The organism is Synechococcus sp. MU1625, assembly GCF_020514205.1.
In the GTDB taxonomy this organism is placed as follows: Bacteria; Cyanobacteriota; Cyanobacteriia; order PCC-6307; family Cyanobiaceae; genus Parasynechococcus.
Genome location: NZ_VTLA01000005.1, coordinates 53,558 through 108,345, shown reverse-complemented (window position 1 = coordinate 108,345; position 54,788 = coordinate 53,558). Strand labels below are relative to the sequence as shown.

Below are 54,788 nucleotides of genomic sequence, written 5' to 3'. Positions count from 1 at the left end.
AGCAGGTTCAGCCCCATTGCCACCGCCAGGATCGCCACCAATGTGGGAATCAGTGCCGGCACCTGCCCGTAAATTCGGCCCAGCAGCCCGCTGACGCTGCCCAGCACCACTAGAGCACCGACGATGCCGCCGCAAAAGGCCAGGCTCCGCTGCCAGGCCGGTTGGCCATCTTCAAAGCCCGCCAGATAGGCCAGGGTCACCGGTAGCAACGACAGGGAACAGGGCCCCAGGCTGGTGAGTGCGCCGCCACCAAACACCAGTGCCAGGGTCAGCGGACCGGGATCCGCCAGGGCACGCTGGAGCAGCTGTTCGCTGCTCTGGGCCAGATCGGAGAGCAGCAGCAGGTCCACAGAAGCCCACGAGTTTCCAAAGCCTATCCAGGCAAGCCGGTTGGCTCGTCAAGCTCAGCGTTGGCGCACTGGCCGTGGTCGCGTGCTCGATCGTCCGCCGATTAAGCCGGTGGATTCCAGCGAACAGCGGATCAGCAGCCCCAGGATCACCAGGCTCGACATCAGCGAGTTGCCTCCATAGCTGATCAAGGGCAGCGGCAGACCGGTTGTTGGCATGGCTCCAGAGGCCACTGCAATGTTCAGAATCGATTGGCCCACAAGGATCGTGGTGCAACCAATCGCCACAAGCCGCGCCTGGTTGCTGCGGCAGCGCAGGGCCACTCGCAGCCCCACCCAGGCCACCAGCATGAGGAACAACAGCAGCAGCACCGAGCCGACAAATCCAAATTCTTCGGCGAACACCGCATAAATGAAGTCGGTGCTCTGGATCGGCAGATACTGCAGCTTTTGGGTGGAGAGGCCGTACCCCTGGCCCATCCAGCCTCCCGATCCGATCGCCAACAGGCTCTGCACCAGTTGGTAGCCATCCCCCATCGGATCGTTCCAGGGATCCAGAAACGACACCACCCGCAGGCGTTGGTACTCGTTAATCAGGATGCTTGCGGTGCCCAGAAGCGATCCGGCTAGGGCCGTGCCCACCAGGCTGCGCCAGCGCAGGCCAGCCGCCATGGCCACCATCCACAGGGTGAGTCCCATCAGGGCGGCGGTGGAAAGGTTGGGCTGTTTGAGGATCAGCAACAGCAGTCCGCCAAAGCTGCCGAGCCAGAGAAGCTTCTGGTCGAGACTCATCCGGCTCCAGGGAGCGAACAGGTTGGCGGCCTGCAGAACCACGAAGGGTTTGACAAGTTCTGATGGCTGCACCTGCAGGGGCCCCAGCACCAGCCAGCGGCTGGCGCCGTTCACGGTGGTGCCCATTACCAGGGTGGCGGCGATCAGCAGGCAGCCCATCCACAGCCCCGGGCCTGACCAGCGCAGCCAGCGCCGAAGGCTGGTGGAGATCGTGATGCCGAGCAGGCTCCAGCTCGCCATCAGCCAGATCGCCTGCCGTTTCAGGTAGAAGGCGCCATCACCCATTTCCCGCAGGGCTACCCACCAGCTGGCCGAGGCCAGGATCACCAGTCCTGCAACACTCCAAAACCCGGCCAATCCCATCAGTAGGCGGGCCTCTGCCGGCCAGAGCTGCCAGGGCAAGGGCAGCAGCCTTTGAAACACTCCGTTGTTACGTCCCCCGGTCTTTTCACGCCTGGCAGAAATGGACTTAGGCGCTGTCGCGTTCACCGGTACTGGGCAGAGGGACTCTCGATGCTCCATTGAGCCGTGAAAGCTGGGCTTTGCCAAGGCAAAGATGCTGTTGTTCAGGCGGCACTGAGGCGCTCGTGCTCCACTTCCCATTGCACGTGGGACCCCCAGGATTGCTGGCGCACCCAGCAGCGGCCCCCACGGCAGTGCAGCACCTGGAAGGGAGGCAGGTCGGAAGGCTGGTTGTCGAGCCGCACAAAGCTGCCGGGCCTCAACAGAGGCACCACGTTGGCGGATTGGGGGCGGTGGGTGGACACGTCCCTCGACGCAGATTGGAAGAAATCCTCACGGCAGAACCGGCTTCAGCCTCTGGATCGCCGGTTTTCTTCGGGATCGGTCTGCTTTTATGTCGCAATGGCGTCCAAACAGCGTCTGGATCTGGAACTCCTGACCCGTGGCCTGGTCAGTTCACGGCAACAGGCGCAGCAGCTGATTCGTGCTGGCAAGGTTCGGGATGGAGCCGGCATGCTGCTCGACAAACCCGGCACGGAAGTCACGGCCGAGCGTGAATTGCGGGTGGAACAGCCCCCTCGCTTCGTCTCCCGTGGCGGCGAAAAACTGTTGGCTGGATTGCAGGCCTTTTCTTTACGGGTGGAGGATCGCGTCTGCCTGGATGGCGGCATCTCCACTGGTGGCTTCACCGATTGCCTGCTGCAGCACGGAGCCAGCCGTGTCTATGGCGTGGATGTGGGCTATGGCCAGACGGCTTGGAGCCTGCGCACCGATCCCAGGGTGGTTCTGCGTGAACGTACCAATCTGCGCCACCTCCAACCCGAGGTTCTCTATACGGCGGATGACCCCTGGCCCAGTCTTGCGGTCACCGATGTGTCGTTCATTTCGCTGCGTCTGATCCTTCCTGCCTTGCGCCGGCTGTTGCAGGGTCCAGGTACCGAGGCGTTGGTGCTGGTGAAGCCGCAGTTTGAGGTCGGTAAGAACAGGGTCGGCAAGGGGGGTGTGGTTCGTGATCCGGCGGCCCACCGTGATGCCATCGAATCCGTGATCACAGCAGCTGGGGAGTCGGGTTGGCAGCCGCAGGGCCTCGTGGCCTCGCCGCTCACAGGCCCCGCCGGCAACCATGAGTACGTGCTCTGGTTGGGTGAGGCCGACGCGGCTGATTTGCCGGATCTAGAGCTTCTGGTGGCGAAGACGCTGAATGGTTGATGGGCCATAAAAAAGCCCGGTGTTGAACCGGGCTTGGCCTTGAATTGGAACGGAGTTCAGTTGCCGACGTTGACCTGCTGACCCCCGGTGCAGAGTTCCACCTTGATAATGCGTCCACCCTGTTTCTGGATGCGCTGTTGCTCAGCGAACCAGCTGTCATAGGGAACCCATTTGGTGAAGAAGGTGTTCTGCAATTCGCGCTGCGTCCGAACCTTTTCAGGGCTGGGGATGCAGGCTGTGACTTTGAACAACCGCATGGGGCTCAGTTGCCGAGGCCGGAGCAGATGTAGTCGAAGTAGACGCCCATTTCCTTGCCGGCGTCAGGGCCGACCAATCCAGCGGTGACTTCTTTCATGGCTTGGATTGCCTGAACAGTGGCGCCGATGGGAACTCCCAAGGAGTTGTAGGTCTCCTTGAGGCCGTTAAGCACCCGCTCATCGAGGATGGAAGTGTCGCCGGCGAGCATGGCGTAGGTGGAATACCGCAGGTAGTAGTCCAGATCGCGGATGCAGGCGGCGTAGCGGCGGGTGGTGTACATGTTGCCGCCGGGACGGGTGATGTCCGAATACAGCAGGGCCTTGGCAACGGCATCACGGATGATGGCTGAAGCGTTGGCGCTGATGGTGGCGGCAGCGCGCACGCGCAGTTCACCACTGGCGAAATACGACTCGAGGCTGCTCATCGAGGACGTATCCAGGTACAGGCCCTGGACGTCCGACTTGTTGATGACGTTGGTGATGGCGTCTTGCATGGATCCGTGAGGAGACGAGGGAGAAAATCAGCGAGCGGTTCAGGCGAGGGCGCCAACCACGTAGTCGAAGTAGGTGCCGGCTTCCTCTGCGTCGGCTCCTGTGAGGAGGCCCATGGCGACGATCTTCATCTCGCGCACGGATTCAGCCAATGCTTCCAGAGGGGTTCCCAGGGAGCGATAGAGCTCTTTTGCGCCGATCACACCGATCTCTTCAATCGGAGTTACGTCACCGGCAACGATGCCGTAGGTGACAAGGCGGAGGTAGTAATCCATGTCGCGCAGACATGTGGCGGTCATCTCCTCGCCGTAGGCGTTACCGCCAGGGGAGATGACGTCGGGACGCTTCTGGAACAGCTGACCTCCAGCCTGCTTGACGATGCGCTCGCGGCTCTCGCACAAGACCTGAGCCACGCGCAGACGGCGTTGACCGCCGGTGACGAAGGCTTTGATCTGGTCGAGTTCGCCAGGGCTGAGGTAGCGGGCTTCGGCGTCCGCGTTGATGATCGAGTTGGAGACGATGCTCATGCAGTTCTGCCTCGAAACAAGCGGCCGCCCGTAGGAGACCGGTATCCGGTGAATAAGGGGTGATCCCGAAGGATCGAGTCTCAGACTAAAGGCTGGGACAGGGGGTCGAAGCGTCGGGAGTGAGACTTGTTCACATCGGTCAACACTGACCGCTGTGAGCTCGCTCCGTTGGATTCGGCTGAGGCATTCTGCGCTGACCATGGCCGGGGAGTTTTGCTCGGGTAACAGTTCTTCATGGCTGATTTGTTGCGCAGAAAAGTACTGGCATAACTGCGATCTGCGACTTCGCTACGGATGCGTCTAAGACGCACAAAATGATCCCGAGGAAGCTGTACTTCACCGGGATCGAATGAGAACAACCGTCGCGAATGTGGCGGTTGTTTGTCACTGAAATGGGCCGTAAGGCTTAGATCGCCTCGCTCGAGGGGGGATTCATGCCGGCGTTTCCGCTGTACAGCGATGCTGTCCGCTGAATTGTGGCCTGTGGAACCCCTGAGCTGGTGTTCATGCCATCAACGCGAGGCACCGCTGTGCCGATGCGATCTGCCAGTAATTCGGTCACCGCAGCACCATGGCCTGCTTGGGCTCGTGTGATCAGGAAGCGGCTGGTCTCAGCAGGTGTGGTCGCTCGTCCCAGCAGGGCTAAGCCAGCAGCGGAAGCGGCCCGAAGCGGTGCCATCGAGGAGATCCGGTTCTGGAACGCCTCGCTCATCGCCACTTCAGCGATGAAATCAGCCAGGTCGATGTCCTGATTGCGCAGACGTGACTCCGCGCTGATCAGACGCTCACTTCCGGTAGGGACACGGTTGAGCAGCTGCTTGTAAGTCGCATCGAGAACCGTCTGCAGCTCATCTTCGCTGCAAGGCTGTTTCAGCTCGAGCATCGCGGGAAGTCCACCCCGCAAGCGGAACCCTGAAGCTCCTTCCGTGACAAGGGCCATTCCCATGCGTGGGAGTGCCTGTCCACTCCGCGCGTTGGAAGAAATGAGCTCAACGCTCCAAGTGCGACCACCGATGCTGGTCGGCGTTGAGTTGCTGGCTCGACGCATTGGGAAGCCAGTCTTGTTGGATGCAAGACCTTGTCGACGCACCACCGACAGCCAACTGGGCCCCGCGGCGTTTGTGTTGGTTGTTGTCGTGAAGTCTTGGCTGGTTGCTTTTTGCGTGTCAGGCAGGTTGCGTGGTGTTACATCGCCACTGCTGTGGAATGCTTCGGATCGCTGGGTTTCAGGACGGCTCCCAAGGGTCAGATCAGCGGCAGCTTCAAGCTTGAGAGGACGTGACCAGCCGGGAGCCCGGCGAGCAGTCACATCACCGGGTGTGATGAAACGTTCGTAGGGGACTGTGTCGGCTCCAAACGCTTGGCTGTATTCCTTGCTGTCGATCAGTGCGTCCACCACTCCATAGAAACCGTGTCGTGCGGCTGTATCGAAAAGGGCATCGATTTCCCAGCGTCCGAAGGTGGGTCGGCCAAGCAAACGGCGATGCATCACTTCGATCGCCTTCACGATGTAAAGGCCGCTCCAGTAGCGGCGTCGGAAAGCATCGGATTTGGCGACGGCCCGAACAAAATCCTTGAGCGGAATATCCCCGTTTTCGAGGCGGGCTTCATCAGAGCTCATTCGCTCTCCCGCATAGCCGCCGTTGCCTAGCACTTGCACGTAAACAGCCTTGATCACGGCTTGGGTGCTGGCCTCAGTCGTGCGCACGCTGGGCTGACCACCACGGCCTGGATTCACAGTGCCACCCGTGGCGATCTGCTGAAGTCGCATGACGCGCGGACCACTCTTGCGTGGGCGGCTCTTGCGGAAACTGTCGCTGTCCAGCTGGCCGGGGCTGTTGAGCCCATTGCTCACGAGCAGGCGGCGGCTGTCGTAGCCGTAGGGGGCCGGTCGGGTAGCCACTGAAGCTGTGCCGCTCGGGAAGATGGCTCCGAATTTGTTGGCCACCGGATCATTGCCACCGCCGTAGACGTGCTGGTCGGCAAACGGTTGGCGGTAGGAGGCGTAGAGGGTGACGTATTGCGGTGCGCCATCGAAGGGGGCGCTGAAGTTGAAGAGCTTTCGGTTGGATCCCCAGCCGGCGCTTTCCTGGGCTTCCGTGCCGAGATCCCGCAGGTAGGGAACTGTTTCTTCACCAAAGGCCTGGGCGTATTCCGAGGAATTCACCAGTACATCCACGAGGCCATTGAGGCCCTGGTCACTGAGGATGGCGAACGACTTTCGGAATTCCTCGAGGGAGCTGATGCCCCGTCCGAGGAAGTGGCGATAGGCCAGTTCCACAACCCGGCTGTTGACGAAACCGTCGTGGAACTGCTGGCGATATTCCTTGCTGCGGCCGAGGGCGCGAACGAATTCGCGCATCGAGATCTGGCCTTGGGCGACCGCGCTGGCTTTGTCTGCGCAGGGGGTCTGGGAGTAACCCTTGGCGATGTCGCGCTCAAACACCTGGCGGTAAGCGGCGCGAATGATTTCTGCTTTTTCTGCTCCGGAGAGGCCCGGCCGCATCTCAAAAAGCTGGCGGCCTTCTGAGGCAAGGGCGTAGATCGCCGGGAGTTGCAAACCTTGTTGAACTGGACTCCCCTGCCGCTGCTTGGTGCTGGGGGTGGGTATGGCCAGCTCCTGCAACAGCACGTTGAAGCAGTCGATGGTCATCTGACGGGCTTCAGGACGGTCCCGTAGCAGTTCGGCGGAGGCTGCCCGCATCTCCTGAAGGGCCACGTTGGTGGCAGCCAGGGAGCAGTTTTCCAGAAGGATGTCCCGCAGGCCGCGGGTGTTCACCGCGAGGATGCTGGGGTCACCAGCCACGAGGGCGTAACCCACATAACGCAAGAACCAGCCCATATCGCGCACCGACTTGCGCATGAACGCCGGGCCGTACTTGGCCACACTGATGGCGTTGAAGCCTGTCGGAAGCACCACACGAATATCAGCATCCCCACCGGCTCCTTCCAAAAGACGGGTCAGAAAGTTGCCTCTCTTTGTGCTGCCGCTGTCGCCAGTGAAGGTGCGTACCGACTGTTCAAAGGCGGCTTGGTCTGCTGCCAGTGGTGTGCCCCCCTGACCACTACTGCGTCCGGTCTCGCCTGTTGTTAGCGGCGATTCAAGGAAGGAGAGGGGCGTGCCCCCCACAAAAATTCTGTTGGCGGCGCGGGCCACGATGGCCTCGGCATTCGCCGCAATGATCCTGGAAGCCTCGATCCGGTCTTGACCAGTCCGGAAGAAGGTCACAAGACTGTTCAGTTCCCCGTTGTCAGGGAAACGGTCCTGCTGCTCTGCCTGACGGACGCTGGAGAGCGGCAGCGTGTCGAACAGTTGGGGAGACACGCGCGGGCTGCCGCTGCTGGCGGTCACTGTCATCGACGAAAGCAAGCCGGATCGCGCCACGTTACGGCTGTCGGGATGGTGCTCCGCGGCCCCATGAACAAATGTTTGCAGGCCCTGCGGTGTCGGAGTGTCTCGCTGGGTGTGACGTGAAAAGCTCGCAGGCGCCGAATCTGCACTCCATGGCCCACCCAAAGCCCAGTGATGCTGCGACCCCCGTGGTGAGTGCGTTCTATGACCGCTTCCCTTTCCCGGGCGACCCGCTTCAGGACGGACCGCCCCCGGGATACAACTGGCGGTGGTGTCACCGCAGCGTTCTGGCCGCAGTCCACGGACGGATCCCATCTGGGATGGAGCGGCCGCGGATTCTTGATGCCGGCTGTGGCACCGGCGTCAGCACTGACTATCTCTGCCATCTCAATCCGGGTGCGGATGTGCTGGGGGTGGATATCAGTGATGGGGCCCTGGCGGTGGCGCAGGAACGGTGTCAGCGCTCCGGGGCGGCCCAGCAGGTGACCTCCCTGCGTCAGGAGCAACGCAGTCTTCTGGATCTCGCTGACGAAGGACCCTTCGATTACATCAATTCGGTGGGGGTGTTGCACCACCTGGATCAGCCGGAAGCGGGCCTGCGCGCTTTAAGCGGTTTGTTGGCCCCCCATGGTTTGCTCCATCTCTTTCTTTATGCCGATGCAGGGCGCTGGGAGATTCACCGGACCCAGAAAGCTCTCACTCTTCTGCAGGCCGGTACCGGGGCTGAGGGGCTGCGCCTTGGTAGGGATCTCTTCGACACCCTGCCCGAAACCAATCGTCTCGCCCGTCATCACCGTGAACGCTGGGCCGTGGACTGTGCTGCGGATGCCAACTTCGCGGACATGTATCTGCATCCGCAGGAGACCAGCTACAACCTCGAGCGGCTGTTCCAATACATCGCCACGGCAGGCCTTCATTTCGCCGGCTTCTCGAATCCGGAGGTCTGGGATCCGGCACGCTTGTTGAACGGGGAGTTGTTGGAGCGTGCCCAAGCGTTGCCCCTTCCTCAGCAATGGGAGCTTGTGGAGCAGCTGGATCCCGACATCAGCCACTTCGAGTTTTTCCTTTCTGCCCAGCCGATCGAACCGGCAGTGCTGAGCGATGAGGCGTTGCTGCAGTCCTATGGGTTGCGCCAGCCCTGTCTGTGGGGCGAGCCGGATCCGATCCTTGGCACCGATATGGAACCGCTGCAGCTTTCGAATGAGGAGCGGGAGTTGCTGCAGAGGCTGCAGGAACAGCCCGATGCTCCGCTGGGAACCCTGGCTGAGCCGTCGGTGATTCGCCGTCTGGTGGATCGGCGGCTGGTGCTGCTGAAGGCTTAAGGAAATACGCGTGATAGATTCCGCGCGCCATTTCAGGCAGCGCTTGGAGGATTTCTACCGTCTTCAGCGTCGTCTGCTGTTGGCCACCGTTCTGGTGTCCGTCGTCACGATTCCGATCGTGGCTCTCACCATGAACCTTTCGGTGGCTGGCAGTGTTTTTGTAGGCTCCTGCGCCGGACTTTTGTACGTGCGCTTGCTTGCCCGCAGTGTGGCCCGGCTCAGTGACCAGTCCCGTGGACTGGGGCGTTTTCAGCTCATCGTTCCAACCTTGCTTGTGGTTGGTTCGGCCAAGCTGCCCCAGCTCGATCTGTTGCCGGCTTTCCTGGGATTCCTTCTCTACAAGCCCGCCCTGATTCTTCAGCACGTTTTCGACGACCGCTGAAGCTGAGCACTTTTCTCTGCACCCATGGCTTTGCTGCCCCTACCACTTCCGTTCGCTGAACTGGAAGTGGGCCACCACCTGTATTGGCAGATCGGCGATCTGTACCTCCATGGCCAGGTTTTCCTGAGCTCTTGGATCCTGATTGGCATCCTGCTTGCCCTGGTGCTGGCTGGCACCCGCAACATGCAGCGCGACCCTTTGGGGCTGCAGAACCTGATGGAGTTCCTCTGGAACTTCATCCGCGACATCGCCCGCGACAACATCGGCGAGAAGTACTACCGCGATTGGCTGCCATTCATCGGCACCTTGTTCCTGTTCATCTTTGTGAGCAACTGGGGCGGTGCCTTGATCCCTTGGAAGATCTTCGAACTACCAGAGGGTGAACTCGGCGCTCCCACGGCAGACATCAACACCACGGTGGCGATGGCTCTGCTGGTGTCGCTGGCGTACTTCTATGCCGGCTTGAGCCGCAAGGGTTTGCGTTTCTTCGAGCTGTACGTGGAGCCGACTCCAATCATGCTCCCGTTCAAGATCATCGAGGAATTCACGAAGCCTCTTTCGCTCTCGTTCCGTTTGTTCGGCAACATCCTCGCCGACGAATTGGCGGTGGGTGTGCTGGTCTACCTGGTTCCGCTTTTAGTGCCTCTCCCCGTGATGCTGCTTGGCCTGTTCACCAGTGCCATTCAGGCTTTGATCTTTGCGACCCTCACCGCTTTCTACATCGGTGAAGGTCTTCACGAAGCCCACTAAACGCCCCCTTTTCTTTCGCCTTTTATCGGCGATCTGCTAAACACATCCGCGCGCAGGTCCGGCAATGCACCCGGGCCCATTCCTTCGGGAATGTCCCTGCGCGGGGGGAACCGATCCCCAAGACCATTCCGTACAGCGCTTACCAGCGCTTCCCCTTACACCACTCAAAATGGATTCCATCACCTCCGCCGCTTCCGTTGTGGCCGCTGGCCTGGCAGTCGGCCTCGCCGCCATCGGCCCTGGTATCGGTCAGGGCACCGCGTCCGGCGGCGCTGTTGAGGGCATCGCCCGTCAGCCCGAAGCCGAAGGCAAGATCCGCGGCACCCTTCTGCTGTCCCTGGCGTTCATGGAATCGCTGACCATCTACGGCCTGGTGGTGGCTCTGGTGCTCTTGTTCGCCAACCCCTTCGCCGGCTGATCAGTGCCGGGGGATCTCTGATCCCCCCTTCTGAACTCCTTGTTTCGATTCCTTTCCAGCGCACCTTTCCATGACCTGGCTTCTGCTCGCTGAAGCAGGTGTTCCGGAGGGAGGTCTTTTCGACCTCGATGCCACCCTTCCGCTGATGGCGGTTCAGGTGGTTCTCCTCACCTTCCTGCTCAATGTTCTCTTCTTCCGTCCGGTCGGCAAGGTCGTGGAAGATCGTGAGGGCTACATCTCCACCAGTCGTGCTGACGCCAAGCAGAAGCTTGCCCAGGTTGAACGCCTGGAAGCTGATCTGGCTGAACAGCTGAAAGGTGCCCGTCAGGCCGCTCAGGCCGTGATCGTTGAGGCGGAACAAGAAGTCGATCGGCTTTACCGCGAAGCACTGGCCCAGGCGGAAGCTGAAGCCAACCGCACGAAAGAGGAAAGCCGTCGCGCCATCGAGGCCGAGCGTGAATCCGCCCGTACCCAATTGAAGGGTCAGGTGGATCAGCTGAGCACCACGATCATCAACCGTTTGCTGACCGCGTGATGACTCTCAATTTCAATCCGCTTGAGACCAATCTGGTCAACCTGGTCATTGTGATCGGTGTCCTGGTTTGGTTCCTACGTGGGTTCCTGGGAGGAATCCTGGAACGCCGCCGCGCTGACATTCTTCAGGACCTGCAGGATGCTGAGTCCCGCCTGAAGACTGCCAGCGAAAACCTGAGCAAGGCCCAGTCCGAATTGGCTGCTGCTCAGCAGAAAGCCGAAAAGATTCGTGCCGATGGTCAGGCCCGCGCCGCAGGTATCCGTGCCGAAGGCGAGAAGCGGACCATCTCCGTGATGGCTGCCATCAAGGCCGGTGCCGATGCTGATGCTGAGGCTGATGCCGCTCGAATCAAAGACAGCCTTCGTCGTGAGGCCGCTCTTGCTTCGATCGACAAGGTTCTTGCCGAACTACCCGGCCGTCTCGATGCCAAAGCTCAGGCCAAGTTGATCGATTCCACCATCAAAAATCTGGAGAACGCCTGATGCCTCTCCTTAACTCCCTGGCCACCCCTTACGCCGAAGCATTGCTTCAGGTGACAGAGGCCCGTGGCGAGTCTGAAACCGTTGCGGATCAATGCAAGCAACTGCTTGAGATCTGGAACGATTCCGCGGACTTCCGTGACGCCATGGTGTCTCCGGTTCTTGAGCCCGACGCCAAAAAGAAAGCTCTCAAAGCTCTTGTTGGTGAGGATGTCACTCCTTCAGTTTTCAATTTGCTGAAGGTGCTGGCTGATCGCCAACGTCTCATTGCTTTTGATGCGGTCATGCTCCGCTACCTCGAGCTCTACCGCGAACAGCAAGGCATCACGCTGGCCCAGGTCCGTTCTGCTCAAAGCCTCACCGAGGATCAACAGGCGGCACTGTCCAAGAAGGTGCAGGCCATGGCCGGCACCAACAAGGTCGACATCGACCTCAGTGTGGATCCGTCCTTAATTGGCGGCTTCGTCGTGAGTCTCGGATCTCAGGTGATCGACGCCAGCTTGTCTGGCCAGGTTCGTCGCCTTGGTCTGGCACTCGCCAAGGCGAGCTGACCTCACTCTTTCCTCCAACGCTCCTTCCTCCCCAACTCCCACCTGGGATCACACGCCATGGTTTCCATCCGTCCTGACGAGATCAGCGCCATCCTCAAACAGCAAATTGAGGACTATGACAAGTCGGTTTCCGTCAGCAATGTCGGTACCGTTCTGACTGTGGGCGACGGCATCGCCCGCGTCTACGGCCTGCAGCAAGCCATGGCTGGCGAACTCATTGAATTTGAGGACGGCACCGAAGGCATCGCCCTGAACCTCGAAGACGACAACGTCGGCGCGGTGCTGATGGGTGAGGGATATGGTATTCAGGAAGGCAGCACGGTCAAGGCAACAGGCAAGATTGCCTCTGTTCCTGTCGGTGACGCCCTGCTGGGCCGCGTGGTGAACTCCCTGGGTCGCGCCATCGACGGCAAGGGTGAAATCGCCACCAGCGAAACGCGCCTGATCGAGTCCATGGCGCCCGGCATCATTCAGCGCAAGTCGGTGCACGAGCCGATGCAGACCGGCATCACCGCGATCGACGCAATGATCCCCGTTGGCCGTGGCCAGCGCGAGCTGATCATTGGTGACCGTCAGACCGGTAAAACCGCCATCGCGATCGACACGATCCTGAACCAGTCGGATCAGGACATGATCTGCGTCTACGTCGCGGTGGGACAAAAGGCTGCCTCCGTGGCCAACGTTGTTGAGGTGCTGCGTGAGCGCGGTGCCCTCGACTACACCGTGATCGTGGCTGCGAACGCTTCTGAGCCCGCTGCACTGCAGTACCTGGCTCCTTACACAGGTGCCACCATCGCCGAGTACTTCATGTACAAGGGCAAGGCCACCTTGGTGATCTACGACGATCTTTCCAAGCAGGCTGCCGCCTATCGCCAGATGTCGCTCTTGCTGCGTCGTCCGCCCGGTCGTGAGGCTTACCCCGGTGACGTCTTCTACTGCCACAGCCGTTTGCTGGAGCGCGCTGCCAAGTTGTCTGATGCGATGGGCAAGGGTTCGATGACCGCTCTGCCGATCATCGAGACTCAGGCCGGCGACGTTTCGGCTTACATCCCCACCAACGAGATTTCAATCACGGACGGACAGATCTTCCTCAGCTCTGACCTGTTCAACTCCGGTCTACGCCCAGCTATCAACGTTGGTATCTCCGTGAGCCGGGTGGGTGGTGCTGCCCAGACCAAGGCCATCAAAAAGATTGCCGGCACCCTGAAGCTGGAGCTTGCTCAGTTCGACGAGCTGGCTGCCTTCTCGCAGTTCGCCTCTGACCTGGATGCTTCCACCCAGCAGCAGCTCGAGCGTGGCAAGCGCTTGCGTGAACTGCTCAAGCAGCCTCAGTTCAGCCCCCTGATCCTGGCTGAGCAGGTCGCCATCGTTTATGCGGGTGTGAAGGGCTTGATCGATGCCGTCCCCGTCGACAAGGTGGTCGACTTCTCCCGAGAACTTCGTGAGTACCTCAAGTCCAACAAGGCTGAGTTCATCTCCGAAATCCAGGAGAAGAAGGTGATGAGCCCTGAGGCTGAGGCCATCCTCAAGGATGCCATCACCGAAGTCGTGTCCACCATGGTCGCTTCTGCGGCCTGACGGAGCTGCCGAAATGGCGAATCTCAAAGAAATCCGCGACCGAATTAAGTCGGTCAAAAACACCCGCAAGATCACCGAGGCCATGCGCCTCGTGGCTGCGGCCAAGGTGCGCCGCGCCCAGGAGCAAGTGCTCCGCAGCCGTCCCTTCGCGGATCGGCTGGCGCGAATTCTGGAAAATCTCCAGTCCCGCATGCGTTTCGAAGATGCGGCATCTCCCCTGATGCAGCAGCGCGATGTGGATACCATCACCCTGGTAGCGATCACTGGTGATCGCGGTCTGTGTGGTGGCTACAACGCCAACATCATTAAGCGCACGGAACAGCGTTTCGCTGAACTGAAGGGCAAAGGCTTTGATGTGAAGCTTCTGCTGGTTGGCACAAAAGCCATCGGCTATTTCACCCGTCGCAACTATCCGATCCAGGCCACCTTCTCCGGTCTCGAACAAGTGCCCACCGCCGATGAGGCCAACACGATCTCAACGGATCTTTTGGCTGAATTCCTGGCTGAGAGCACCGATCGAGTGGAGTTGATCTTCACCAAGTTCATCAACCTGGTGAGCTGCAAGCCTGTGGTTCAGACCCTCTTGCCTTTGGATCCTCAAGACATTGCTGATCCGGAGGACGAGATTTTCCGTCTCACCACCAAGGACGGTTTGTTGACAGTTGAGCCAGGTGCTGGTCCTGCCAATACCGAGCCGAAGATTCCTTCGGACATCGTGTTTGAGCAGACCCCTGAACAGTTGCTGAATGCACTTCTTCCTCTGTATCTGCAGAACCAGCTGTTGCGTTCACTGCAGGAATCGGCAGCGTCTGAGCTGGCCAGCAGGATGACGGCCATGAACAACGCCAGCGATAACGCCAAGGAGTTGGCCAAGACCCTCACCCTTGACTACAACAAGGCCCGCCAGGCTGCGATTACTCAGGAGATCCTGGAAGTTGCAGGCGGTGCTGCCGCTGTTGGCTAATCGACTCTGCGATACGTCCATAAGGCCCTTTTTGGGCCTTTTTTTATTATTCGTGTGTTGATGATGGCCTCATTCCGTCTTGTCGCGATTGCAAAAAATGAGGCATCTAATATTCCCTTTTGGGTTTTTCACCACTTAAGCATAGGTTTTGATTCGATTGATCTGTACATCAATAATACAGACGATAACTCGGTTGAGATTTTGGAGTGTATTTGTGGCTGTGGGTATCCTGTTCGCGTCTTTGATGGGGACTCGCTCTACTCTGAGTCTCGTTCCTCTGGTGAAGATTTTCAGTTTAGTGTTTATAAGTTGTCTCTATCACGATTTAGTTCTGGTGAATATATCTGCTTTCTAGATTTGGATGAGTTTCTTGTTGGGCCATCTCTAAACAGTAATTTGGGTGATATTACTTGTCTGGATTCTGCTGATTTCGCCTCCGTTTCTTTTCGTTGGATGTTGGACTTGCCTTCTGAAAATGCACCTTCTTTCGCTCCAGTATTATCCAGCAGGATGCCTTTAAGGAAAGGGAACCCGTTTAAGTCTATAGGTTTGATAGGCCGTGTTGAATTTGTAAATTCTCATATGTTCTCTGCCTCAATTGATCCTTGTACTGGCGATTTTTATACCCGGTATTATTCAACAGGTGCTCGCCTTTCCTCTTCCATTAAGAAAGGCTTTCAGGGCGCTCATGATGATTTAGAGCATTCTTCTTTGCTTGATCCCTGGTTCATTCTCCATCGTATTCACGGTAGTGAGTGTGAGTATCTCGCTTCTTTGATGCGGGGTAGAGGCCATAAGAGTGCGGCCGTGGATGGCAACAGCGATGTGTTGAAAAACAATAGAAGGGGGTATAAAACTGATACATCTTTCAAGGACAAAATGTTTAAGGCGTTTGATCCTGTTGAGCTTTCTGATTACTACGATCGCTACCAAGTTTTCTTGGGTGAATGCTCGCTGGAACAAAGATTAGATGTCGCGCGTCAAATGGTCCGTGATCGTGAGTTTGAGTTGCGGGAACTGTTGGTTTCTCGTCCTTCTCTGAGGGCTCAGTTCCGCAAGCAGTTGTCAGGTACGAGTTTGGCATAAAGCTTTATTGGTTTGAAGTAAGAGAGTTAGACGCTCGATTATTGATTGAACTTTTTACTTGGGGTAATCAAGAAAAGAGCCCTGTACGGGGTTTTCTGCTGTTTTTGGTCGCGTTTACTCTTAGATCTCTCCGAACCGTAATGGCTTCCATGGTCGCGATGAGATGGATGGTTTCGTCTTTGGCTTCGCTCTGGCTAGTGTTCCTGGAGAGCTAAGCGATGCATATGCTGGATCATCATTGCTTATTTCCTACTGTTGTCTCAACATCTGGCTTGCACATTGAGCCTTTGCAGCAGGCGAGTTTGATCAGGGCCCTCCTTGCTTTGCGCGATGAGTCTTTTGATCATTCCAACGATGGTTGTGCATGGACTGGAGATATAAACGGGGTTTGGCAACTTCACCAACATCCAGCATTTAAGTCCTTGGCACAGCAAGTTACGGATCGTGCTTGGCTTTACCTCGATTTAATTGGGTTCGCCCGAAGCCAAGTCGCCCTGCATCTGCAGCGGTCCTGGCCTGTCATCAGTGACTGGGATCAGGCGGTTGGACGGCACCATCACCCCAATGCTCATCTCAGCGCTGTCCTCTATCTCACCGGCACCGGCTCCGGTGAGGAGGGCGTTTTACGTCTGCATGCATCCCATCAACCGAATGAGTTGGTGGCTGGCTTGGCGGTGGGTTATGGCGGTCCGATTGCACCAAACCATCCTTTGAATCAATCCCATTGGGATCTAGCTCCACGACCAGGTTTGCTCGTGCTTTTCCCTTCGAGTCTTCAGCACAGTGTTTTGCCGAATGCCGACCCGGATGAGCTGCGCTGTTCCATCAGTTTTGATTTTGTTCTGACGGCTCAAGAGCAGGGTGGATCTCCGGAGTACCTCGCACCCCACCCCCGTTATTGGACATCCCTGGATGAGCCCATTGCCTGAGAGAATGCGGCCTCTTCTCCCCTGACACCCGGCATGACCGACGTGGCCACCTACACCGTCCGCGCCGAGTTCGAAGGCGAGATCCGTACCTTTCCTTGCCGCGCCGACCAGACGGTGCTCAATGCAGCGGAAGCTGCTGGCGTCATGATCCCAAGCTCATGCTGCTCCGGGGTCTGCACCACCTGTGCCGCGGTGATCACCGAGGGCAGTGTTGAGCAGCCCGACGCCATGGGCGTGAAAGGCGAGCTTCAAGAGCAGGGCTACAGCCTGTTGTGTGTGGCCTTCCCGCGCGCCGATCTCACCCTTAAAACCGGCCAGGAAGATGCGCTCTATGAAGCCCAGTTCGGGCAATATCAGAAGTGAGGCTGACCAGCCTGCAACGCCAATTCCTCTGGCCCGCTGATGTGCCGCTGGTTGAGCTGCGCAGCTGGATTAGTCAGCAATTGGCGCCAGAGGGTGATGTGCTGCGTTGGGCCCTCACTGAAGTGCGTCCTGCCCCCGATGGTGGTCGAACCATTCAGGTGGAGGCCGTGATCAGCGCATGAGCTCGGCTCCGATGCCAACGCTGATGCTGGTGCCGACGGGCATTGGTTGTGACATCGGAGGCTATGCCGGTGATGCCTTGCCATCAGCACGGTTGTTGGCCGCAGCGAGCGGCTGTTTGATCACCCATCCCAATGTGATGAATGGGGCTTCGCTTTATTGGAGCGATCCCCGCGTTCACTATGTGGAGGGCTATGGCCTCGATCGTTTCGCCGTGGGCGAGTGGGCCTTGCGACCGGTGCGGAGGCAACGCATTGGGCTGTTGTTAGATGCCGGGATGGAGCCCGAGCTGGCCCAGCGCCAGATTCAGGTGGCCGAGGGCTGCCGCGCCAGCTTGGGTTTGGATATCGGCCCGGTGATTTCAACGGATGCGCCGCTCGATGTGACGCTGGAGCGCGGAGCCAGTGGTGCCAGCTGGGGGCGATTGGGTTCTCCTGATGCCTTGTTGCGGGCTGGTGAACGGTTGAAGCAAGCAGGGGCGACGGGGATCGCCGTGGTGGCCCGCTTCCCGGAGGATCCGGAGAGTGAGGAGCTGGCCGCCTATCGCCAGGGCAGTGGCGTGGACGCTTTGGCCGGAGCTGAAGCGGTGATCAGTCATTTATTGGTGAAGCACCTGCAGATCCCCTGTGCCCACGCGCCAGCCTTGGATCCGTTGCCCCTGGATCCAAGGCTCGACCCGAGGGCGGCGGGTGAAGAACTGGGTTACACCTTTTTGGCTTGCGTGCTGGTGGGGCTGGGCCGGGCGCCGGATCTCGTGGCCGCTGGGCGACACAGGCCCGGAGACCTCAGTGTCGAGCAATTGGGGGCGGTTGTGGTTCCCGAAGGAGCCCTGGGGGGCGAGGCGGTGTTGGCCTGTGTGGAGCGCAATCTGCCCGTGGTTTGCGTGGCCAATCCATCGGTGTTGTCGGTCACTGCCGACGCCATTGGCTTGAGCCAGAGCGTTTTTCATGTCAGCAGTTACAGCGAGGCAGCAGGTCTGTTGCTGGCTCTGCGGGAAGGATTGACTCCGGCGTCTCTGGTCCGCCCACTGCCAGCGTTGCAACGGTTGGACTGATGCCTGGCGGTTTCGGTGGAGCCCTTGATCAGAGTCTTTGTCCCTGTGGGGGTGGTGCTTATCGCAGCTGCTGTGGGCCCATGCATCGCGGCGAACAGCGTGCTGAAACGGCTGAACAGCTGATGCGCTCGAGGTATTCAGCCTTTGTGCGTGGGGAAGTGGACTACCTGATGGCCACCCATCCCGAGCCGGATGTTTCAGCGCAGCAGCGGCGCCTTGCCCTGCAGCGGAGTTGTCGCCAGACCCATTGGCTCGGCTTGACCGTGCTTGCCGTCAGCAGCGGCGGCCCAGGGGATCTGGAGGGAACGGTGCAATTTGAGGCGCGTTATCGCGGTGGGGTGCTGAAAGAAACGTCGTTGTTTCAGCGTCGCGATGGCGCGGCCGATGGCCCTTGGCTCTACGTGGCTGCGCTCAAGTTGGAGGGCTAACGCAGGCAGGCCATCGGATGCCGGGGCGGCAGGCCAAGAGCTTTGGCTACCCCCGGGTGACAGACAGCACCCTGCACCGTGTTTAGGCCCGAGAGCAGTTCGGGTCGTTCGGTCACGGCCTCTTCCAGGCCCCGGCCGGCGATTCCCAGGATGTAGGGGAGCGTCACGCTGACGAGGGCTTCGGTGGAGGTGAAGGGCACCGCTCCTGGCATGTTGCCCACGGCGTAGTGCTGCACGCCATGAATGGTGACGGTGGGATCGCGATGGGTGGTTTCCTGGCTGGTGGCGATGCAGCCGCCCTGGTCGATGGCTACGTCGACAATCACCGAACCAGGCCGCATCTGCTGCACCATCCCTTCGTCCACCAGGGTGGGGGCCCGCCCGCCGGGTGTGAGAACGGCTCCGATCACAAGATCAGCCGTTGGCACCAACCGTTCCAGCAGGCCGCGGCTGCTCACCACACTCATCAGCCGGCCGCGCCGGTCGGCTTCCAGGCTGCGCAACCGTTGGGGTGATCGGTCGAGCAGTAGCACTTCCGCATCCATTGCGGCAGCAATGCGTGCGGCATTCCAGCCCACGGTGCCAGCGCCAAGCACCACCACCCTGGCCGGTTGCACGCCGGTGCAGCCCCCCATCAGCACGCCACGACCGCCATGGGGTTTTTCCAGCAGGTGGGCACCCACCTGGCCCGCCAGCCGCCCTGCGATTTCGCTCATTGGTGCCAGCAACGGCAGGCTGCCGTTCTCCAGCTGCACGGTTTCGTAGGCAATGGCGGTGGTGCCTGCCTCCAGCAAAGCTTCCCCGACGCCGGGATAGGCCGCCAGGTGGAGGTAGGTGAACAGCACCATGTCCTCCCGCAGGAAGGCAAATTCCTCCGCTTGCGGTTCCTTCACCTTCACCACCAAATGGGCGCCCCAAGCCTCATCTCGGTTCACCAGGCGCGCTCCCGCCGCGGCAAACGCGTCATCCCCGATTCCTGCTCCGGCTCCGGCCCCCGCTTCAATCAGCACTTCAAGGCCCTGGCTCACCAACTCCCGCACGGCGTCAGGGGTCAGCGCGACCCGTTTCTCATCGAGCTTGATCTCCTTCGGCACACCGATGCTGGCCATCGGGGCCGAGAGGACGGAGGCTGCCATGGCGGCTTCAGGGGGATCCCTTCAATGTGGCTCCGCTTCGAGCAACCCGCCACATCTCAAGGGTGGGACTGCTTTAGGCCGCTGCAATTGGCAAGCGCCAGCCGCTGCCGAAGGCCTGGGGACTCACCTTGAGTAACGGTGCCGCCTGCCGCCGTTTGAATTCGGCCCGTTTCAGCAGCCGTTCCACCCGTTCCACCAGGGCGGGATCGTGGCCGGCTGCCACCAGGGCCTCGCCGGAGTGGCGCTCCTGAATCAGGCCTTTGAGCAGTGCATCAAGGGCGTCGTAGTCGGGCAGGGAGTCGCTGTCCTTCTGGTTGGGCCGCAGTTCGGCACTGGGGGGTTTGCGTCGAATCGCTTCCCCCACCAGCTCTCCTTGCTTCGGTAGCCCCAGCGACTGCCGGCAGCCCTGGGCGGCTTGGCTGTCGAGCCAATCGCACAGGGCAAACACGCTGGTTTTGTAGAGATCGCCAATCACCGCCAGCCCGCCGTTCATGTCGCCGTAGAGGGTGCAGTAGCCCACGGCCAGTTCTGATTTATTGCCGGTAGTGAGCAGCAATTGCCCCTGTTGGTTGGCCACGGCCATCAGCAGGGTGCCGCGAATACGGGATTGCAGATTCTCCGCCGTTACCCCTTGAGGCGCCTCCCCCAACGGTGCTGTCAGGGCATTGTCGTAGCCCTCCATTAGGCCGGCGATGGGCACAGTGTTGGTCTGCAGGCCAAGCCGTTCGGCCAAGGCCAAGGCATCGTCAATGGATCCAGCCGAGCTCCAGGGGGAGGGCATCAACAGCGTGGCCACAGCTTCCTTCCCCAGGGCAGCGGTGGCGATCACCGCCACCAGTGCGGAGTCAATGCCGCCGCTCAACCCCAGCAATGCCTTTTTGAAACCGCATTTCTGGGCGTAGTCGCGCACTCCGAGCACCAGGGCGCGGAAAAGTCGCTCCAGGGGATCCATCGGCTGGACCCGAGCAGGAGCGGGTTGGTCGCTGTCCCAGACCACGAGATGGTCTTCACAGACTGGAAGCTCCAGCTGTACACCGCCATCGGCGCCCACCACAAAACTGGCCCCGTCGAACACCAGCTCGTCGTTGCCTCCGACTTGATTGAGATAGATCAGTGGGCAGTTCAGGCGCCGCGCCGCTGCAGCTGCTAATTGCTGGCGCAGGGCGGGCTTCGCGGCATCGAAGGGAGAGGCCGCAAGATTGATGACCAGATCCGGCTGCTCTGGCATCAGTTGATCAATGGGATCCGGTCCGGCCAGACGCTCGCGTTGCAGGCCGTCATCCACCCACAGGTCTTCGCAGATGGTGAGTCCCAACCGCTTCCCGTCCGGCAAAGTCAGCAGACAGGGGCCATCGCCAGGGCGGAAATAGCGCCGCTCATCAAAGACGTCGTAACTGGGCAGCAGTTGTTTGTGGGCAATCGGCCGCCAGCCCAGGCGATTCACCAGCACGACACCATTGAGCAGCCTTGGGCTGCGGTTATCCGGTGCAGGCAGCGCTGCACCCACCAACAGGGTGATGCTGCTGCTGAGTTGGTTGACCAGCCACTGCAGCATCGCCTCCTGATGCTGGATGCGGCTGGGCTCGAGCAACTGGTCCCGGGGGGGATAGCCCCAGAGGGATAGTTCAGGGGTCAGCACAAGCTCTGCCGCCTGTTCCTCGGCACTGCGCACGGCATCCAGAATCTGCTTGGCATTGCCCTCGAAGTCGCCGACCACGGGGTTGAGTTGGGCCAGGGCGATGCGCATCAGCAGAGGCTTCCCGACAGGCCATACAGATTGTGCTGGAGTAACAGCGGCCACACCGATTCCGGAATTTCAGCTGCATTGGGTTGACGGCGCAGCTGCGAACTGGCGGTGGCGGGAACCTCAAGATCCAGCAGCTCCACCCGTCCGCCTAGATCCCGCAGCGCTTGCAGATTCGCGTCTTGGAGAGGCCAGCCCTTGCGCGGGGCGATCGCCAATCGGCACTGCGGCAGCCAGCCATCGCTTTGTTTCCAGCGGGGGATCTGGCTGGCCAGGTCGCTGCCCACCACAAACACCAGCTCCCGATCCGGCCAGTGCTGGGCGGCCCGTTGCAGGGTGATCAAGGTGTAAGGGCTGCTCAGGTGCTGGGCTAGTTCCAGGCGTTCATCCTGCAATTGCTCCACCAGCTGGCTGAGCAGCATCGCCCGCAAGGACAGGGGGGCATCATGTTGTTTCAGAGGGTTGTCGCTGGCCCACGTCGCCACTTGGCCGTAGCGGTTCAGCAGCCCTTCCAGCAGAACTTGATGGCCCCGGGTGGGTGGATCGGCGCTTGTGCCCAGCAAGGCGATGGCAGCAACGGTCATCTCAGGGCAGCAGCGGTTGGAGATCCTGCTCCAGAGCTTTCGGCCAGCGCAGCAGCCAGTGGTGCACCACGGGATCTCGTTCTGCCAAGCGGCGCAGCAGGGCTCCGGGTTGACCGCCACGACGGCGCAGCAATTGCTGCGCTACAAGCCGTCCCGTCCGGCGGCTGGCATGCACCGCCAGGGCGGCTTGAGCGAGGGCCACAGGAGCTGCCGGGGCCAGGCTGCCGCCGCTGCTGACGGGCACCAGCAGCAGAAGTGCCTGTTTGAGAGCCGCTAGTCCCAGCTGAACACCTCCCAGCAGGGCGTTATGGCTGGAGAGACGAGTCAGCAGCAGTCGTGCCGCCGCTGGCGTCATCGGCAGGTTGTAGAGGCGGCTGAGCTGAAGCACCAGGGCGGTATCGCAGGCCATGCCTCCCGCCATATCCAGTGCCACCACTGGGTTGACGGCCACACCGGTGGCCTTGGCTGCTGCGTAGCGACCGATCAGGCTCTGGGCCGTGCGGCGGTGCTGTTGCAGCCGGAGTTGCTGGCATGCTCCTTGGAAGCGGTCGGCCTGGCGTAGCGACTGGATCGCCAGCAGCAGGGTGCCTTCGCTCTCCAGCTGCTGGGTGAGCTGCTCGCGCAGGTCATGCACCTGTGGCGTTGTGATCGTGCTGCGCACCCGGCCATCGGCCTGGATCTGGGGGCTGCGGGGTGCAGCCGCAGCGGCCGTGATCGGTAGATCCACCGGCAGACGCCCGCGAATGCTGCGAAGCAGCGCGGCGCGCTCCTGCTCCGGCCAGCGATCGCTGCGATTCAAAACCACTTGTAGGGGCTTGCCACTGGCTAAAAGTGTGGTCAAGGCCTCCAGGTCAGCCCGGGTTAAGTCGCTGTCCAGCACCAGCAATACCAGGTCGGCTCCCATTGCCACACGGGAGGCCAATCGAGCCCTCCCGGCGGCATCGATTTCATCGATTCCAGGGGTGTCCACCAGCTCAACTCTGGTCAGCCCAGCAATGTCCATAGGCCAATCCACCGCCTGTTGCCGCCGGGTGCTGCCGTGAGCGACATCCGTCTGCAGCAGCGGGCGTTGGATCAATGCATTGATCAGGCTGGATTTGCCAACCCCCACCCGACCAAACAGCGCAATGCGCAGGCGCCGTTGCTGCAGCCGTTGCAGTTGACGATCCAGAAGCCGCAAGTCACCCCCCAGCAGTCCCCGTTCCTTGGCGCTCAGCTGCAGCTGGTTCCTCCAGCGCTCCAGCAGCACCTGGCAGCGTTCGACGGTGTGGGGCGGGGTGGGTTGCATCCCGCTCATGCTGCCGGCTTGCGCCACCACCCGGCCAGCACCGCCAGAACCGATTCGGCGCCGATCACGCCAACAAATCCTCCGAATTCATCCACCACCACGCGCACTCCGCTGCTGTCGCGCCGGAACCCCGTCAGCAGCCGATCGGCCCGGATCATCTCCGGCACATACTCCACCGGTTCGCAGAGGTCGACGGGGGTCAGCAGGCCACGGTTTTCCAACAGAGCTGTGAGCACCCGTTCGCGGCTGGCCACCCCAAGCACTTTGTCCACCTGATCGCCGAGCACCACCCACCAGGGGTCGTTGTTGCTCATCAGCTGGGCCCGCTGGGCTTCGATGCTCAGACCGCCGTCAAGGGTTGGTGCCGCCACCCGCGGAGTCATCAGGTCACGGGCAGTGAGATCGTTCAGCTGAAAGACCTTGCCGATCATCGCGGCTTCGTCGGCCTCGATTTCTCCCTTCTGTGAGCCCAGGCGAGCCAGCAGACGGATTTCCTCTTCGTTGGTGCTGAGCTCCGCTTCTGCGGTGATGGCCGGAAGCATTCTCTCCAGCAACAGCACAAGCGGCCTGAGCGCCAGGCCAAGCCAATGAAGCAGTGGTGCGCTGGCCAGGGCCACTGGCAGTGCCAGGCGACTTCCGAGGGCTTTGGGCAGGATTTCGCCCAACAGGATCACCAACACGGTCAGGCCCACCGAGAACACCGGCAGGGCGGCGCCGCTGATGTCCCGTTGCTCGAACACCCAGGCGGCGTAACCGCCCAGCATCAGGCTGCCGAAAATGTTGAAGCCGTTGTTGGCGATTACCAGGGCAGACAAGGTGCGTCCCAGGCGCTTGCGCAACTGCGCCAGCCTGCGGGCTCCGGGTACGGGGCGCTCCCGGGCCGCCAGTTCGTGCACTCGGATCGGACTCACCGTGAGTAAGGCGGCTTCCACGCCGGAGCAGAGGGCCGAGCCCAACAGCACCACCAAAACCAGCAGCAACAGCACCAGGAGGTCGGAGCTCATTGCCGTCTGAAACTCCTTGCATCGTAGAGGCCTTGGCCAGTTTGGCCTTGCCAACTGCCATCCTGTTCCTCTGAACTCTCTGCTGCTGTGAACGGTTTCGATTCCGGAATCCATGCGCGTCGTCGCGCCCTGTTCCTGGAGCAACTGGGCGCAGCCGCTGCGGTGATTCCCGCTGCCGCATTGGCCACCCACCACGCCGACTGCGAATGGCCCTTTCGTCAGGACAGCGATTTTTTCTATCTCACCGGTTTTGATGAGCCCGATGCAGTGGCCTTGTTGCTGCCGCATCGGCCGGAGGGAGAGCGTTACGTGCTGTTCGTGCAGCCCAAGGACCCTGCGGCTGAGGTGTGGACGGGGATTCGTTGGGGCACTGAGGGAGCTGTGGAGCGTTACGGGGCGGACGTGGCCCATCCGTTGGATCAGTTGAGCGCAAAACTGCCGGAGTACCTCGCCGGTGCCGAAGCCATTGCCTTTCGGGTTGGCCGTCACGCTTCTGTCGAATCGATGGTGCTCTCCGCCTGGGGGCGACAGCTCGACACCTTTGCCCGTACGGGGACGGCCGCCTTGGGCTTGGTGGCACCAACCCCGATTTTGCAGCGGCTGCGCCTGCGCAAGGAGCCCCACGAGCTGGAACGGCTAAGGGAGGCTTGTCGCATCTCCGCCGAAGCCCACGAATTGGCCCGTTCGATCACCCGCCCCGGCATGAATGAGGCTGAGGTTCAGGCGGCGATCGAAGCCCACTTCCGCAGCCAAGGTGCCCGCGGCCCGGCCTACGGCTCCATCGTTGCCGGTGGCGACAACGCCTGCGTGCTGCACTACACCGCCAACACGGCACCCCTCCAGGACGGAGACCTGCTGCTGATTGATGCCGGCTGTTCGCTGGAGGATTACTACAACGGCGATATCACCCGAACCTTCCCTGTGAATGGAAGCTTCTCGGCGGAACAGCGGGAGCTCTACAGCTTGGTGTTGGCAGCCCAGGAGGCTGCCATTGCTGTCGTGGCCCCAGGAGGCACCGCTGATGCGGTGCACGCCACAGCCCTGCGCTTGCTTGTTGATGGGCTGGTGGATCTGGGCCTGCTGATCGGGGACGTGGACGGGATCATCGAGCGGGGCGACTACCGCCACCTCTACATGCACCGCACCGGCCATTGGCTGGGTCTGGATGTGCATGACGTTGGTGCTTATCGGCTCGGGGAGCAACCCGCTCCGCTGGAGCCGGGCATGGTGCTCACGGTGGAACCAGGCCTTTATGTCAGCGATCGGCTCAGCGTGCCTGAAGGTCAGCCTGAGATCGACGATCGCTGGAAAGGCATCGGTATCCGCATCGAAGATGACGTTGCTGTTATCGAGACCGGCCACGAGGTGCTCACGGCTGGTGCCCTGAAGAGCGTTGCCGCGATGGAACGCTGACCCAGGATCAGCTCACTACCTGCAAGGCCACCCAGACCACGCCCACGGTGAGCAGCATCAGGCCATCCATTTCGCTGACGCGGCCGCTGATCGGCCGTACCAGGATCAGCGTCAGCACCAGCAGCACCGTTTCGATCGGATCCAGTCCGAGGATTACATCGGTGCCTGTGAATTCACCGATCGCCAGAACTGCAGGCACCGTGAGGCAGAGGGTCGCCAGGGACGAGCCGTAGAGAGTGTTGAGCGACCGCTGCAACTCCCCTTTTCCTGCGGCTTGGAAGGCATTGAGAGCTTCTGGTGCCACCACCAGCAAGCCCACGAGTAGGCCGCCGAGGGAACTGGGTAGCTCGAGGTCGTTGATGCCGGTTTCGATCAGGCTTCCCATCGATTCCGCGATCAGCACCAGCACCAGCAGGCCTGCTGCCATCAGACAGACGTTTTGCAGGATTGAGCTCTGAGATTCGTCATGGGGTGTTGGTTCCGCTGAGGTGCTTTCCGCGAGGGAAAGTTGGTCGGAGCCTTGTTGCTGAGCGGTATCGATGAAGAGGTTGCGGTAGCGGCCGACCTGGCCGCCCAGAAAAATCCCGTAAAGGCTGATCGACACGAACGTCAGCAGCCAATTGATTGGCAGCGAGTAGTTGGCCTCGAGGCTGTCCTGGCTGAAGTTGGGAAGCACCAGAGCGAGAACGCTCATGGTGGTGATCAGATTGATGTAGGCAGTCGAACCGCTCTGATTTACAGCCGCCAGGTCTTCCAGTTGCATGGGCTGGGTTCGGCCCTGTCTCTGAAACCTGGCGGCCACGATCAAGGTCACGCCCTTAACCCCCGTGAGCACGATCATCAGCACCGAGAACATCGAGTCGCGGGCCAGGGTCGGGTTGCTGTCTCCCGTCAGCATCGTGGAGGCAATCAGGGCCAGCTCAATCACGATTACGGATCCGGTCAGCACCAGGGTCCCCAGGGGCTCCGCGAGTTGCTCCGCCAGTTGATCGGCATGGTGCGCCACTCCCCGCGCCATCAGCAGCACCAGCACACTGAGCAGGCCAAGGCCAGTGAGGACGGGCAGAGCGGGTTGCAGGAGCAGCCAGTCGAGCACTGTTGTGGTTTCCAGGCTGATTAGGGCCAGGATCCCGATGAGTAGGGGAGTTTCGCGGAGAACGGCCGCCCTCATGCCATCACTCCCTCCCAGCTCAGCAGCGCTTCGGTGTTGTTCAGCACCAGATCAGCGCCGGCCTCCTTCAGCCGTTGTTCATAGATCGTGCGCGCCTTTGCCTGCCCCATGGTCTGCAGGTGAGGTGGCACCACCGCAAGACTCACGAACTGTTGCTCCGGCCAGCGTTGTCGGGCTTGAACCACGGTGTGCACATCGGCCACGGTGTCGCCTAGATAAGCCACCCGAGCTGCCTCGGTGTTTGCCCCCAGAGCCCTGGCCAGGCGGATCAAGCCTGTGGGATCTGGTTTGTCGGGGGCATCTCCCATCGCGATCAAGGGTGGATCCTGGAGCCCCAGTCGCTGCTGCAGCACGAAGCGTGCTGAGGGCGGCTCAGCACCGCTCACGAATCCCCAGCGCACCTTTCTCTGGGAGAGCGTGGCGAAAAAGCTGGCGTCCACAAGCAGGGGCTCATCGCCGATGAATCCAGTCCAGTGACTGGGGTCCCCCTCTGGATCTCCGCCGAAGTAAAAGTCGCTGAACACATCGATCAGCGCGGCCCGATCAGGCAGAGCAGCGCCGTGGCGTCGCAGCAATTCAAGGCTGGCGTCCCAGTCGTTGTTCCAGGCCCCTTCAGCCTTCAGTGCATCGATGGCATCAGCGCTGGGCTGCCAACCGCAGTAGTGCTGGACAGTGCATTGGAGGGCCCTTCGGTAACTGCCAGCGACATCGCGGATCACACCATCGATGTCGAACAGCAGGATGGTTGGTGATCCCAGAACGTCTGATGGGGAGCGGCTGGTAGGTTAGTTGTTTGTATTTCTGTCTTGAGCGCTGACACCATGCCGGTCACCGAAGGCGCTGCCCCTACCGACCAGGAGGTCGCGACTCCGTCCGCCGACGCGGCTGAAGGCGCCACCCAGGCAGCTGAAACCACTGAAAAGCCTGTAGCCAGCGAGGGTGAAGGCCGTCCTGTTCTGAAGGGTGCCGCCGCGGCTCTGGCCACGGCAACCATCGACGCCGATGGTGTTCCCTCCGGCTACACCCCTAAGGCCGACGAGGGCCGCTTCCTGCTGAAGATCCTCTGGCTTCCCGACAACGTGGCCCTCGCGGTTGATCAGATCGTCGGCGGTGGCCCCAGTCCCCTCACCTCCTACTTCTTCTGGCCCCGTGAGGATGCCTGGGAAAGCTTGAAGACCGAGCTGGAAGGGAAGAGTTGGATCACCGACAACGAGCGGGTTGAAGTGCTCAACCAAGCCACTGAGGTGATCAACTACTGGCAAGAGGAAGGCAAGGGCAAGAGCCTCGACGAGGCCAAGGTCAAGTTTCCCGATGTCACGTTCTGCGGTACCGCCTGAACCCTTTCTTCAGGTTGTTCATCCAAACCTGCCTTCGGGCAGGTTTTTTTGTGCCTGCCTGAAGGTAGGTGGTGATCCGGATGAACCATCAAAAAAGCCAGGAGTGTGAGCCCCTGGCGTATGGAATCAATCTGCGAAGCAGATGAATCAGTCGGGAGTTTTGCTGGCTTGAAGGCGGGCCCTGGCTTCATTCAGCTGCTGCTGTGCCTTGAGCTTTTCCGGAGAAGCTGGTTGGCCTTCCATACCAGCCACGACGGTTGAGGCCTTCTGGAATGCGGCTTCTGCGGTACCGGCATCGATGGCGCTGCCCAGTTCGGCTTTATTCACCAGAACGGTGACTTCATCAGCATCGACTTCAGCGAAACCACCCATCAGAGCGATGGAGTTCCAGGCTCCGTTGGCACGCACCCGCAGAACACCGATATCGATGGCGGTGAGCAGCGAAATGTGGCCGGGCAGGATGCCGAGTTGACCGGTGGTACTTGGCAGGATCACCTCGTCGGCGCTGCCATCAAAGACGTTCTGGTCTGTTGCCAGCACGCGGAGGGTGAGGGACATGAACCTTGGTTCGAAAAGAGAACGGAATGTCGAGAAACACGTGATCGGGGGTGTGATTCACACCCCCGCAATGATCACTTGGTTTCGGCGGCGATCTTCTCGGCCTTGGCTTTCACTTCCTCGATGTTGCCTACCAGGTAGAAGGCGGCTTCGGGAAGGCTGTCCAGCTCACCGGAGAGGATCTGGTTGAAACCGGCGATGGTGTCGTCCAGCTTCACGTACTTGCCGGGCATGCCGGTGAAGATCTCGGCCACGAAGAAAGGCTGGGAGAGGAACTTCTCCACCTTGCGGGCACGATCCACGGTGCGACGGTCGTCTTCCGACAGTTCGTCGAGACCCAGAATCGCGATGATGTCCTGGAGTTTCGTTGAAGCCTCAGAAAGCAATAAAAAGAATTTCAGTCCGATGACATTTTCGGTGTGTGTGATTGCAATTTTGCAATCATCGTCTTAAATCCACCAACTCTGTGAACTTTATCTTGTCAAAGAAGGACGCTGTCTTTCAGGAAAAAAGCTATGGAGAGAGTATTGACTATGGATTTTGACTCCTGTTAAAAAAAGAAAAACTCGACAAGTCCGGGCAGAAATATGCCGTCATTATTGTAGTGTGGTGATTTAAGTGATCACAAGTCTTGAGACAAGAATAAACTCATTTTAGAATTATAATAAGATTAACCTAGTCGAGGATGTTGGTAAGTTCTTTGTAGAGCTGGGTTAGGCTATCACTCCAGCTTCTTTTGGAGAAATCTTTGTATGCATTTTTTCTTATCAGATCGACTTGATTCGGGTTATGGCTTAATCGAATAAGTGTTTCAATTGACTGTTGGATGCAGGTGTCTTTCTTGAACAGGAATCCATTGAATGAATTGGAAATAACTTCTGCATTGGCGCCAACATCTGTAGCAATAACAATAACACCTTGACGCATCGCTTCGAGAATAGATAAGGGCAATCCCTCCCAATCCGATAAAAGGATAAAAATATCTGCCCAGTGGTATGCATCACGCAATTCTTCTGGAGTATGAAGAGCTGGTTCAATTATGGCTTCGAATTCCTTATCAAATATATTAGTTTGACCACCGCACACTTTCTTTCCTATAAATCTCCAATTAAGATTCTTGATATTACGGGTCTGATCGTATACTTTTTTCAATCTGTGCAATCCCTTTTGCCTGTCAAGTCTTCCCATATACAAAATATTTAGATTTTTACTTACATCTCTGTTGATGCGTTGTTCGAAAAGTTTATTATTTACTTTCTGCTCAATTTCAAATCCAGGTGCATTTGGGACGGGGATTATTTTATCGGGAGGTATCCCGGACCCCCTAAGCCAGTTTCCAAGATCATACGAGCAAGGACAAAGATAATCAAATGCATGCTCATAAGGAAGAACCGATAGAACAGGACCGAACTGTCTTCCTAAACTTGTGAGGTCATGTACATGGAGAGAATTAACCGTAATTATATTATGTTTTTTAAGACCAGCGGCTAAGGCATTTTCCTTTTTTGTTGAAGCAAATACAGCAACATCAGTAAAGTGAATAAGCGAATAAAAATCTAGAAATTTGGTTTTTAAGTCTGATTCACTCCCAAGTGAGGATCCTTCGTATCTATTGTCATTTGACGATTTTATTTTTGCGATTTTTGTATGGCCTGCAAAGATGAATTTATCAAATGTATCTTGCACTTGGTCTGTAAATTCAATATCGTTCCTACCAAAAACAACCAGGCATGTTTCCCATCCTAATTTTTTAAAGTAACTTGCAATATTTGTGATTACCTTTTCAACGCCAAATAGCTCGACAACCGGAAGAATGAAAGAAATGGATTTTTTTGCTTTATTCTTAACAACTGGCATGCACACCTTGTTGTCACATAGACTTCTTGGAATAGTGTATTCATAAGAACGAAGATGAATGCCTTGATATTTTCGTTCAAATTTAATATTGAATAATTTGGTATACTCAGATGATCGAAGTTTTGTAATATAATTGATCAATTCTAATCTTTGATCAAAAAAACAACCGTTTATTTTTTGAGACTTGGGAAGATTTAGCTGAATTGTCGAAATTGGAATCTCTGGATTCTTGGATAATATAGATTCTAGCAAGGAGAAACTCTTTTCTTTAATTAAATCTAGCATCAGCTGATTCTTGATCATCAGTATTGCGCAATTGCTAGCCTCTACGGACGAGTTATAAACAGGCTTAACCTCAAGGCCAAAACGTTTGCCATGCTTTATTGACAACATGCAAATAGAATTGTTTTTTAGTTCATTTTCTAAAGCATAATGAACGGAAGAAAGAACACCTAGCCGCTCAAGATCCGTAGTTAGTTTGCTGTCTGAAAACAAAATGAATCCTGGAAGAGAATAATTGTTTGGATCAAGGATTGAATTGAATAATTCTTCAGTAAAGGATTCTATTGTTTTTCGAATGGAGGAATTCTTTTGGCTAAAATCAGTTGCTTTTATGACTTCATTATGTTGTCTATTGATTTGAGCATAGCGGGGAGAATCAATGTGCTCTAGATCGACTATTTTTGAAAGATTGTAGAGATCGGGATGTTTTTTCTGAATTTGATATGCAATCATCTTGTCGTGTCTGTTTGAATTGCTTAACATGCTTTCTGGCCTTTTTCTGTATTCAAATCCCATATTTTCGCAATTAATACCTTTAAAACCTTTTTCGACGGCGGATAGAAAAAAATCCCAATCTTCCCACCCGAGTTTAAATGACTCATCAAAATACACGCCACTTTCAAATACTTCTTTGGAAACCATGCTGCCGGCCTCACATATATTCACATTAGAGTGAATCAGTTTAGAATATTTTCCTCCATAGCTTAAGGCCCGTCTTTGTCCAAACATATCAATATTTGGGTAGATCCAGCCTATATTCGAGTGTGAATCAAGTAGATCGAGGGACTTTTTAAGAAGATTTGGAGAAATTCTATTGTCTGCATCTAAAAAGTAAAATGCACGTAAGTTTGGGTAGTTTTTTAGCGCAAAAGAAACGCCGTGATTTCTTGCACTACTTAAGCCACCATTTTTTTTTCTTAGATAATTTACTTTGTCGCCATAAAGATCAGCGTAGGCTTTGCAGATTTTGTGAGTGCCTTTGAACGGGCATCCATCATTGACTAGGATGATATTGTAGTGAAATTGACATTCTTGTGACAAGGCAGACTCGATAGCTTCAATTAAAAGCCCTGAATGCCTATAAATTGGAATAATAATAGAAACTTTGATTAATTTATGGATTTGATTGCTCATGATAAAATAACAAGCTAACTATAGAGCTCAATATCGTAAAAATTAGACCATCCAAAAGCAACTGTTTGTTTGTCTGGAGAGCTCAATTTGGTTTTTAATAAGATGTTAAGTGAATTCCAAGCCTTATCTCTCAAATCAATCGAGATTTCGCTTTCAACCATTGGATCGATCTCAAACCAATCACTTTTTTTTGTGGCATCTGAAGCGTCATTGTCCGAGCTGTTTCGAGCCACTAATTGGTATGAAATAGGCGATGCCAATTTATGTAGTGTTTGAATCTTGCATCTAATCTGTTTTGCATTTTTTTGCCGAATTTTATTTAGGAGTACGACTGTTTCTTCTCCCCCCGCTGAGACGTGTACTTGGAGTTTGCCTGTAGTTTTATTGAATTCAATTCCATTATGTGTACGCTTTTTGCTTATGATTGAAAAGTTTTCTAAATATCGTGAAGGTGCTTTTTTCCATCTGCTTTTTGTATTTGGTTCGTTGTTTTGGTCTCCGGGTAGTAAGGCATCAATATCGATCCGTGCTTTTAGGCTGGGTAATATCTTTTTGGCTTCGAGTGCTAAAATACGATCTTGGGCAACTCCAAGGATTTTAGGTAAATAAGAGTTATTTGGATATTTATAGGATGATCTAAGGCACATATCGCAACCTCCAATCCAGGAAACTTTAAATTGTAGGGTTTTTTCCTCAGGGCCCATGCTTTCCTCTAACGCTAATGTGTAGGTTTTGAGACAGTTTTTTTTGATGTCAATTAGCCAAGTGGCGTAGATTAATTCATCTTCTTCTGTAGTTATTTGGCATTCTAGGGTGCCAAAATTGATGGACTCGTGATCTTTAATATGAATGGAAATGCTTGCAAATCCGCTGGAATTGCATGGTAGTCTTTGGGTTAAAGAAGAACCGCTTTTCAGTGTAATACTCGTTTGCTCTGCTGTTGGTGGAAAATAGAAATTTGACTCAAACAAGGAAGGAGGCGAGGACTTGACAAAATCTTCCACGACAGCGAATGATTCTCTTAGCGATGAATATTCTTTCCTGAGTGAAGCCTCGCTTTTCAGGGTATCTTTTAGAAGCTCTTTCGTAAATGCAAGTTTTTTGATCAGAGTTTTGGCGACTTCTTTGAGTATCAACTCTTTGGCTTCTCCGTCGCCTGTATCTTTTAGATTAATTGTCTGAGGTTTAGATCCGGTCGAAGATAACAGCTCCTGAATTTGCTTTGATATCTTGTGCTCAAGAGCGTCGTTAATGATGAGAATAATGTCGTTGTTAACTAATTCGGTAACGTCGATGGGTTGCCCACATTCTGCTTTGGAAATAAAAAGATTGCTTCCCGTGTAGTCTGCTTTTAGGTGAGCAGTAATCCCATCAAACTCGAGGCCTTCCAACGGTTTTCTGCTTGATGTCCAAATAAAGAAAATCATTTTATCTTCTTATTATGTTTTCAGATTTGCTGTAGCGTGATTGATTTTAAACCTTTTGGTGATTTCGCTTGGATGGCCTGAAAAAACCGCAGATTTGTTTTTGGTATCGAAAATCGCAGTTTTGGCTGCTTAGATGTTTTGCTAAATTGGAATCTTAAAAAGAAGCGAATAAGCCGAATTGCGAGTTATCCGCTTCTTTGTTTTGCAGAAGCCTAATCAGTAATCAATCGGCGGTTTTGCTGGCCTGAAGGCGAGCCCTGGCTTCATTCAGCTGCTGCTGTGCCTTGAGCTTTTCCGGAGAAGCTGGTTGGCCTTCCATGCCAGCCACGACGGTTGAGGCCTTCTGGAATGCGGCTTCTGCGGTACCGGCATCGATGGCGCTGCCCAGTTCGGCTTTATTCACCAGAACGGTGACTTCATCAGCATCGACTTCAGCGAAACCACCCATCAGAGCGATGGAGTTCCAGGCTCCGTTGGCACGCACCCGCAGAACACCGATGTCGATGGCGGTGAGCAGCGAAATGTGGCCGGGCAGGATGCCGAGTTGACCGGTGGTACTTGGCAGGATCACCTCGTCGGCGCTGCCATCAAAGACGTTCTGGTCTGTTGCCAGCACGCGGAGGGTGAGGGACATGAACCTTGGTTCGAAAAGAGAACGGAATGTCGAGAAACACGTGATCGGGGGTGTGATTCACACCCCCGCAATGATCACTTGGTTTCGGCGGCGATCTTCTCGGCCTTGGCTTTCACTTCCTCGATGTTGCCTACCAGGTAGAAGGCGGCTTCGGGAAGGCTGTCCAGCTCACCGGAGAGGATCTGGTTGAAACCGGCGATGGTGTCGTCCAGCTTCACGTACTTGCCGGGCATGCCGGTGAAGATCTCGGCCACGAAGAAAGGCTGGGAGAGGAACTTCTCCACCTTGCGGGCACGATCCACGGTGCGACGGTCGTCTTCCGACAGTTCGTCGAGACCCAGAATCGCGATGATGTCCTGGAGTTCTTTGTAGCGCTGCAGGGTGGACTGCACGGCGCGAGCGGTGCGGTAGTGCTCGTCACCCACCACTGCTGGCTGCAGCATGGTGCTGGTGGAATCCAGAGGGTCCACAGCGGGGTAGATGCCTTTGGAGGCCAGGGCACGGTTCAGCACCGTGGTGGCATCGAGGTGAGCAAAGGTGGTCGCAGGAGCGGGGTCGGTCAGGTCGTCAGCAGGGACGTAAACCGCCTGAATCGAGGTGATCGAACCTTCAACGGTTGAGGCAACACGCTCTTGAAGAGCACCCACGTCGGTACCGAGGGTGGGCTGGTAGCCCACAGCGGAAGGCATGCGGCCGAGCAGTGCGGACACTTCGGAACCGGCCTGCACGAAGCGGAAGATGTTGTCGACGAACAGCAGAACATCCTGCTTGTTCACGTCGCGGAAGTGCTCCGCCATGGTCAGAGCGGAGAGACCCACGCGCATCCGGGCGCCGGGGGGCTCGTTCATCTGGCCGTAGCAAAGGGCCACCTTCGACTTGGAAAGGTCGTCAGCGTTGATCACGCCAGACTCTTTGAATTCCTCGTAGAGATCGTTGCCTTCGCGGGTGCGCTCGCCCACACCGCCAAAGACAGACACACCGCCATGCTCTTTGGCGATGTTGTTGATCAGCTCCTGAATCAACACGGTTTTGCCCACGCCGGCACCGCCGAACAGGCCCACCTTTCCGCCTTGGCGGTAAGGAGCCAGCAGATCGATCACCTTGATGCCGGTTTCGAAAACCTTGGGCTTTGTTTCCAGTTCGGTGAGGTTGGGCGCCTCGCGGTGAATGGGAGCAGTTGTTGTGGTGTTGACGGGTCCTTGCTCGTCAACGGGCTCACCGAGAACGTTGAAGATTCTGCCCAGGGTGGCTTCGCCGACGGGCACTGAGATCGGTGCACCGGTGTCGACGGCTTCCATGCCGCGGACGAGTCCGTCGGTGCCACTCATGGCGACGGCGCGAACACGGTGGTCCCCCAGCAGCTGTTGAACTTCAGCCGTCAGAGCGACGTCATCACCTGCGGGGTTTTTGCCCTCGATGCGCAGGGCGTTGTAGATCTTGGGCAATTTCCCTGCGGGAAATTCCACGTCCAGAACCGGGCCGATCACCTGACGGATCACACCCTTGGTGCCAGCAGATGCAGGAGCAGAAGCGACCATAGGTAAGGAGAGTTGCGGGAACAGGCGCTACGCGCTCGGACCCATTCAGAGCGGCGCAACCATACCACTGTCAGTTCAACGCTCCCATCGGTTGGGTCGGCACAGCCTGCGGTTCGGACACCCGCACAGCTCTAGGACTAGAAAAGGGGCCGCCCGATTGCATACGTTGGCACTCATCGGCATCGAGTGCCAACTCGGTTCGATGCGTGGCGCATTGCGCCCTGTCCCTGCTCCTGCAAGTACCCATGGCTGCTGTTTCTCTCAGCGTCTCAACTGTTAAACCGCTCGGCGACCGCATCTTCATCAAGGTCTCCGAATCCGAAGAGAAGACCGCCGGCGGCATCCTTCTGCCCGATACCGCCAAGGAAAAGCCCCAAGTGGGTGAAGTGGTTCAAGTCGGCCCCGGCAAGCGCAACGACGATGGCAGCCGTCAGGCTCCCGAAGTCGGTGTGGGCGACAAGGTCCTCTACAGCAAGTACGCCGGCACCGACATCAAGCTCGGCAGCGATGAATACGTGCTGCTGTCCGAGAAAGACATCCTGGCTGTCGTCAACTGAGATCAGCTCCGCTGAGTTGCGGCTCAGCCATCCCTATTCATTCTCTTCATTAGGAAACGCCTTCCATGGCAAAGCGCATCATCTACAACGAGAACGCCCGTCGCGCTCTCGAGAAAGGCATCGACATCCTGGCTGAAGCCGTTGCGGTGACCCTGGGTCCCAAGGGCCGCAACGTGGTGCTGGAGAAGAAGTTCGGTGCACCCCAGATCATCAATGACGGTGTCACCATCGCCAAGGAGATCGAGCTTGAAGATCACATCGAGAACACCGGTGTTGCTCTGATCCGCCAGGCCGCCTCCAAAACAAACGACGCTGCCGGTGACGGCACCACCACTGCCACCGTCCTGGCTCACGCCATGGTCAAGGCCGGTTTGCGCAACGTGGCCGCCGGTGCCAATGCGATCACTCTGAAAAAGGGCATCGACAAGGCCTCCGATTTCCTGGTCAGCAAGATCCAGGAAATGGCCAAGCCCATCGCTGACAGCAACGCCATTGCTCAGGTCGGCACAATCTCTGCCGGCAACGACGAAGAAGTCGGCAAGATGATTGCCGACGCCATGGACAAGGTTGGCAAGGAAGGTGTGATTTCCCTCGAAGAGGGCAAGTCCATGGAGACCGAGCTCGAGGTCACCGAGGGCATGCGTTTCGACAAGGGCTACATCTCCCCTTATTTCGCGACTGACACCGAGCGGATGGAAGCCGTTCTCGACGAGCCTTACATCCTGCTCACCGACAAGAAAATCGGTCTGGTTCAGGATCTCGTGCCTGTGCTGGAGCAGATCGCTCGCACCGGCAAGCCTCTGCTGATCATTGCTGAGGACATCGAGAAGGAAGCTCTCGCCACCCTGGTGGTGAATCGTCTGCGGGGCGTGTTGAACGTTGCTGCTGTGAAGGCTCCTGGTTTCGGCGATCGCCGCAAGGCCATGTTGGAAGACATGGCTGTTCTGACCAACGGTCAGCTGATCACAGAGGACGCCGGCCTCAAGCTGGAGAACGCCAAGCTGGAGATGTTGGGCACCGCCCGCCGCATCACCATCAACAAAGACACCACCACCATCGTTGCCGAGGGCAACGAGGTTGCTGTCGGCGCCCGCTGCGAACAGATCAAGAAGCAGATGGACGAGACCGACTCCACCTACGACAAGGAGAAGCTGCAGGAGCGCCTGGCCAAACTGGCCGGTGGCGTTGCTGTGGTGAAGGTGGGTGCGGCCACCGAAACCGAGATGAAGGACAAGAAACTCCGTCTCGAGGATGCCATCAACGCCACCAAGGCGGCTGTTGAGGAAGGCATTGTTCCTGGTGGTGGCACAACGCTGGCTCACCTGGCTCCGGCTCTGGAGCAGTGGGCTGCCTCCAGCCTCTCTGGCGAGGAGCTGATTGGCGCCAACATCGTGGCTGCTGCTCTCACCGCTCCGCTGATGCGCATCGCTGAAAATGCAGGTGCCAACGGTGCTGTTGTGGCGGAAAACGTCAAGGCTCGCGCAGGTGCCGAGGGCTTCAACGCAGCTTCCGGCGAGTACGTCGACATGCTGGCTGCCGGCATCGTTGACCCCGCCAAGGTGACCCGCTCAGGTCTGCAGAATGCCGCATCGATTGCTGGCATGGTGTTGACCACTGAGTGCATCGTGGCTGATTTGCCTGAGAAGAAGGAAGCAGCTCCTGCCGGTGGCATGGGCGGCGGTGACTTCGACTATTGATGGTGGTGCGGGTGGTTTGCAAACCATCGAATCACTCACATCCCAGTCATATCAAGAGGTCCTGCGGGACCTCTTTTTTTGACTCAGTCATTGCTTTGTCAGATCTAGACGCTTCAAGACATATGACGGTTGGGGCGCGGTGTCAGCTGCAGGACATGAATGAGTAGGGGTGCAGAAGTGCGCGGGCTAATGTATTGATTCGTCTGGTTCTGTCGGGACAAATGCCACAGCGCCTCGGTGCTTTTGCCGCTCAGTTCGCCCCGGAGACGCTCCAGCGTTTTAAGGATCTCTGTCGACGCCAAGACAAGGCTTATTCCAAGGTATTGGAGCGTCTGGCGTTGTTGTACGTCGAAACGGATGGAGGAATTCTTTCTACAGCAGGCTCTGCGGCACCACCATCACAAGGCGTACAAAAAAGGCAAGTGCAAGTTGAATCACTGCAAAATAAATTGTTAGAAGATCTTTTGAAACGTGTTGAGATCCTCGAAAAGAAAGAAACGAAAATGTTGTATGAGATGGATCGTGTTTACAAGGAACTCGCTTTTTTTAAATCAGGCCTGAAAGAGCCAGGGCAATGATCGTAAGCAATTAAAACCAAGCATGTTAATTGCTGGTTTTATACTTAAGACTCCGTACTTTTTAGGTTCAACATATTTTTGATCATTTCGATCACAATCTGCACGTCTATGCTGTAGCTAATCAAGCCAATGCTAGAGTTTTCAGATCTCTTGCCTTTGGCAAACAAGTTGCCGACATCTTTGACGAGGGATTTATCGACTAATTTTACGGTAATGTTATTAATATCCATCGGGAAAACGCAATGCTTCTCGTTTGAGTGCAGGATTCCTGGCTTTTTACAAAACCGATGTGGAACCAGCTGGCCCGCACCGGCGTTCGCAACGAAAAAGTCAACAGATTGACATTGTTGGATTTTTTTTCGATAAGTTTTGCCTACAAGACTGACAACAGAGGCATTTTTAAAGGGCAATAATTTTTGCCGAATGGAATCGATAACCTCAAGATCTTGGCTGACAGGGGTTGCTTTGCTTCCCTTATTGGCACGATATTTAGTGTCTTCATATTGTGTAAATCCATCAATTACAAAAACAAATGAATTGAACCATGGTTTTAGCTGTTGTACGAGAGTTGGAAGAAAGTCTTCTTGCTCTACCCATACTCTTTTCTGTCCGGAAATGCCAAACCAAAGGGTTAGTTTTTTATTTCTCAGCGATATTTCTTTGAGTTTTTTGACAATTTGACTCCATTGATAATGAATCATTCCGCTACGCCGGTTTTCAAGGCTGTCTTTGTATACAACCTCCTCCATTTTCTCGGAATATTGATCAAGCTTCATCCCCTGATTGGATCCGATGACCAACGGGAACATCGAAAATGTATGATTGTCTTCCTCCTTAGAAGAGGTGTTTTTGTTTAAGAATTTTGGGCTAAAAAATGAATAATTGCTAATAACGGGCTTTTTGGCTTTTAAATGGACCATCCATTTGAGTTGGTCGTAAAAGTGATGGTATGGCCTGATTTGATCAAGCAAATAGCCCGCGAATATCGCTTTTTTACTTCCGCATTGATTTGAATTTTTCTTATTTTCTTTTTTGAGAACTCGCTGGAGAGGTTTTAAGATTGTATCATCACTAACTGAAGAATTGTGCTTTCCCGAGTATTTTTTCGAAAAAATAGCGTCTACAAAGGAAGTGCATTGGCATAAGATCCAATGATTTTTATTACTTGAATCGCTAAAAAAAATAAAGTTACACATTCCTTGGCGTATGCTTTTGGCTGGAAAAGTATCCAAAGATTCTATGAAAGGATGAGGCAAGCATGGTGAGCCCTTTTGCCTGTCGATTGTATTGATTAGTTCGAGGATTGGTTCGGCTTGTCTATTTTCAATGGAATGAATAATTTTTATCCACAGTGAGCTACGAACCTCTTGAGCAAGAGAACTTGGTAATTTATTAGATGGAATATTGAATTTATATTTAACCGACCTTTTGGCACGAATATTTTTTTTCATGCCGCTGTGCTCCCGCTGAGCCTTGATTATACATGCTTCCTATTTATTTTCTCGATGAAGAGTTTGCTATTGGGCGGCGTATTTATTCATTAGGGCGATTCAATCTCAATTACTCTAGAGACATCCGACTTAATGGATGCCCAGCTTGAGCTTGATCGACTCGCGGATTAAAGCTTTGAAAGTTCTGCCCTCGCGCGTTCCAATAGTTTTCCTAGCTTTAATCCTTGTGGTCGGTTCTCTTTGGCGACTTCCAAAAGTTCAACCTCCGTGGTTTTCGAAACTTTCCCTGACTGGCTCAATTCGATGATTGCGTCAACGGTGTCATTGGAGAGTTTTCGCTTGGACTCTTTGGTCAAGGTCTGTAGGAGTGTATCTCCGATAAGGCACATTGATATGGTTTCCTCGTCACGAATTTTTTGAACTTGTTCGGGCGAACTGGCTTGCGTTGCTTCATGGCTGAGCGTTGCGAGCATTGTTAACTGTTCATTTGGGTCAAGGCATGCATTAATTATTTGAAGATAATCATTATTTTTTCTGTATACTTTCTCGAGCTGTGGCTTAGCAAGCTTGGATTGATGGGCCTCCAGCTCGGGTTGATTTTTAATTAATGCATCTGAAATTCTTGTGCTAATCCACGGGAATTTACTGTAGTAAAGAGCGTTGATCATGATCAGAATCTCAAGTTCTTTCCGGCTTAGGCTTCGATTGATAGTCGCTCCAGCCATCTGGTCTGCGGGATAGAGTTCTTCGGCGCCAATAAATTTGAAAATTAATTGTGAGATGTCTTGTTTGTGCCGTGAGTAATTAATGATTGTATTGGAGATATTTGACTGAGTCATCAATTCAATGATTTCAGCAGCCTTTGCATGATGGGATGATATGAAATGTCTTGCTCGAAGGAATTGTTCTAGTGGCATGGAGTCTCCATGTCGCTTAACGCGTTGTTGGTATTCGGAAGAAAGCATCTCTTCAATCTCTCGTACTGCCAGAATGATGTGTATGTCAATATTGTTCTCCCACTTGCTTTTGTTTTGAATCAATTCTGGAATCAGCCAAAAAAGTGTTTCCGAACTTAAAATAATTTTTGAATTGTCTCCATTGCTTTTGGCGATTTCTAGCAATTCATCGCTCAAACTCATTTCGGAGTTGGGCTCCCAATTCCCAGACGTAATTTCCAGACGAGATGCTCGATCCCGTAGCGATTGCTGAATGGGATAACTGATTCCTTGCTCGGCTAAATCGTTTGAAGCGATAGCAAGCGATGACTGGATAGCGGAAGTGCCGGTTTTGCCATGACCAATGTGCAGGAAAAGCTTTGTTTTTTTCACTGCACTCCAGTTGTCCCTACAACTTTAGCATTGGCTTTGACGTTGTTGTTTGCATTCTGTAGTGAAAATTCTAGGCATTGCGTTGAGCCGCTATTTTGCTCTAATCTTTATTGAAATAGGGGCTTCTGAGGTTTTAAATGACGCGAAGGTTGGTCATTCATGTTGGAGCTCAGAAGTGTGCTTCTTCCTCTCTTCAAGCCTCTCTCCGGCTTGTTGCTCAAGCGTCGAAGGGTGGTCTTGGATTTTGCTTTTTAAATCCAGCGCAACTGCGCGATGCAGATCGAGCGCTAAAGATGAATCGCGATACTGCCTTTAAGTATGTCGATCGTGTTATTTCCGCTCAATCGAGTTCCCAGGTTGTTATTAGCCATGAAATGCTCGGCAATCGTCCAGCCCTTGTCTGTTCGATGGCGGAACGGGCTTTGGAAAAACATTCCTTTGATCATGTTGTTATATCTGGATACTCTAGACTGCAATCTAATTATCATGTATCCGCATTCTCTCAATGGTTTTTTAGAGATCGAAAGAAGCTTCTTGATGATTTGAAGGTTTTATCCGTTCGTAATTTAAATTGGCGTCAATTTACGGCGCTTGAGCGTAGCCTCCTCGCTTTGTCTTTTATTGGTAAAGACCGCAATTGGTATTCCAATTATCAACGTTTTTATGACGGGGTCAGGGAACTCGGCGATTCTGTCAGTGTCGTGAGTTGTCATATCCCAACACGCTCCCACCCTTACTCATTGCTTGAGCATTTTTTGTCTTCGACAGGGATATCCTTAGAGCTTGAAGATTTAGAATCCTTTGATGTGCGAAAGAATCTTTCCTTTCATCCGGTTTTGATTCATGGGATGTCTGAATATCTCAGCTCATTGCGGCCGGTGCAGCAGTCGTTTTTTCCGCTCCCCCATGAAGGGAATCGATGGCTCTTTCGTGTTTGCAAGCGTCTCTCTGGTGGTGAGGATGTAATGGCTGAATTTGATTCATTGTTTTCGCCTCGTCTTCAGCATTCTCTGATCGGTCATCTCGATTGCAGGGCATCATCGAGTAATAGGCAATATTGTGAGTTGATGGCTGTTGATTTTAATTATTTTCAGCCTTCTGATGAGGCTTCGCTTTTGTCGGAAGTAGAGTTGATGGACCTTGCCGTAGATGCCGCTCAGAGTCGCAATATAGAAGATATAGAGCGTTTCAATCGCAGGATTGAAAATGCATGTATGCAGAGTATGCGTGCAGAAATAGTGAGTTCCTGAGTGCTGATTGGTTTAGGTCAGCCAACCAGCACTAAGGATCACGGCCAAGGAAAGGAACAGTGCAAGACAGGTCCAGGTCAACCTGTTCAACGTGGCTTCCGCGCTGCTGGCGCTGCTGAACATTGAGCTGCCGCTGGCAGCCAGTCCACCCATGCCATCACCTTTAGGGCTGTGCAGCAGCACAAGGACAATGAGAAGAATGCCGGTGCCGATCCAGCTCCAGGACAAAATTGAGGTCAGCATCAGACGGAAAGAGGCAAGCGAGCGGTCTTGGGTGTTGGGTCCATGTTGGACATGGGCGCAATCAGGCTGAGGCCGGTCATGGCCTCCGGTTGCGGCAGGTCGAGGATCTGAAGCAAGGTTGGTGCGATATCGGCCAGACCCCCGTTATCGCGGAGGGTGATCCCATTGCCATGGCCAGGCAGCTTGCGCCGTTCTCCCTCGATCAGGATCACGGGTACAGGATTGGTGGTGTGGGCTGTCCACGCCTGTCCATCCGGCCCCTCCATCAACTCTGCATTGCCGTGATCGGCAGTGATCAGCATGGTCCCGCCTTGACGCCCCACAGAATCCAACAAGCGGCCTATGCATCCATCAACCGTTTGAATGGCCTCCTTCGCGGCATCCATCACACCGGTATGCCCAACCATGTCGGGGTTGGCGTAGTTGATCACAATCAGCGAATATTCAGCCTTTTTGATGGCAGCAACGCAGCTGTCGGTGAGTTGATCGGCAGACATCGCCGGTGAAAGATCATAGGTGGCGACTCTTGGAGAGGGCACCAGGTGGCGATCTTCTCCATCCAAAGGTTGTTCGATCCCACCGTTCATGAAGTAGGTGACGTGGGGATATTTCTCGGTCTCGGCTGTGCGGTACTGCTTAAGCCCCGCGTCAGCCACCACTTGGCCCAGCAGCTGGTCGAGCGGCTCCGGTGGGAAGACGACGTGGACGGGCAGATCCTGTTCGACCTGGGTGAAGGTCACGACGTCCAATGAGGGAACGCGGCTGCGCTCGAACGATTCAAAGTCTGCAAGGCAGAGCGCCTGCACGATCTGACGAGCGCGATCGGGGCGGAAGTTGAAGACCAGAACACTGTCGCCTTCATTGATGACGCTGTTATGCAGGCGCACTGGTTCGAGGAATTCATCGGTGATTCCCTCGGCATAACTGGCAGCCAGCACCTGATCAGGTTTACGGCTGTCAACGGCGATCTCCGGATCGGTGTAGAGCTTGTAAGCCTTTTCGGTGCGATCCCAGCGCTGGTCCCGGTCCATGGCCCAGTAACGGCCACAGAGGCTGGCGAGCTGGCCTACGCCGCATCTGCTTAGAGCTTCTTCCACCTGGCTGATGTAGTTCGGTGCGCTCTGGGTTGGTGTGTCGCGACCATCAGTGATGGCATGGACGGCGACATCGGAGAGGCCGCTATCGGCAGCCCACTGGATCAGTCCACAGAGGTGGTTCACATGGCTGTGGACACCGCCATCGGAGCAGAGGCCAAGCAGGTGCAGGGTCCCTCCCCGCTGTTGGACCCGTTCCACCAGCGCCTTGAGCACCGGCCTCGTACCCAGTTGATTGCTTCGCACGGTGTCGCTGATCCGCACCAACTCTTGGCGGATGATGCGCCCCGCACCGATGGTTAAGTGGCCTACCTCTGAATTGCCCATCTGCTGATCGGGCAGGCCAACGTGGGATCCGCTGGCTTCAATCAGCGTGTGCGGATACGCATGCCACAGGGCATCCATCACCGGTGTGCCGCTTTGTTGGATCGCGTTGTGCTCGCTTGCGTCCCGGTGGCCCCAGCCATCAAGAATGGCGAGGACAACAGGTGCCACTGTTCCGGAGCGACCTGAACCGTTGGTAGTGCTGTTCCCCACGTTCACCCGCGACCGACGGTTCTTAAGGACTTTTGCAGAATCAACCTAACGCTCCGTCAGCCCTCAGGCTGCAATTTCACCCGATCCCCACACCGCTGCATCGCTTTATCACCCATGGCTGACCCTGACAGGATCGAAATTCTTTCGGAGCGCGAGCTTGGTTTCACCCTGACGCGCTTGGCGTCTCAGGTGCTGGAGAGTGCCGAAGACAGCCGCAGGCTCATGTTGCTGGGCATCCCAACACGAGGTGTTCAGCTGTCCAGGGTCCTGGCGGGTGAGTTGGAAAGGCTGACGGGTCACGCTATCTCCCAGGGTTCGATCGATCCCACATTCCATCGCGACGATCTGGAGCGCATCGGGACCCGTTTGCCCCAGCTGACATCGCTGCCCAACAGCATTGAGGATCGTCTGGTGATCCTTGTGGACGACGTGATCTTCACTGGTCGGACGGTGCGTGCTGCGCTGGAAGCACTTCAGAGTTGGGGACGTCCGCAACGGGTGATGCTGCTCGCCATGGTTGATCGAGGCCATCGCGAACTACCTATTCAGCCTGATTTCTGTGGGCGCGTCGTTCCAACTCGACGCAGCGAAAGCATCGAACTGCGTTTGCAGGATGTGGATGGCGAGGAGGGGGTGTTCCTCAGCCGCGTCAGCCCGCTGACTTGAGTTCGTCGGCCCGGAAGTGGGCTTTGTAGCGGCCGAAGGCAACGATCACAGGCAGCGTCGGGCTGATCACCCGTCCCTTCCAGTCGTTGAGGACGTTCACCACATCACCGCTCTGCCCTTTCATGTCAAAGGCCTGCCCCCGGTGTTCGGGATGGTTGAACACCACGACGGATGCCTCAACCGTCACCCTGTCGCCCGCCTGCATCGCACCTGAATCATCCACCGAGCCATTTTGTCACGGGCTCGGAGATGCGCGTCGACAGAAACTTTCTGGCCCGTCTTCTTCGACGCGACCGCCGAGATGGTTGCATCCTGAGGAAAAGGCCGTCCAAGGGTCCAGGCCTTGGCGCAATTGATCCTGGACGGCAGCATCTAGCGCCTCACCACTGATTACATCGGCATGCACCGCTGGATGCTGTTGGTGCGCCTGGGCATCGTCGAGAGCCTGAATCGCACTCTCCACCCGTTCTCGAGTGGCACGGGCCTGCTGCTGCCACCAGGGATGGTCGAGTTTGTTGAGGCTGTCCAGGGCCTCCCACCAGCGTTCCTGCTCCACCAGTTGCACCAGCCGACGCTGTTCCAGTTGATTGCGGTTCCAGATCTCCATCAGCGTTGCACTGAGTTGGCTGATCGAACTGCGGGAGTGGCCTTTCAGCGGTTCCAGCAGGTCGAGCGCTTTCTGAAGTTCCCCCTGACGAAACAGGGCGACAGCCTGATCCTTGAGGTCCTGTCGCCAGCGTTCAAGGGTCTCGCGATCGACGTCAAGGTCGCCGTGGCCCGATGCGACCAGTTGTTGCTGCAGTGCTAAGGCGGCGATGGGGTCACCTTGTTCCCAAAGCTGTTCGGCATGCTTCCGGCGGCAGAGTGCCTGTTCTTTGGGTGCCCCATCGCCCAACCAGCGCAGGGCTGCCAGTTGCTCACTGGTGCGAATGCAGGCCTCGAAGTTGTTGGCGTTGAGCGCACTCTGGAGCCGTTCAGGCAGTTGTTTTTCCCACCAGTAGGCGCCTGCTGCGATCGACAGAACCAGCCCCAGGGTTCCGAGACCCCAGAGCCGCAGCAGCAGATGGCGCGGTGCCGCCAAGAACGAATGAACAAAAGCTGAATCTGTTTTATGGATTGACAGCTGCTGTTCCAAGGGCCTGTGGACGGACGTGTTATCGGACAGCCCCCAGCATTGGGTGGCCCCACGCTTCTCCAGAGCGCAGATCCATGATTTCCAGCTGAAGCTGCGCTTCAGAATCAATGCTCCAGCGCAGCCTCAAGCAGTCTTCGCCCTTTTCGCCTTCCGGTTCCAGGGGCAGCACCAGAGCGTCGCCTGGCCAGGGCTGATGGGAGATCTCGCCTGCGGGCTGCTCTTGGAGGGTCGGCAATCCATCGATAAAGACCACGCTGTGGCTTCCCTGCGGGATTGGTTCCCCCAGCACAACCTCCAGGCTGTCTTGCCCTGTCTGGCTTGCGGCCAGCACAAGTTCCAGGGGAGCCGGACTCGGCCAAGGCTGTCCGGCCATGAACAGGGGATGCCAGCGGTGGCTGTTGCTGCGCTGATCCCAGAAGCGCAGGGAAACGCCGTGTTGAAGCACATCTCGAATGGCAACCCCTGGTGTGAGTCGCAGGGCGCCGAGGGCCACGGCTTCCACTGGTGGCGGGGTGAGCAAGCGTGCTGGTGCTGTGTTCTCGGTGAGCCACTGGCGCAGGAAAGGCAGCCGGGCACCTCCTCCGACGGCTACGACGCCTTCCAAATCTTCCAGGCTGCAATTGTTGCGGCGACCACCGGCCAGACAGGTCTCCAGAAGTTGTTCGAGGGCGTCCCCGAATCCCCGCTCCAGCAGCAGGGTGTTGAGCTCGCTGCGTGACAGGCGGAGAACATGCTCCTGGTCATCCACCGCTAACTCCATCAGCTGCTCGCGTTCGGCCAGCGTGGTGTCGCTCAAACGGCATTTCAGGCGTTCGGCGGCGTTGAGCAGGGTGGAATTGGCGGGTTGACCCGGGCAACAGCGATCCACAATCCAGCGATCGATGTCGCGGCCGCCGAGACGCAGCCCTGCCTTGCCCAGAACCTTGGCTGTGCGCAGCATCTGGCGGCTGTTGTCCCCCAGGCTGCGTCCCCCCAGCCGCAGCAGTTGTGCGATCGGTGCTGCACGACCTTCGCCTCCTTCCAGCGCCACCAAAGCCAGATCGAGGGTGCTCCCCCCCAAGTCCACCACCAGCAGCGTGGATCCGGCCGGGAGCCCTGCACCCATGGCTGCTGCGGTGGGTTCATCCACCAGGGCAATTTCGGCCACCGGCAGCGCGGTGCAGGCCTGCAGCAACCAGCTGCGATAAGCCCTGTAGCACTCCACCGGGGCGGTGAGCACCAGCCGCTCAATTGCGAGGTCAGGAGGGAGCCGGCTCCAGATCTGCTGAAGCAGCTGTTCGCCTGCCCAGCGGGCTGCCTCCTGATCTGGGGCGTCGGCTTGACCGATGCGGCCCTTGAAGTCCCGATGCAGACGGATATCACTGGAGTCATTGAGCCCTGAATCGAGCACCTGCCGACCAATCAGGGGCCGTTGCGTCGCGTTCCAAACCAGGCTCGGGATTTCACCGGCCCGAATGCAAATGGCTGGCAGGTTCAGCAGATCGGCTGTGGCTGATGTCGAACCCTGATACGCCACCACCGTGGTGGTGCTGCCCAGATCGATGGCGAGTGTTCCGCCCCGCTGTGCTGAATGCTGAAGCTTTTCTTCGCCCACGCGATCTGTGACCGTGCTCGGGGCACGGTGAAGTCAGGATGAGACTAAGGGGACTGGAGGCGATGGATCGATTGCAGCAGCTGATCTTCTCCTTCTACCGGGAAGATCCTGAACTGCAGGACAGGCTGGAGCCGCTGCGGAGCTGTCGCATGCGTCGCAGCTGGGGCAGCATCCGCATCGAGTGCGTTGACGATGCTCACCTCGAGGAGCTGAGTGGTTTGGTGGTCTATTTGCGGTTGCCTCTGGCCGCTCTGGGTTTGGGGCGCCAGATCGTTTTGCGTGTGCCCGGATCTCGTCAGCGTGCTTATCCCATGCACGTGCCCTTTCACACCGATCAGCTGGCTTGAGACGGTCACCAATTAGTGTGTGATTGTTTGCCTTAAAAGCCTGTGCTTTCGGCCGGAGTTGACTCCAAAGATCTCGCCAAGCGAGGCGAAAGCTTGATCCGTCAATCAAGCAACCGTTATCTGACGACCGTACGGATTGCTTTCCGGGCCAAACAGCGGCGATTCGACGACTTCGATGGCCTGCTGGAGGAGTCCAGTGTCAAGCCGGTTCAGCGAGCCATTGTGGAATTGAGTGACGAGCAGGACCAGCCCGACCTGCTGCCTGGTTGATCGGCTGGGTGTGATTCAGCAGGAGGGAGCCGGTTGGCGTGTGTCTCGGGATCCCTCCCGCGGTCACTACTGCGTTCTTGTTGGAGGAGAACGCTGGGCTTTTGAGTTGACCGAATCGGAGTGGCGAGATCTGGTGGATCTTGTGATGACCCTGGAGCAGCAGCACCGGGGCCTGGTTGACCAGCTGATGCCTGAGGAAGCGATTGAGCTGGAGCTTGATCGCGGCGTCTGGTGGGGATGCTTGAGCGGTGATCGCAATCAATGGGACTTGCGCATCCTGCTCACCCCGTTGGAGGGCCGTGCTGCCGAAGGGGAATGGACGGCCCCCGCGGCCGCGGCGGCGGTGGCTGCGATGAGAACTCTGTGGGACTCGCAGCATTGATTAGTGTGGCTAATCATTTTCGAGCCATTGATTTCCCCCGCCTTTTCTCGCGAGCTCTGCACAGTTTTTCCACAGGCGATGAGCTGTAAGCGCCGTTATGGAGGACCGCTGTGGAAATCCTCCGGTTTTTGTTGTTTTCGCTTGACGTTGGCGACGGGGTGTTTAGGTCTGGCCTCTCTGGCGCACTGGTCAGTGCGGGAGTGGCTTCCAGCCAGGAATCTCATGTGGAGATGCATGAGAATGGCTCCATGTTGGCTGCCCTTGACGGTGGAGCTGTGGTGTGGAGAACTAGTGTTCGTTTCGAAAAACAAAATGATGCCGGAAGGCCTTGAGCAAGCTTCCACGGCTGAGAGCAGTGTTGTGAGTTTCCAATCGGAAGTGCCGCAACCCCTTCAGCAGGCCATGACCCAATTCATCGAGGGTCATCCGAATTGGGATCAATACCGTTTGGTTCAGGCGGCGCTGGCCGGTTTCCTGGTTCAGAACGGCACGCCTTCGCGGGAGATCACCCGGGTTTACGTCGGAAACATGTTCCGTCGGGAGTCGTTGCTGAATGGGGTTTGAGGTCGGCAGCAGGCCATCAGCACCAGGGCGCTGAAGGGGAGGCTGAGCAGCAGCCCCAGGGTCGCTCCGATCAGCCCCAGCAGATTGATCCCCAGCAGCATCCCAAGCAGCGCTAGCACCTTGAGGCCATTGCGGTGCACCAGCTGGCGGCTGTGGTCCATCGCTTGTAGAGCTCGGCAGCGCTCGTGCACCAGCAGTGGGAAGGCCAAGGTTTGGCTAAACAGCCAACTCATCAGAACCAGCCCCCCCAGTACCACGCTGAGTCCGGCCAGGGCGGTGCTCCAGCGTCCGAGCATCCAGCTCAGCGACTGAATCAGTCCGAGCCCCCCCAGCACGAGAAGCATCTCAAACAGCACCAGGGTGAAAGCTTGATGCAGAAGCTGCCGCCAGGTCTGGTCGGGCCGGTCGTCGCGTCGATCAGGGAGCAGGCCATCCGTCAGCCGCAGCAGGGCCAAGAGGGGCAACAGGGGAAGCACCAGGCTGGTCAGCACCGATAAATCCCCCAGTCGGCTTAGCCACGGGGAGCCTGCTAGACGCAGGTCGTGGCCGACCACCGCAGGGCCACTGGCGCTGATCAGGACCAGTGCAGCCAGGCCCACGCAACGCCAAGGCCCGCGGCTGAAGCCGATCCAAGCCCGGGGCAGCAGGGTGACCAGTGGGATCTCAGTGGAGCTGGCCAAGCCGCGAGAGGAGGTCGTGGGCAGTGTCAGCTGGAACAGGAAGGATCGAAAGCCTGTTCCCGCGTTTGATCACGGGCAACTGCTGTTCGTTGTAGATCTCCCGCAGCTGGTCGAGACTGAGTAGCGCATCAAACTCGCCGAGAAATCGCAGGCGCGCACAGTCCCAGCGGGGCTTCTCGGTGGTTGATTTGGGGTCGTAGTACTTGGCCGCCGGATCAAACTGGGTGGGGTCCACCAAGCCGGTTTCCATGACCTCCATCAGCCCGATGATCCCGGGGGGTTTGCAATTCGAGTGGTAGAAGAACGCCTGGTCGCCCACCTCCATACTGCGCATGAAATTGCGGGCCTGGTAATTCCTAATGCCGTCCCAAAGCGTGGTGCCTTCACGACGAAGATCTTCGATCCCGTAAGCATCGGGTTCGCTTTTCATCAACCAAAAGGCCACGTCAACAGGCTTGTTTGAGGTCATCATCGGACCGCCTGGCCCGGATGCATCCCATTGCGTTCGATTTGTCTCAGGCGGCGTCTAAGAAGGGGTGAATCAGAGAGCGGAAGTGCTCGCCTCGTGCTTCGAAATCCCGGTATTGATCAAAACTGGCGCAGGCCGGTGACAGCAGGAGCGCCGAAGCATGCTTCCGCTGCACGGCCGCCGCTGCCAAGTTCACAGCATTTTTGAGATCGGGGCACTGAAGCAGTTCGCCTGGATAACCCGCGGCTTTGGCCAGGCTGGCCAGTTCGTCAGCCCCCTCTCCGAACAGGATCAGGCTGCAGGCCCTGGTGTTGAGTTCCTGCAGCCATCCTTTGGCATCGCCCCGTTTGGTCTGTCCTCCGGCAAGCACCACTACAGGTCCCTGCATGGCTCGTAATCCCACCTCAGCCGCGTCGTAGTTGGTGGCCTTGCTGTCGTTGAACACGGTGGCTCCTGACAGGGTTCCGAGTTGCTCGAGGCGATGCGGGACGCCCGGAAACGTGCTGAGGGCGTCTGCGATCTGCTGTGGGGGGAGGCCGACTGCTAATGCAGCAGCTGTGACCAGCAGAAGGTTCTGACGGTTGTGGCTGCCTGGCATCGCCAGGACATCAGCAGAAAACAGCGTGGTGACGCTGTTTCGCACCAAGCCCTCGGCATCAATCCAGAGATCAGCTGGCTGGCCATCCGGACTAGCCCCTTCACTACTGACCCAGGTGCCGCGCTGCCAACTGCTTCGCTGTTGGCGTAGGTCCGGATCATCGGCATTGAAAAGGGCGCAGTCCGAGCGTTCGAGTAGCCCACGCTTGATGGCCCTGTAGGCCTCAAGGCTGCCGTGGCGCTCGAGATGGTCTGGGGTCAGCGTTGTCCAGATGCCGATCTTGGGGGCAATGCCGGGTGCTGCTTCAATCTGGTAGCTGCTCAGCTCCATCACGAGCCAATCCGGCCGTGGCGAGGCCCCTGCCGTGATCTGACAAGCCAGTTCAGCCGCTGAGAGCCCCATATTTCCGCCCATGGGAGCCTTCAGACCGGAGCGCTCCAACACATGACTGAGCAGGTGCGTGACCGTGGTCTTGCCGTTGGTTCCGGTGATGCCGATCCAGGGGATCTGGCGGAGGGCATCCCAGGCCAGGTCCATCTCGCCACGCACCTGGATGCCCTCGGATCGCAATTGGATCAGAGTTGGATGATCCCAGGGAATGCCTGGTCCGATCACCACTGCTTCTAGCCCTTCGCGCCAGGGTTGGAAGCTCTCTGGGGTGAGGGGCTGCCCTAAGACCACCTGAATGCCCTCTTGATCCAGCTCAGCCGCGATGTGCTGGAGGGCATCGTTGTCGCCGCGTTCAAAAACAACGACATCGCAACTCTGCTGTTTGAGCAGACGCGCAGCACCCAAACCTGAGCGACCCAAGCCAACGACAATCGTGCGTGTCATCGCAAGGTCTGAAGTTCGAAAACGCAGTCCCTATCAGGGAAGTGGGCGATACTGGATTTGAACCAGTGACTCCTACAATGTCAATGTAGTGCTCTACCCCTGAGCTAATCGCCCGCCAATAGATCGAATTGGAATCTTGTGATTCCTCCGATCGAGGCTGAACAGTAGCAGCCGGAGGGGGGGCTCAATTCAACTGCGGCGCAGTTCAACCCGCCAACGCTCACGTTTTGTGAGTGTTAGTGAGAGCACCTCAACAGAGCCGCGGTCCTGCAGTTGCAGTCGGTCCCCAACCACCAGTTCACGGCTCGCTTGCCGCACGTTCCCCCAGTTGAGGCGCAGACGTCCAGCTTTGACGTGGGTCACGATCTTGGCCCGGGACAGGCCAAATCCTGCTGACGCAATCGCATCTAGGCGACAGGATGCCTCCACGGTTTGCAGGGTGCGGACGCTGCGTTGCACGGGAGGCTGTAGCTGTTCCAGGGGACGCGATTCACAGCGGATCTCCACGTCGCGGACGGCACCCACGCGTCCATGAAGGGCTTCCGCTGCGCTAGGGGTGCAGATCCCTTGCCCGCCGCGATCGCCCCGCACCCAGAGATCACCAAGGCTTGTCTCGTCCATGCCCATCGCCTGCAACGCCTCGCGCAGGTCGTCGGGGGAGAGGGGGTCGAAGAGGAAGTTGCCTTCGATCAGCAGACCTTGAACGGGTGCTGCCGAATCGGGGGTGTCATCGCGCCGGTGGCAGAGCAGCAGTTGGCGCTCGGCCCCCGGATAGCCACCGTCACTCATCCAGGTCAATTCACTCAGGCTGCCCAGCCGAGCAAGGGTTTCCTCCCGGAGTGGTGCACTGAGGAAGGGGCTCCAGGCCGGTTGCCAGGTGCGCAGAACCTGCTCCGCCAGATCGATCAGCACCGTCAGTCCTTTGGGGTCCTGGGCTCCCGCTAGCAGATCCTCTCGGGGCAACATCACAGGTCGTCGAGGCGTACCACCTGTTGCGGGCGCGATCGTTGAATCACCTGCCAGGGCGCCTCGATGCCATTGGGGGTTTCCAGGAGCACCAGCCAGCATCCTTCGTCGCGGCGGTTGCGAAGAATTCGCACCCCAGCATCGTTGTCCGAATCGACGCTGGCGGCCGCGGCGTAGCTCCCCATCAGGCCGGAGCCCATGCCGAGCAGGCCGCTGATCAGGGTTTCAGCCCAGGGGCCAAAGCTGGCGAAGGTGGAGAGGTTGGTGATTTTGGTAAAAGTGACCCCAGCAAGAAAGCCGAAGGGCATCAGCCAGCGGGCCATGCCGCGCTGCCGCTGTTGACGGGTCAGGTTGGGGTTCAGCAGAGCAACTTTGTCGATGGCATCCCCATCAGGCGGGATCGTCAAACACTTCAGCAGCGGCAGATCGGTGTCGCGGAGCCGCTGGGTCAGACCTTCTGCCGATGGGGCATCGGCCATCACCATCACACAGACGGGCATGGGGCATTCAGATCCAATGCGCTGAATTCTGAACCCTGTGCTTCGAACCGGAGGGGGTGGTGGATGTTGATCTCTACAGTTTGGCGCGGCAGTTCTGCGCCTTTCGATGACGAAAGTTCTTGTCTCTGATCCGATCGACCAGGCCGGGATCGACATCCTTGGCCATGTGGCGCAGGTGGATCAGCGCACCGGTCTCTCCGAGGACGAGCTGATCGGCATCATCGGTGAGTACGACGGTTTGATGATCCGTTCCGGCACCCAGGTGACTGCAGCGGTGATCGCCGCTGCGAGTCGACTCAAAATCATTGGCCGCGCGGGCGTCGGTGTCGACAACGTGGATGTTCCTGCTGCAACCCAGCGGGGTGTGTTGGTGGTGAACTCCCCGGAGGGCAACACCATCGCTGCAGCGGAGCATGCTCTGGCCATGATGCTGACGCTCTCGCGTCATATCCCCCAAGCCCATTCCGGCATGCGGGCCGGCAAATGGGACCGCAAGAAGTACGTCGGCAACGAGCTTTACAAGAAAACGCTCGGCGTCGTCGGTCTTGGCAAGATCGGCTCCCACGTCGCCCGGGTCGCCCAGGCCATGGGGATGGAGGTGATTGCCTACGACCCGTTTATCGCGGCTGACCGTGCCCAGCAGATGCAGGTCAAGCTCTCTGAGCTCGATGAGCTGTTCCGCACAGCCGACTACGTCACCCTGCACATCCCCCGCACCAAGGACACCGAAAACCTGGTGAATGCGGAGCTGCTGCGCACGATGAAACCCACGGCACGCATCGTTAATTGTGCTCGCGGTGGTGTTGTGGATGAGGCAGCGATCGCCGAAGCCATCAACAACGGTGTGATCGCCGGGGCTGGCCTGGATGTGTATGCCAGTGAGCCTCTCGCGGAAGACTCCCCTCTGCGGGCGGTGGAGCGGGGGCTCGTGCTGACCCCCCACCTCGGCGCTTCGACGGAGGAGGCCCAGGAGAATGTGGCGATTGACGTGGCGGAGCAGATCCGTGATGTGCTGCTGGGTCTGCCGGCTCGTAGTGCCGTCAACATCCCTGGCCTCAGCGCTGAGATCATGGAGCGCCTCAAGCCCCACCTGCAGCTCGCGGAGACCGTTGGTCTGCTCGTCAGTCAGCTGGCCGGTGGCCATGTGAAGGAGATGGAACTGCGGCTTCAGGGTGAATTCGCCAGCCATCCGTCTCAGCCTCTGGTGATCGCGGCTCTGAAGGGACTGCTCAGTGCGGGGCTGGGCGACAGCATCAACTTCGTGAATGCCTCCCTGGAGGCCAAAGCTCGCGGTATTCAGGTGCTGGAGGTGAAGGATGAGAGCAGCCGCGACTTCGCCGGTGGCTCGCTACAGATCACCACGCGCGGGGATCAGGGCAGCCGCAGTGTCACTGGAGCCGTCTTTGCCGATGGCGATCTACGCATCACCAGCATTGATGCCTTCCCGGTCAATGTGACGCCGAGCAGCCACATGCTGTTCACCC

General features: G+C 57.1%; 59 protein-coding genes, 1 tRNA gene and 1 pseudogene (2 of these 61 running past the window's edge). 28 read left to right on the top strand and 33 right to left on the bottom strand.

The annotated features are described in order from the left end of the window. From FZX13_RS09740 to FZX13_RS09730, 3 genes are all read right to left on the bottom strand, one after another. Positions 1 to 350, bottom strand: partial view of a cytochrome c biogenesis protein CcdA gene (locus tag FZX13_RS09740; protein ID WP_226397963.1) — the 5' end (the start) only. Its footprint begins 364 nt before the window's first position; 350 of the gene's 714 nt are visible here — the first part of the coding sequence; its start codon is at positions 348 to 350; its stop codon lies off the left edge, out of view. A 54-nt stretch (positions 351 to 404) separates the two neighbouring features. Then, a complete protein-coding gene (locus FZX13_RS09735; protein WP_255618122.1) occupies positions 405 to 1,502 on the bottom strand; it encodes an FtsW/RodA/SpoVE family cell cycle protein in 1,098 nt (365 codons plus the stop codon). Positions 1,503 to 1,705: 203 nt separating this feature from the next. Then, entirely contained in the window at positions 1,706 to 1,906 is a 201-nt protein-coding gene (locus tag FZX13_RS09730) for a hypothetical protein (RefSeq protein ID WP_226409413.1), read from the bottom strand. Positions 1,907 to 2,003: 97 nt separating this feature from the next. Here FZX13_RS09730 and FZX13_RS09725 point away from each other — a divergent pair, with 97 nt between their 5' ends. Then, a complete protein-coding gene (locus FZX13_RS09725) occupies positions 2,004 to 2,810 on the top strand; it encodes a TlyA family RNA methyltransferase (RefSeq protein ID WP_226409412.1) in 807 nt (268 codons plus the stop codon). A gap of 56 nt (positions 2,811 to 2,866) precedes the next feature. Here FZX13_RS09725 and FZX13_RS09720 read toward each other — a convergent pair whose 3' ends face one another. From FZX13_RS09720 to FZX13_RS09705, 4 genes are all read right to left on the bottom strand, one after another. Next, positions 2,867 to 3,067, bottom strand: coding sequence for a phycobilisome linker polypeptide (locus tag FZX13_RS09720; protein WP_006851140.1), 201 nt, complete (start codon positions 3,065 to 3,067; stop codon positions 2,867 to 2,869). A 5-nt stretch (positions 3,068 to 3,072) separates the two neighbouring features. After that, positions 3,073 to 3,561 carry an allophycocyanin subunit beta gene (gene apcB / locus FZX13_RS09715; RefSeq protein WP_115022433.1) on the bottom strand — a complete coding sequence of 163 codons (489 nt, stop codon included), beginning with the start codon at positions 3,559 to 3,561 and terminating at the stop codon, positions 3,073 to 3,075. A gap of 39 nt (positions 3,562 to 3,600) precedes the next feature. Next, positions 3,601 to 4,086 carry an allophycocyanin subunit alpha gene (locus FZX13_RS09710; protein ID WP_006849995.1) on the bottom strand — a complete coding sequence of 162 codons (486 nt, stop codon included), beginning with the start codon at positions 4,084 to 4,086 and terminating at the stop codon, positions 3,601 to 3,603. A 406-nt stretch (positions 4,087 to 4,492) separates the two neighbouring features. Then, entirely contained in the window at positions 4,493 to 7,444 is a 2,952-nt protein-coding gene (locus FZX13_RS09705) for a phycobilisome rod-core linker polypeptide (RefSeq protein WP_226409411.1), read from the bottom strand. 146 nt (positions 7,445 to 7,590) lie between these two features. Between FZX13_RS09705 and FZX13_RS09700 the strand changes: the two genes are divergently transcribed. The 15 genes from FZX13_RS09700 to FZX13_RS09630 all read left to right on the top strand — a co-directional run bounded on the left by FZX13_RS09700 (position 7,591) and on the right by FZX13_RS09630 (position 18,457). Further along, on the top strand, positions 7,591 to 8,760 hold the full coding sequence (locus FZX13_RS09700; RefSeq protein ID WP_226409410.1) for a bifunctional 2-polyprenyl-6-hydroxyphenol methylase/3-demethylubiquinol 3-O-methyltransferase UbiG: 1,170 nt from the start codon (positions 7,591 to 7,593) through the stop codon (positions 8,758 to 8,760). A gap of 43 nt (positions 8,761 to 8,803) precedes the next feature. Continuing rightward, positions 8,804 to 9,142 carry a hypothetical protein gene (locus FZX13_RS09695; protein WP_115022430.1) on the top strand — a complete coding sequence of 113 codons (339 nt, stop codon included), beginning with the start codon at positions 8,804 to 8,806 and terminating at the stop codon, positions 9,140 to 9,142. Positions 9,143 to 9,166: 24 nt separating this feature from the next. Continuing rightward, entirely contained in the window at positions 9,167 to 9,892 is a 726-nt protein-coding gene (gene atpB / locus FZX13_RS09690; protein WP_115022428.1) for a F0F1 ATP synthase subunit A, read from the top strand. Between the two features lie 169 nt (positions 9,893 to 10,061). Next, entirely contained in the window at positions 10,062 to 10,310 is a 249-nt protein-coding gene (gene atpE / locus FZX13_RS09685) for an ATP synthase F0 subunit C (protein WP_006851467.1), read from the top strand. A gap of 70 nt (positions 10,311 to 10,380) precedes the next feature. Next, complete coding sequence (locus tag FZX13_RS09680) at positions 10,381 to 10,845, top strand: F0F1 ATP synthase subunit B' (RefSeq protein ID WP_115022426.1); 465 nt, start codon at positions 10,381 to 10,383, stop codon at positions 10,843 to 10,845. Further along, complete coding sequence (locus tag FZX13_RS09675; protein ID WP_115022424.1) at positions 10,845 to 11,327, top strand: F0F1 ATP synthase subunit B; 483 nt, start codon at positions 10,845 to 10,847, stop codon at positions 11,325 to 11,327. The genes FZX13_RS09680 and FZX13_RS09675 overlap by 1 nt, the downstream gene beginning before the upstream one ends. Next, on the top strand, positions 11,327 to 11,875 hold the full coding sequence (atpH, locus tag FZX13_RS09670; protein ID WP_115022423.1) for an ATP synthase F1 subunit delta: 549 nt from the start codon (positions 11,327 to 11,329) through the stop codon (positions 11,873 to 11,875). The genes FZX13_RS09675 and atpH overlap by 1 nt, the downstream gene beginning before the upstream one ends. A 57-nt stretch (positions 11,876 to 11,932) precedes the next feature. After that, a complete protein-coding gene (atpA, locus tag FZX13_RS09665; RefSeq protein WP_226409409.1) occupies positions 11,933 to 13,453 on the top strand; it encodes a F0F1 ATP synthase subunit alpha in 1,521 nt (506 codons plus the stop codon). Positions 13,454 to 13,466: 13 nt separating this feature from the next. Next, the gene (locus FZX13_RS09660) at positions 13,467 to 14,417 is read left to right on the top strand and encodes a F0F1 ATP synthase subunit gamma (RefSeq protein WP_226409408.1); all 951 of its coding nucleotides are present in this window, start codon (positions 13,467 to 13,469) and stop codon (positions 14,415 to 14,417) included. A gap of 63 nt (positions 14,418 to 14,480) precedes the next feature. Next, on the top strand, positions 14,481 to 15,503 hold the full coding sequence (locus FZX13_RS09655) for a glycosyltransferase family 2 protein (RefSeq protein ID WP_226409407.1): 1,023 nt from the start codon (positions 14,481 to 14,483) through the stop codon (positions 15,501 to 15,503). A gap of 218 nt (positions 15,504 to 15,721) precedes the next feature. Continuing rightward, positions 15,722 to 16,432: a putative 2OG-Fe(II) oxygenase gene (locus FZX13_RS09650; RefSeq protein ID WP_226409406.1), complete on the top strand. Its 711-nt coding sequence runs from the start codon at positions 15,722 to 15,724 to the stop codon at positions 16,430 to 16,432. A 33-nt stretch (positions 16,433 to 16,465) separates the two neighbouring features. Continuing rightward, positions 16,466 to 16,795 (top strand): 2Fe-2S iron-sulfur cluster-binding protein, encoded by a 330-nt coding sequence (locus FZX13_RS09645; protein WP_115022416.1) that lies wholly within the window; start codon positions 16,466 to 16,468, stop codon positions 16,793 to 16,795. Further along, on the top strand, positions 16,792 to 16,977 hold the full coding sequence (locus FZX13_RS09640) for a hypothetical protein (RefSeq protein WP_226409405.1): 186 nt from the start codon (positions 16,792 to 16,794) through the stop codon (positions 16,975 to 16,977). The genes FZX13_RS09645 and FZX13_RS09640 overlap by 4 nt, the downstream gene beginning before the upstream one ends. Continuing rightward, the gene (locus FZX13_RS09635) at positions 16,974 to 18,029 is read left to right on the top strand and encodes a DUF3326 domain-containing protein (protein WP_226409404.1); all 1,056 of its coding nucleotides are present in this window, start codon (positions 16,974 to 16,976) and stop codon (positions 18,027 to 18,029) included. Before FZX13_RS09640 ends, FZX13_RS09635 begins: the two co-directional genes overlap by 4 nt. Next, positions 18,029 to 18,457 carry a YchJ family protein gene (locus FZX13_RS09630; protein WP_226409403.1) on the top strand — a complete coding sequence of 143 codons (429 nt, stop codon included), beginning with the start codon at positions 18,029 to 18,031 and terminating at the stop codon, positions 18,455 to 18,457. Before FZX13_RS09635 ends, FZX13_RS09630 begins: the two co-directional genes overlap by 1 nt. Here FZX13_RS09630 and ald read toward each other — a convergent pair. The 5 genes from ald to FZX13_RS09605 all read right to left on the bottom strand — a co-directional run bounded on the left by ald (position 18,454) and on the right by FZX13_RS09605 (position 24,213). Next, a complete protein-coding gene (ald, locus tag FZX13_RS09625; protein WP_115022410.1) occupies positions 18,454 to 19,593 on the bottom strand; it encodes an alanine dehydrogenase in 1,140 nt (379 codons plus the stop codon). The two genes, FZX13_RS09630 and ald, sit on opposite strands and share 4 nt — an antisense overlap. A gap of 73 nt (positions 19,594 to 19,666) precedes the next feature. Beyond that, on the bottom strand, positions 19,667 to 21,340 hold the full coding sequence (locus FZX13_RS09620) for an NAD+ synthase (RefSeq protein WP_226409402.1): 1,674 nt from the start codon (positions 21,338 to 21,340) through the stop codon (positions 19,667 to 19,669). After that, positions 21,340 to 21,921 carry a nicotinate-nucleotide adenylyltransferase gene (locus FZX13_RS09615; protein WP_115022406.1) on the bottom strand — a complete coding sequence of 194 codons (582 nt, stop codon included), beginning with the start codon at positions 21,919 to 21,921 and terminating at the stop codon, positions 21,340 to 21,342. Before FZX13_RS09615 ends, FZX13_RS09620 begins: the two co-directional genes overlap by 1 nt. A 1-nt stretch (position 21,922) precedes the next feature. Then, the gene (locus FZX13_RS09610; protein WP_226409446.1) at positions 21,923 to 23,218 is read right to left on the bottom strand and encodes a GTP-binding protein; all 1,296 of its coding nucleotides are present in this window, start codon (positions 23,216 to 23,218) and stop codon (positions 21,923 to 21,925) included. After that, on the bottom strand, positions 23,215 to 24,213 hold the full coding sequence (locus FZX13_RS09605) for a CNNM domain-containing protein (protein WP_226409401.1): 999 nt from the start codon (positions 24,211 to 24,213) through the stop codon (positions 23,215 to 23,217). Before FZX13_RS09605 ends, FZX13_RS09610 begins: the two co-directional genes overlap by 4 nt. An 87-nt stretch (positions 24,214 to 24,300) precedes the next feature. Here FZX13_RS09605 and FZX13_RS09600 point away from each other — a divergent pair, with 87 nt between their 5' ends. Beyond that, positions 24,301 to 25,626: an aminopeptidase P N-terminal domain-containing protein gene (locus FZX13_RS09600; RefSeq protein WP_226409400.1), complete on the top strand. Its 1,326-nt coding sequence runs from the start codon at positions 24,301 to 24,303 to the stop codon at positions 25,624 to 25,626. Between the two features lie 7 nt (positions 25,627 to 25,633). On the opposite strand, the gene FZX13_RS09595 is transcribed toward FZX13_RS09600, so the two are convergent. Both FZX13_RS09595 and FZX13_RS09590 read right to left on the bottom strand, forming a co-directional pair. Then, positions 25,634 to 26,797 carry a calcium:proton antiporter gene (locus FZX13_RS09595; RefSeq protein ID WP_226397976.1) on the bottom strand — a complete coding sequence of 388 codons (1,164 nt, stop codon included), beginning with the start codon at positions 26,795 to 26,797 and terminating at the stop codon, positions 25,634 to 25,636. Further along, positions 26,794 to 27,516, bottom strand: a complete 723-nt coding sequence (locus FZX13_RS09590) for an HAD-IA family hydrolase (protein ID WP_370630805.1) — start codon at positions 27,514 to 27,516, stop codon at positions 26,794 to 26,796. Before FZX13_RS09590 ends, FZX13_RS09595 begins: the two co-directional genes overlap by 4 nt. A 102-nt stretch (positions 27,517 to 27,618) precedes the next feature. On the opposite strand from FZX13_RS09590, the gene FZX13_RS09585 reads away from it, so the two are divergent. Continuing rightward, complete coding sequence (locus FZX13_RS09585; RefSeq protein WP_226409399.1) at positions 27,619 to 28,134, top strand: 30S ribosomal protein PSRP-3; 516 nt, start codon at positions 27,619 to 27,621, stop codon at positions 28,132 to 28,134. Positions 28,135 to 28,281: 147 nt separating this feature from the next. Here the strand turns inward: FZX13_RS09585 and atpC (FZX13_RS09580) are convergent, their stop codons facing one another. The 6 genes and pseudogenes from atpC (FZX13_RS09580) to atpD all read right to left on the bottom strand — a co-directional run bounded on the left by atpC (FZX13_RS09580) (position 28,282) and on the right by atpD (position 35,564). Continuing rightward, positions 28,282 to 28,692, bottom strand: a complete 411-nt coding sequence (gene atpC / locus FZX13_RS09580) for an ATP synthase F1 subunit epsilon (protein WP_115022395.1) — start codon at positions 28,690 to 28,692, stop codon at positions 28,282 to 28,284. A gap of 74 nt (positions 28,693 to 28,766) precedes the next feature. Beyond that, a pseudogene (locus FZX13_RS09575) lies at positions 28,767 to 29,057 on the bottom strand (F0F1 ATP synthase subunit beta); the annotation flags it as partial. Between the two features lie 310 nt (positions 29,058 to 29,367). Next, positions 29,368 to 31,965: a glycosyltransferase gene (locus FZX13_RS09570; protein WP_226409398.1), complete on the bottom strand. Its 2,598-nt coding sequence runs from the start codon at positions 31,963 to 31,965 to the stop codon at positions 29,368 to 29,370. A 14-nt stretch (positions 31,966 to 31,979) separates the two neighbouring features. Then, entirely contained in the window at positions 31,980 to 33,392 is a 1,413-nt protein-coding gene (locus tag FZX13_RS09565; protein ID WP_226409397.1) for a DUF6212 domain-containing protein, read from the bottom strand. A gap of 223 nt (positions 33,393 to 33,615) precedes the next feature. Then, positions 33,616 to 34,026, bottom strand: coding sequence for an ATP synthase F1 subunit epsilon (atpC, locus tag FZX13_RS09560; RefSeq protein WP_226409396.1), 411 nt, complete (start codon positions 34,024 to 34,026; stop codon positions 33,616 to 33,618). 74 nt (positions 34,027 to 34,100) lie between these two features. Continuing rightward, positions 34,101 to 35,564: a F0F1 ATP synthase subunit beta gene (gene atpD, locus FZX13_RS09555; protein ID WP_226409395.1), complete on the bottom strand. Its 1,464-nt coding sequence runs from the start codon at positions 35,562 to 35,564 to the stop codon at positions 34,101 to 34,103. Positions 35,565 to 35,809: 245 nt separating this feature from the next. Between atpD and groES the strand changes: the two genes are divergently transcribed. From groES to FZX13_RS09540, 3 genes are all read left to right on the top strand, one after another. Further along, positions 35,810 to 36,121, top strand: a complete 312-nt coding sequence (gene groES, locus FZX13_RS09550; RefSeq protein WP_115022391.1) for a co-chaperone GroES — start codon at positions 35,810 to 35,812, stop codon at positions 36,119 to 36,121. A 65-nt stretch (positions 36,122 to 36,186) separates the two neighbouring features. Continuing rightward, positions 36,187 to 37,818, top strand: coding sequence for a chaperonin GroEL (groL, locus tag FZX13_RS09545; RefSeq protein WP_226409394.1), 1,632 nt, complete (start codon positions 36,187 to 36,189; stop codon positions 37,816 to 37,818). Between the two features lie 221 nt (positions 37,819 to 38,039). Next, positions 38,040 to 38,396: a hypothetical protein gene (locus tag FZX13_RS09540; protein WP_226409393.1), complete on the top strand. Its 357-nt coding sequence runs from the start codon at positions 38,040 to 38,042 to the stop codon at positions 38,394 to 38,396. Positions 38,397 to 38,440: 44 nt separating this feature from the next. Here the strand turns inward: FZX13_RS09540 and FZX13_RS09535 are convergent, their stop codons facing one another. Next, complete coding sequence (locus FZX13_RS09535; protein WP_226409392.1) at positions 38,441 to 39,847, bottom strand: hypothetical protein; 1,407 nt, start codon at positions 39,845 to 39,847, stop codon at positions 38,441 to 38,443. 167 nt (positions 39,848 to 40,014) lie between these two features. Beyond that, complete coding sequence (locus FZX13_RS09530) at positions 40,015 to 41,175, bottom strand: hypothetical protein (RefSeq protein WP_226409391.1); 1,161 nt, start codon at positions 41,173 to 41,175, stop codon at positions 40,015 to 40,017. Between the two features lie 137 nt (positions 41,176 to 41,312). Here FZX13_RS09530 and FZX13_RS09525 point away from each other — a divergent pair, with 137 nt between their 5' ends. Then, entirely contained in the window at positions 41,313 to 42,425 is a 1,113-nt protein-coding gene (locus FZX13_RS09525) for a hypothetical protein (RefSeq protein ID WP_226409389.1), read from the top strand. A gap of 12 nt (positions 42,426 to 42,437) precedes the next feature. Here FZX13_RS09525 and secG read toward each other — a convergent pair whose 3' ends face one another. Both secG and gpmI read right to left on the bottom strand, forming a co-directional pair. Further along, the gene (gene secG / locus FZX13_RS09520; protein ID WP_115022383.1) at positions 42,438 to 42,668 is read right to left on the bottom strand and encodes a preprotein translocase subunit SecG; all 231 of its coding nucleotides are present in this window, start codon (positions 42,666 to 42,668) and stop codon (positions 42,438 to 42,440) included. Beyond that, entirely contained in the window at positions 42,668 to 44,305 is a 1,638-nt protein-coding gene (gpmI, locus tag FZX13_RS09515) for a 2,3-bisphosphoglycerate-independent phosphoglycerate mutase (RefSeq protein ID WP_226409387.1), read from the bottom strand. The genes secG and gpmI overlap by 1 nt, the downstream gene beginning before the upstream one ends. Positions 44,306 to 44,413: 108 nt before the next feature. On the opposite strand from gpmI, the gene pyrR reads away from it, so the two are divergent. Beyond that, the gene (pyrR, locus tag FZX13_RS09510) at positions 44,414 to 44,965 is read left to right on the top strand and encodes a bifunctional pyr operon transcriptional regulator/uracil phosphoribosyltransferase PyrR (protein WP_226397984.1); all 552 of its coding nucleotides are present in this window, start codon (positions 44,414 to 44,416) and stop codon (positions 44,963 to 44,965) included. Here the strand turns inward: pyrR and FZX13_RS09505 are convergent. The 3 genes from FZX13_RS09505 to FZX13_RS09495 all read right to left on the bottom strand — a co-directional run bounded on the left by FZX13_RS09505 (position 44,949) and on the right by FZX13_RS09495 (position 47,694). Further along, positions 44,949 to 45,170: a ferredoxin-thioredoxin reductase variable chain gene (locus FZX13_RS09505; RefSeq protein WP_115022378.1), complete on the bottom strand. Its 222-nt coding sequence runs from the start codon at positions 45,168 to 45,170 to the stop codon at positions 44,949 to 44,951. The genes pyrR and FZX13_RS09505 overlap by 17 nt on opposite strands. A 30-nt stretch (positions 45,171 to 45,200) precedes the next feature. After that, positions 45,201 to 46,046 (bottom strand): hypothetical protein, encoded by an 846-nt coding sequence (locus FZX13_RS09500; protein ID WP_226409385.1) that lies wholly within the window; start codon positions 46,044 to 46,046, stop codon positions 45,201 to 45,203. A gap of 73 nt (positions 46,047 to 46,119) precedes the next feature. Next, positions 46,120 to 47,694 carry an Hsp70 family protein gene (locus tag FZX13_RS09495; protein ID WP_226409383.1) on the bottom strand — a complete coding sequence of 525 codons (1,575 nt, stop codon included), beginning with the start codon at positions 47,692 to 47,694 and terminating at the stop codon, positions 46,120 to 46,122. Between the two features lie 62 nt (positions 47,695 to 47,756). Between FZX13_RS09495 and FZX13_RS09490 the strand changes: the two genes are divergently transcribed. The 4 genes from FZX13_RS09490 (at position 47,757) to FZX13_RS09475 (ending at position 49,257) form a co-directional block, all read left to right on the top strand. Continuing rightward, positions 47,757 to 48,041, top strand: coding sequence for a hypothetical protein (locus FZX13_RS09490; RefSeq protein ID WP_115022373.1), 285 nt, complete (start codon positions 47,757 to 47,759; stop codon positions 48,039 to 48,041). Between the two features lie 42 nt (positions 48,042 to 48,083). Next, a complete protein-coding gene (locus FZX13_RS09485; RefSeq protein WP_025362489.1) occupies positions 48,084 to 48,311 on the top strand; it encodes a DNA-directed RNA polymerase subunit omega in 228 nt (75 codons plus the stop codon). A 10-nt stretch (positions 48,312 to 48,321) separates the two neighbouring features. After that, on the top strand, positions 48,322 to 48,693 hold the full coding sequence (locus FZX13_RS09480; RefSeq protein WP_226397987.1) for a DUF1818 family protein: 372 nt from the start codon (positions 48,322 to 48,324) through the stop codon (positions 48,691 to 48,693). Between the two features lie 315 nt (positions 48,694 to 49,008). Next, positions 49,009 to 49,257, top strand: coding sequence for a DUF2811 domain-containing protein (locus FZX13_RS09475; RefSeq protein WP_115093179.1), 249 nt, complete (start codon positions 49,009 to 49,011; stop codon positions 49,255 to 49,257). On the opposite strand, the gene FZX13_RS09470 is transcribed toward FZX13_RS09475, so the two are convergent. The 6 genes from FZX13_RS09470 to FZX13_RS09445 form a co-directional block, all read right to left on the bottom strand. Continuing rightward, on the bottom strand, positions 49,209 to 49,937 hold the full coding sequence (locus tag FZX13_RS09470) for a hypothetical protein (RefSeq protein ID WP_226409381.1): 729 nt from the start codon (positions 49,935 to 49,937) through the stop codon (positions 49,209 to 49,211). The two genes, FZX13_RS09475 and FZX13_RS09470, sit on opposite strands and share 49 nt — an antisense overlap. Continuing rightward, positions 49,921 to 50,367: an EVE domain-containing protein gene (locus FZX13_RS09465; RefSeq protein ID WP_226409379.1), complete on the bottom strand. Its 447-nt coding sequence runs from the start codon at positions 50,365 to 50,367 to the stop codon at positions 49,921 to 49,923. The genes FZX13_RS09470 and FZX13_RS09465 overlap by 17 nt, the downstream gene beginning before the upstream one ends. A gap of 85 nt (positions 50,368 to 50,452) precedes the next feature. Continuing rightward, the gene (gene murD, locus FZX13_RS09460; protein ID WP_226409377.1) at positions 50,453 to 51,838 is read right to left on the bottom strand and encodes a UDP-N-acetylmuramoyl-L-alanine--D-glutamate ligase; all 1,386 of its coding nucleotides are present in this window, start codon (positions 51,836 to 51,838) and stop codon (positions 50,453 to 50,455) included. 42 nt (positions 51,839 to 51,880) lie between these two features. Beyond that, positions 51,881 to 51,952, bottom strand: a tRNA-Val gene (locus FZX13_RS09455). Between the two features lie 75 nt (positions 51,953 to 52,027). Further along, the gene (locus FZX13_RS09450) at positions 52,028 to 52,804 is read right to left on the bottom strand and encodes a photosystem II S4 domain protein (RefSeq protein ID WP_226409444.1); all 777 of its coding nucleotides are present in this window, start codon (positions 52,802 to 52,804) and stop codon (positions 52,028 to 52,030) included. Continuing rightward, a complete protein-coding gene (locus FZX13_RS09445; protein WP_115022365.1) occupies positions 52,804 to 53,304 on the bottom strand; it encodes a hypothetical protein in 501 nt (166 codons plus the stop codon). Before FZX13_RS09445 ends, FZX13_RS09450 begins: the two co-directional genes overlap by 1 nt. A gap of 106 nt (positions 53,305 to 53,410) precedes the next feature. Between FZX13_RS09445 and serA the strand changes: the two genes are divergently transcribed. Beyond that, positions 53,411 to 54,788, top strand: partial view of a phosphoglycerate dehydrogenase gene (gene serA, locus FZX13_RS09440; RefSeq protein WP_115022364.1) — the 5' portion only. The gene runs 209 nt beyond the window's last position; only the first 1,378 of its 1,587 coding nucleotides appear in the window; its start codon is at positions 53,411 to 53,413; the stop codon falls past the right edge of the window.

Bases quoted from the DNA above. Each gene is read 5' to 3' on its own strand.
- FZX13_RS09735 (WP_255618122.1), bottom strand. From the start codon at position 1,502: ATGGGATTGGCCGGGTTTTGGAGTGTTGCAGGACTGGTGATCCTGGCC.
- FZX13_RS09725 (WP_226409412.1), top strand. From the start codon at position 2,004: ATGGCGTCCAAACAGCGTCTGGATCTGGAACTCCTGACCCGTGGCCTG.
- FZX13_RS09720 (WP_006851140.1), bottom strand. From the start codon at position 3,067: ATGCGGTTGTTCAAAGTCACAGCCTGCATCCCCAGCCCTGAAAAGGTT.
- apcB (WP_115022433.1), bottom strand. From the start codon at position 3,561: ATGCAAGACGCCATCACCAACGTCATCAACAAGTCGGACGTCCAGGGC.
- FZX13_RS09710 (WP_006849995.1), bottom strand. From the start codon at position 4,086: ATGAGCATCGTCTCCAACTCGATCATCAACGCGGACGCCGAAGCCCGC.
- FZX13_RS09705 (WP_226409411.1), bottom strand. From the start codon at position 7,444: ATGACAGTGACCGCCAGCAGCGGCAGCCCGCGCGTGTCTCCCCAACTG.
- FZX13_RS09700 (WP_226409410.1), top strand. From the start codon at position 7,591: ATGGCCCACCCAAAGCCCAGTGATGCTGCGACCCCCGTGGTGAGTGCG.
- atpB (WP_115022428.1), top strand. From the start codon at position 9,167: ATGGCTTTGCTGCCCCTACCACTTCCGTTCGCTGAACTGGAAGTGGGC.
- atpE (WP_006851467.1), top strand. From the start codon at position 10,062: ATGGATTCCATCACCTCCGCCGCTTCCGTTGTGGCCGCTGGCCTGGCA.
- FZX13_RS09680 (WP_115022426.1), top strand. From the start codon at position 10,381: ATGACCTGGCTTCTGCTCGCTGAAGCAGGTGTTCCGGAGGGAGGTCTT.
- FZX13_RS09675 (WP_115022424.1), top strand. From the start codon at position 10,845: ATGACTCTCAATTTCAATCCGCTTGAGACCAATCTGGTCAACCTGGTC.
- atpH (WP_115022423.1), top strand. From the start codon at position 11,327: ATGCCTCTCCTTAACTCCCTGGCCACCCCTTACGCCGAAGCATTGCTT.
- atpA (WP_226409409.1), top strand. From the start codon at position 11,933: ATGGTTTCCATCCGTCCTGACGAGATCAGCGCCATCCTCAAACAGCAA.
- FZX13_RS09660 (WP_226409408.1), top strand. From the start codon at position 13,467: ATGGCGAATCTCAAAGAAATCCGCGACCGAATTAAGTCGGTCAAAAAC.
- FZX13_RS09655 (WP_226409407.1), top strand. From the start codon at position 14,481: ATGGCCTCATTCCGTCTTGTCGCGATTGCAAAAAATGAGGCATCTAAT.
- FZX13_RS09650 (WP_226409406.1), top strand. From the start codon at position 15,722: ATGCATATGCTGGATCATCATTGCTTATTTCCTACTGTTGTCTCAACA.
- FZX13_RS09645 (WP_115022416.1), top strand. From the start codon at position 16,466: ATGACCGACGTGGCCACCTACACCGTCCGCGCCGAGTTCGAAGGCGAG.
- FZX13_RS09635 (WP_226409404.1), top strand. From the start codon at position 16,974: ATGAGCTCGGCTCCGATGCCAACGCTGATGCTGGTGCCGACGGGCATT.
- FZX13_RS09630 (WP_226409403.1), top strand. From the start codon at position 18,029: ATGCCTGGCGGTTTCGGTGGAGCCCTTGATCAGAGTCTTTGTCCCTGT.
- ald (WP_115022410.1), bottom strand. From the start codon at position 19,593: ATGGCAGCCTCCGTCCTCTCGGCCCCGATGGCCAGCATCGGTGTGCCG.
- FZX13_RS09620 (WP_226409402.1), bottom strand. From the start codon at position 21,340: ATGCGCATCGCCCTGGCCCAACTCAACCCCGTGGTCGGCGACTTCGAG.
- FZX13_RS09615 (WP_115022406.1), bottom strand. From the start codon at position 21,921: ATGACCGTTGCTGCCATCGCCTTGCTGGGCACAAGCGCCGATCCACCC.
- FZX13_RS09610 (WP_226409446.1), bottom strand. From the start codon at position 23,218: ATGAGCGGGATGCAACCCACCCCGCCCCACACCGTCGAACGCTGCCAG.
- FZX13_RS09605 (WP_226409401.1), bottom strand. From the start codon at position 24,213: ATGAGCTCCGACCTCCTGGTGCTGTTGCTGCTGGTTTTGGTGGTGCTG.
- FZX13_RS09595 (WP_226397976.1), bottom strand. From the start codon at position 26,797: ATGAGGGCGGCCGTTCTCCGCGAAACTCCCCTACTCATCGGGATCCTG.
- FZX13_RS09585 (WP_226409399.1), top strand. From the start codon at position 27,619: ATGCCGGTCACCGAAGGCGCTGCCCCTACCGACCAGGAGGTCGCGACT.
- atpC (WP_115022395.1), bottom strand. From the start codon at position 28,692: ATGTCCCTCACCCTCCGCGTGCTGGCAACAGACCAGAACGTCTTTGAT.
- FZX13_RS09570 (WP_226409398.1), bottom strand. From the start codon at position 31,965: ATGAGCAATCAAATCCATAAATTAATCAAAGTTTCTATTATTATTCCA.
- FZX13_RS09565 (WP_226409397.1), bottom strand. From the start codon at position 33,392: ATGATTTTCTTTATTTGGACATCAAGCAGAAAACCGTTGGAAGGCCTC.
- atpC (WP_226409396.1), bottom strand. From the start codon at position 34,026: ATGTCCCTCACCCTCCGCGTGCTGGCAACAGACCAGAACGTCTTTGAT.
- atpD (WP_226409395.1), bottom strand. From the start codon at position 35,564: ATGGTCGCTTCTGCTCCTGCATCTGCTGGCACCAAGGGTGTGATCCGT.
- groES (WP_115022391.1), top strand. From the start codon at position 35,810: ATGGCTGCTGTTTCTCTCAGCGTCTCAACTGTTAAACCGCTCGGCGAC.
- groL (WP_226409394.1), top strand. From the start codon at position 36,187: ATGGCAAAGCGCATCATCTACAACGAGAACGCCCGTCGCGCTCTCGAG.
- FZX13_RS09540 (WP_226409393.1), top strand. From the start codon at position 38,040: ATGCCACAGCGCCTCGGTGCTTTTGCCGCTCAGTTCGCCCCGGAGACG.
- FZX13_RS09535 (WP_226409392.1), bottom strand. From the start codon at position 39,847: ATGAAAAAAAATATTCGTGCCAAAAGGTCGGTTAAATATAAATTCAAT.
- FZX13_RS09525 (WP_226409389.1), top strand. From the start codon at position 41,313: ATGACGCGAAGGTTGGTCATTCATGTTGGAGCTCAGAAGTGTGCTTCT.
- secG (WP_115022383.1), bottom strand. From the start codon at position 42,668: ATGCTGACCTCAATTTTGTCCTGGAGCTGGATCGGCACCGGCATTCTT.
- pyrR (WP_226397984.1), top strand. From the start codon at position 44,414: ATGGCTGACCCTGACAGGATCGAAATTCTTTCGGAGCGCGAGCTTGGT.
- FZX13_RS09505 (WP_115022378.1), bottom strand. From the start codon at position 45,170: ATGCAGGCGGGCGACAGGGTGACGGTTGAGGCATCCGTCGTGGTGTTC.
- FZX13_RS09490 (WP_115022373.1), top strand. From the start codon at position 47,757: ATGGATCGATTGCAGCAGCTGATCTTCTCCTTCTACCGGGAAGATCCT.
- FZX13_RS09475 (WP_115093179.1), top strand. From the start codon at position 49,009: ATGCCGGAAGGCCTTGAGCAAGCTTCCACGGCTGAGAGCAGTGTTGTG.
- FZX13_RS09465 (WP_226409379.1), bottom strand. From the start codon at position 50,367: ATGAAAAGCGAACCCGATGCTTACGGGATCGAAGATCTTCGTCGTGAA.
- murD (WP_226409377.1), bottom strand. From the start codon at position 51,838: ATGACACGCACGATTGTCGTTGGCTTGGGTCGCTCAGGTTTGGGTGCT.
- FZX13_RS09450 (WP_226409444.1), bottom strand. From the start codon at position 52,804: ATGTTGCCCCGAGAGGATCTGCTAGCGGGAGCCCAGGACCCCAAAGGA.
- FZX13_RS09445 (WP_115022365.1), bottom strand. From the start codon at position 53,304: ATGCCCGTCTGTGTGATGGTGATGGCCGATGCCCCATCGGCAGAAGGT.